Origin of the sequence: Pseudodonghicola flavimaris (assembly GCF_030164425.1) — a bacterium.
In the GTDB taxonomy this organism is placed as follows: Bacteria; Pseudomonadota; Alphaproteobacteria; order Rhodobacterales; family Rhodobacteraceae; genus Pseudodonghicola; species Pseudodonghicola flavimaris.
Map to the genome: position 1 here is coordinate 227007 of NZ_JASNJD010000003.1, position 56652 is coordinate 283658.

The 56652-nt window shown below is 67.9% G+C and carries 53 protein-coding genes (1 of these 53 cut by a window edge); 21 read left to right on the forward strand and 32 right to left on the reverse strand.

Annotation, left to right across the window (positions count from 1 at the left end; all coding sequences use genetic code 11):
• The 16 genes from QO033_RS05605 to ruvC all read right to left on the reverse strand — a co-directional run.
• Positions 1–288 carry the 5' portion of a formate--tetrahydrofolate ligase gene (locus QO033_RS05605; protein ID WP_284479961.1) on the reverse strand. Its footprint begins 1389 nt before the window's first position, so 288 of the gene's 1677 nt are visible here — the first part of the coding sequence; it begins with the start codon at positions 286–288; its stop codon lies off the left edge, out of view.
• A gap of 79 nt (positions 289–367) precedes the next feature.
• Complete coding sequence (locus QO033_RS05610; protein WP_284479962.1) at positions 368–946, reverse strand: MOSC domain-containing protein; 579 nt, start codon at positions 944–946, stop codon at positions 368–370.
• Positions 947–989: 43 nt separating this feature from the next.
• Entirely contained in the window at positions 990–1772 is a 783-nt protein-coding gene (locus QO033_RS05615) for a methyltransferase domain-containing protein (RefSeq protein WP_284479963.1), read from the reverse strand.
• A 105-nt stretch (positions 1773–1877) separates the two neighbouring features.
• On the reverse strand, positions 1878–3794 hold the full coding sequence (gene ftsH / locus QO033_RS05620) for an ATP-dependent zinc metalloprotease FtsH (RefSeq protein ID WP_284479964.1): 1917 nt from the start codon (positions 3792–3794) through the stop codon (positions 1878–1880).
• 74 nt (positions 3795–3868) lie between these two features.
• A complete protein-coding gene (tilS, locus tag QO033_RS05625) occupies positions 3869–5140 on the reverse strand; it encodes a tRNA lysidine(34) synthetase TilS (protein ID WP_284479965.1) in 1272 nt (423 codons plus the stop codon).
• A complete protein-coding gene (gene ybgF, locus QO033_RS05630) occupies positions 5137–5970 on the reverse strand; it encodes a tol-pal system protein YbgF (RefSeq protein WP_284480101.1) in 834 nt (277 codons plus the stop codon). The genes tilS and ybgF overlap by 4 nt, the downstream gene beginning before the upstream one ends.
• A 12-nt stretch (positions 5971–5982) precedes the next feature.
• Positions 5983–6501, reverse strand: a complete 519-nt coding sequence (gene pal / locus QO033_RS05635; RefSeq protein WP_284479966.1) for a peptidoglycan-associated lipoprotein Pal — start codon at positions 6499–6501, stop codon at positions 5983–5985.
• An 87-nt stretch (positions 6502–6588) separates the two neighbouring features.
• Positions 6589–7908 carry a Tol-Pal system beta propeller repeat protein TolB gene (gene tolB / locus QO033_RS05640; RefSeq protein WP_284479967.1) on the reverse strand — a complete coding sequence of 440 codons (1320 nt, stop codon included), beginning with the start codon at positions 7906–7908 and terminating at the stop codon, positions 6589–6591.
• Complete coding sequence (locus tag QO033_RS05645; RefSeq protein ID WP_284479968.1) at positions 7905–9086, reverse strand: energy transducer TonB; 1182 nt, start codon at positions 9084–9086, stop codon at positions 7905–7907. Before QO033_RS05645 ends, tolB begins: the two co-directional genes overlap by 4 nt.
• Before the next feature lie 7 nt (positions 9087–9093).
• Complete coding sequence (tolR, locus tag QO033_RS05650; protein WP_284479969.1) at positions 9094–9567, reverse strand: protein TolR; 474 nt, start codon at positions 9565–9567, stop codon at positions 9094–9096.
• A gap of 3 nt (positions 9568–9570) precedes the next feature.
• Positions 9571–10266 carry a protein TolQ gene (gene tolQ, locus QO033_RS05655; protein WP_284479970.1) on the reverse strand — a complete coding sequence of 232 codons (696 nt, stop codon included), beginning with the start codon at positions 10264–10266 and terminating at the stop codon, positions 9571–9573.
• A 93-nt stretch (positions 10267–10359) separates the two neighbouring features.
• Positions 10360–10761 (reverse strand): tol-pal system-associated acyl-CoA thioesterase, encoded by a 402-nt coding sequence (ybgC, locus tag QO033_RS05660; RefSeq protein WP_284479971.1) that lies wholly within the window; start codon positions 10759–10761, stop codon positions 10360–10362.
• Positions 10758–11381 carry a hypothetical protein gene (locus QO033_RS05665; protein ID WP_284479972.1) on the reverse strand — a complete coding sequence of 208 codons (624 nt, stop codon included), beginning with the start codon at positions 11379–11381 and terminating at the stop codon, positions 10758–10760. The genes ybgC and QO033_RS05665 overlap by 4 nt, the downstream gene beginning before the upstream one ends.
• 226 nt (positions 11382–11607) lie before the next feature.
• The gene (ruvB, locus tag QO033_RS05670) at positions 11608–12627 is read right to left on the reverse strand and encodes a Holliday junction branch migration DNA helicase RuvB (RefSeq protein ID WP_284479973.1); all 1020 of its coding nucleotides are present in this window, start codon (positions 12625–12627) and stop codon (positions 11608–11610) included.
• Positions 12628–12756: 129 nt separating this feature from the next.
• A complete protein-coding gene (gene ruvA / locus QO033_RS05675) occupies positions 12757–13443 on the reverse strand; it encodes a Holliday junction branch migration protein RuvA (protein ID WP_284479974.1) in 687 nt (228 codons plus the stop codon).
• Positions 13440–13943, reverse strand: a complete 504-nt coding sequence (gene ruvC / locus QO033_RS05680) for a crossover junction endodeoxyribonuclease RuvC (protein ID WP_284479975.1) — start codon at positions 13941–13943, stop codon at positions 13440–13442. Before ruvC ends, ruvA begins: the two co-directional genes overlap by 4 nt.
• 343 nt (positions 13944–14286) lie before the next feature.
• Here ruvC and QO033_RS05685 point away from each other — a divergent pair, with 343 nt between their 5' ends.
• Entirely contained in the window at positions 14287–14505 is a 219-nt protein-coding gene (locus QO033_RS05685; RefSeq protein WP_284479976.1) for a DUF1127 domain-containing protein, read from the forward strand.
• A gap of 196 nt (positions 14506–14701) precedes the next feature.
• Here the strand turns inward: QO033_RS05685 and QO033_RS05690 are convergent, their stop codons facing one another.
• The 4 genes from QO033_RS05690 to QO033_RS05705 form a co-directional block, all read right to left on the reverse strand.
• Positions 14702–15046 (reverse strand): hypothetical protein, encoded by a 345-nt coding sequence (locus QO033_RS05690; protein WP_284479977.1) that lies wholly within the window; start codon positions 15044–15046, stop codon positions 14702–14704.
• A 108-nt stretch (positions 15047–15154) separates the two neighbouring features.
• Positions 15155–16027, reverse strand: coding sequence for a 50S ribosomal protein L11 methyltransferase (locus tag QO033_RS05695; RefSeq protein WP_284479978.1), 873 nt, complete (start codon positions 16025–16027; stop codon positions 15155–15157).
• 62 nt (positions 16028–16089) lie between these two features.
• On the reverse strand, positions 16090–17433 hold the full coding sequence (locus tag QO033_RS05700) for an MATE family efflux transporter (protein ID WP_284479979.1): 1344 nt from the start codon (positions 17431–17433) through the stop codon (positions 16090–16092).
• A gap of 45 nt (positions 17434–17478) precedes the next feature.
• Positions 17479–18720, reverse strand: coding sequence for an MFS transporter (locus QO033_RS05705; RefSeq protein WP_284479980.1), 1242 nt, complete (start codon positions 18718–18720; stop codon positions 17479–17481).
• Positions 18721–18862: 142 nt separating this feature from the next.
• On the opposite strand from QO033_RS05705, the gene QO033_RS05710 reads away from it, so the two are divergent.
• The 4 genes from QO033_RS05710 to QO033_RS05725 all read left to right on the forward strand — a co-directional run bounded on the left by QO033_RS05710 (position 18863) and on the right by QO033_RS05725 (position 21747).
• Positions 18863–19924: a YeeE/YedE family protein gene (locus QO033_RS05710; protein WP_284479981.1), complete on the forward strand. Its 1062-nt coding sequence runs from the start codon at positions 18863–18865 to the stop codon at positions 19922–19924.
• A 113-nt stretch (positions 19925–20037) separates the two neighbouring features.
• On the forward strand, positions 20038–20421 hold the full coding sequence (locus QO033_RS05715) for a COG4315 family predicted lipoprotein (RefSeq protein ID WP_284479982.1): 384 nt from the start codon (positions 20038–20040) through the stop codon (positions 20419–20421).
• A gap of 42 nt (positions 20422–20463) precedes the next feature.
• On the forward strand, positions 20464–20985 hold the full coding sequence (locus QO033_RS05720) for a sigma-70 family RNA polymerase sigma factor (RefSeq protein ID WP_284479983.1): 522 nt from the start codon (positions 20464–20466) through the stop codon (positions 20983–20985).
• 3 nt (positions 20986–20988) lie between these two features.
• Positions 20989–21747 (forward strand): anti-sigma factor family protein, encoded by a 759-nt coding sequence (locus tag QO033_RS05725; protein ID WP_284479984.1) that lies wholly within the window; start codon positions 20989–20991, stop codon positions 21745–21747.
• Between the two features lie 40 nt (positions 21748–21787).
• Here the strand turns inward: QO033_RS05725 and QO033_RS05730 are convergent, their stop codons facing one another.
• On the reverse strand, positions 21788–23986 hold the full coding sequence (locus QO033_RS05730; protein ID WP_284479985.1) for a primosomal protein N': 2199 nt from the start codon (positions 23984–23986) through the stop codon (positions 21788–21790).
• A 94-nt stretch (positions 23987–24080) separates the two neighbouring features.
• Here QO033_RS05730 and fsa point away from each other — a divergent pair, with 94 nt between their 5' ends.
• From fsa to QO033_RS05750, 4 genes are all read left to right on the forward strand, one after another.
• Positions 24081–24734: a fructose-6-phosphate aldolase gene (gene fsa, locus QO033_RS05735; RefSeq protein ID WP_284479986.1), complete on the forward strand. Its 654-nt coding sequence runs from the start codon at positions 24081–24083 to the stop codon at positions 24732–24734.
• Positions 24735–24957: 223 nt separating this feature from the next.
• Positions 24958–25668 carry a DUF484 family protein gene (locus QO033_RS05740; protein WP_284479987.1) on the forward strand — a complete coding sequence of 237 codons (711 nt, stop codon included), beginning with the start codon at positions 24958–24960 and terminating at the stop codon, positions 25666–25668.
• Positions 25665–26588: a tyrosine recombinase XerC gene (locus QO033_RS05745; RefSeq protein ID WP_284479988.1), complete on the forward strand. Its 924-nt coding sequence runs from the start codon at positions 25665–25667 to the stop codon at positions 26586–26588. Before QO033_RS05740 ends, QO033_RS05745 begins: the two co-directional genes overlap by 4 nt.
• Before the next feature lie 179 nt (positions 26589–26767).
• Complete coding sequence (locus QO033_RS05750) at positions 26768–27472, forward strand: CDP-alcohol phosphatidyltransferase family protein (RefSeq protein ID WP_284479989.1); 705 nt, start codon at positions 26768–26770, stop codon at positions 27470–27472.
• Positions 27473–27485: 13 nt separating this feature from the next.
• On the opposite strand, the gene QO033_RS05755 is transcribed toward QO033_RS05750, so the two are convergent.
• The 4 genes from QO033_RS05755 to irrA form a co-directional block, all read right to left on the reverse strand.
• Positions 27486–27953: a hypothetical protein gene (locus tag QO033_RS05755; protein WP_284479990.1), complete on the reverse strand. Its 468-nt coding sequence runs from the start codon at positions 27951–27953 to the stop codon at positions 27486–27488.
• A 73-nt stretch (positions 27954–28026) separates the two neighbouring features.
• Positions 28027–28485: a methylated-DNA--[protein]-cysteine S-methyltransferase gene (locus QO033_RS05760; protein ID WP_284479991.1), complete on the reverse strand. Its 459-nt coding sequence runs from the start codon at positions 28483–28485 to the stop codon at positions 28027–28029.
• A 97-nt stretch (positions 28486–28582) separates the two neighbouring features.
• Positions 28583–29383 carry a phytanoyl-CoA dioxygenase family protein gene (locus tag QO033_RS05765; RefSeq protein ID WP_284479992.1) on the reverse strand — a complete coding sequence of 267 codons (801 nt, stop codon included), beginning with the start codon at positions 29381–29383 and terminating at the stop codon, positions 28583–28585.
• Between the two features lie 65 nt (positions 29384–29448).
• Positions 29449–29886, reverse strand: coding sequence for an iron response transcriptional regulator IrrA (gene irrA, locus QO033_RS05770; protein ID WP_284479993.1), 438 nt, complete (start codon positions 29884–29886; stop codon positions 29449–29451).
• Between the two features lie 195 nt (positions 29887–30081).
• On the opposite strand from irrA, the gene fabA reads away from it, so the two are divergent.
• The 3 genes from fabA (at position 30082) to QO033_RS05785 (ending at position 32697) form a co-directional block, all read left to right on the forward strand.
• On the forward strand, positions 30082–30594 hold the full coding sequence (fabA, locus tag QO033_RS05775; RefSeq protein ID WP_284479994.1) for a bifunctional 3-hydroxydecanoyl-ACP dehydratase/trans-2-decenoyl-ACP isomerase: 513 nt from the start codon (positions 30082–30084) through the stop codon (positions 30592–30594).
• Positions 30595–30667: 73 nt separating this feature from the next.
• Positions 30668–31897, forward strand: a complete 1230-nt coding sequence (fabB, locus tag QO033_RS05780) for a beta-ketoacyl-ACP synthase I (RefSeq protein WP_284479995.1) — start codon at positions 30668–30670, stop codon at positions 31895–31897.
• 8 nt (positions 31898–31905) lie between these two features.
• On the forward strand, positions 31906–32697 hold the full coding sequence (locus tag QO033_RS05785; protein WP_284479996.1) for an enoyl-ACP reductase FabI: 792 nt from the start codon (positions 31906–31908) through the stop codon (positions 32695–32697).
• 37 nt (positions 32698–32734) lie between these two features.
• Here the strand turns inward: QO033_RS05785 and QO033_RS05790 are convergent, their stop codons facing one another.
• From QO033_RS05790 to QO033_RS05800, 3 genes are all read right to left on the reverse strand, one after another.
• Positions 32735–33802 (reverse strand): NAD(P)H-dependent flavin oxidoreductase, encoded by a 1068-nt coding sequence (locus QO033_RS05790; protein ID WP_284479997.1) that lies wholly within the window; start codon positions 33800–33802, stop codon positions 32735–32737.
• Positions 33803–33865: 63 nt separating this feature from the next.
• A complete protein-coding gene (locus QO033_RS05795) occupies positions 33866–34456 on the reverse strand; it encodes a hypothetical protein (RefSeq protein WP_284479998.1) in 591 nt (196 codons plus the stop codon).
• 161 nt (positions 34457–34617) lie between these two features.
• Entirely contained in the window at positions 34618–35049 is a 432-nt protein-coding gene (locus QO033_RS05800) for an FKBP-type peptidyl-prolyl cis-trans isomerase (RefSeq protein ID WP_284479999.1), read from the reverse strand.
• Between the two features lie 173 nt (positions 35050–35222).
• On the opposite strand from QO033_RS05800, the gene QO033_RS05805 reads away from it, so the two are divergent.
• The 8 genes from QO033_RS05805 (at position 35223) to QO033_RS05840 (ending at position 43647) form a co-directional block, all read left to right on the forward strand.
• Positions 35223–36053, forward strand: coding sequence for an alpha/beta fold hydrolase (locus QO033_RS05805; protein ID WP_284480000.1), 831 nt, complete (start codon positions 35223–35225; stop codon positions 36051–36053).
• Entirely contained in the window at positions 36050–37021 is a 972-nt protein-coding gene (locus QO033_RS05810) for a threonine ammonia-lyase (RefSeq protein ID WP_284480001.1), read from the forward strand. Before QO033_RS05805 ends, QO033_RS05810 begins: the two co-directional genes overlap by 4 nt.
• A gap of 229 nt (positions 37022–37250) precedes the next feature.
• Positions 37251–38459 (forward strand): calcium-binding protein, encoded by a 1209-nt coding sequence (locus QO033_RS05815; protein ID WP_284480002.1) that lies wholly within the window; start codon positions 37251–37253, stop codon positions 38457–38459.
• Between the two features lie 150 nt (positions 38460–38609).
• Positions 38610–39398, forward strand: coding sequence for a 3-oxoadipate enol-lactonase (pcaD, locus tag QO033_RS05820; protein WP_284480003.1), 789 nt, complete (start codon positions 38610–38612; stop codon positions 39396–39398).
• Between the two features lie 117 nt (positions 39399–39515).
• Positions 39516–40682 carry a TCR/Tet family MFS transporter gene (locus QO033_RS05825; protein ID WP_407682095.1) on the forward strand — a complete coding sequence of 389 codons (1167 nt, stop codon included), beginning with the start codon at positions 39516–39518 and terminating at the stop codon, positions 40680–40682.
• A gap of 88 nt (positions 40683–40770) precedes the next feature.
• The gene (locus tag QO033_RS05830) at positions 40771–41859 is read left to right on the forward strand and encodes a Zn-dependent alcohol dehydrogenase (RefSeq protein ID WP_284480005.1); all 1089 of its coding nucleotides are present in this window, start codon (positions 40771–40773) and stop codon (positions 41857–41859) included.
• Positions 41860–41969: 110 nt separating this feature from the next.
• Positions 41970–43223, forward strand: a complete 1254-nt coding sequence (locus QO033_RS05835; protein ID WP_284480006.1) for a mandelate racemase/muconate lactonizing enzyme family protein — start codon at positions 41970–41972, stop codon at positions 43221–43223.
• Positions 43224–43341: 118 nt separating this feature from the next.
• The gene (locus QO033_RS05840; protein ID WP_284480102.1) at positions 43342–43647 is read left to right on the forward strand and encodes an ArsR/SmtB family transcription factor; all 306 of its coding nucleotides are present in this window, start codon (positions 43342–43344) and stop codon (positions 43645–43647) included.
• 42 nt (positions 43648–43689) lie between these two features.
• Here QO033_RS05840 and QO033_RS05845 read toward each other — a convergent pair whose 3' ends face one another.
• Entirely contained in the window at positions 43690–46839 is a 3150-nt protein-coding gene (locus tag QO033_RS05845) for an ABC transporter transmembrane domain-containing protein (protein WP_407682093.1), read from the reverse strand.
• A 42-nt stretch (positions 46840–46881) separates the two neighbouring features.
• Here QO033_RS05845 and QO033_RS05850 point away from each other — a divergent pair, with 42 nt between their 5' ends.
• Complete coding sequence (locus QO033_RS05850) at positions 46882–47271, forward strand: DUF3307 domain-containing protein (RefSeq protein ID WP_284480007.1); 390 nt, start codon at positions 46882–46884, stop codon at positions 47269–47271.
• A 107-nt stretch (positions 47272–47378) separates the two neighbouring features.
• Here QO033_RS05850 and QO033_RS05855 read toward each other — a convergent pair whose 3' ends face one another.
• The 3 genes from QO033_RS05855 to QO033_RS05865 are packed head-to-tail and all read right to left on the reverse strand — an operon-like array spanning position 47379 to position 56375.
• A complete protein-coding gene (locus tag QO033_RS05855) occupies positions 47379–49106 on the reverse strand; it encodes an adenylate/guanylate cyclase domain-containing protein (protein WP_284480008.1) in 1728 nt (575 codons plus the stop codon).
• A gap of 6 nt (positions 49107–49112) precedes the next feature.
• Positions 49113–53978: a PKD domain-containing protein gene (locus QO033_RS05860; protein ID WP_284480009.1), complete on the reverse strand. Its 4866-nt coding sequence runs from the start codon at positions 53976–53978 to the stop codon at positions 49113–49115.
• Between the two features lie 54 nt (positions 53979–54032).
• Complete coding sequence (locus QO033_RS05865; RefSeq protein WP_284480010.1) at positions 54033–56375, reverse strand: FecR domain-containing protein; 2343 nt, start codon at positions 56373–56375, stop codon at positions 54033–54035.
• Between the last annotated feature and the right edge of the window lie 277 nt (positions 56376–56652).

Genomic DNA, 56652 nt, shown 5'->3' on the forward strand with positions numbered 1-56652 from the left:
GCGGATGCAGATGGCGGCCTGCTTGCCGATCGCCGCCAGCCCGTCGCCCAGCCCCACTGTCGTCGTGGTCTTGCCCTCCCCCGCCGGGGTCGGGTTCACCGCGGTCACCAGGATCAGCTTGCCATCGGTACGGCCCTCCAGCCCCTTGATGAACGCCTGTCCGACCTTGGCCTTGTCATGACCGTAGGGGATCAGATCCTCCGGCCCGATGCCCAGCTTGGCGCCGATATGCTGGATCGGCTGTTTCTCTGCTTCCCGGGCGATTTCGATATCGGATTTGAAGCTCATCCTGCGCTCCCTGTCTGTCGTCCGCGACCGGGTCTTGCCGGCCGCCGTTCTGCGTCTTGGTGGTGAAATCTCGGTGGTGTCAGGGCGCCCAGGCCCGCTGGGAGGGCACAAACAGCCGCAGCTGGTCGCCCAGCGACAGCGTGCCGGGGCGTTCGACCCAGGCGGTGACGCCGCGCAGCCCTGCCGCCGCCGGTTTGAAGAGCGCACCGCGGCCCGGGTCCTCTGCCTCGATCTCCCGCCCGGGCAGGACGCAGGGCAGGTTCTCCATATCGACCACCAGCGTCAGCCCGTCCGGGGCCTGCAGCCGGGCCGAGGGCGGCACATGGGTAAGATCGGGAATGCCGCGCAGCACCACGCTGGCCCCCAGCAGCACCGGATCCAGCCGTTCCACCCCCATGGTCTCGGCAATCCGCGCCATCTCCTCTTCCGAGAGGATCGACAACTGCCGCGTGTTGCGGATCTTCGTGTTGCGTGGATAGAGGTTCAGCACCCGTGAGCAGGAGGGCCGGAAGCCGCCGCCGTGGCGGTCATCGGCCAGCCCGTCAAAGCCGCAGCCGAGCCGCTCAACTGCCTCGGCCCGCAGCGAGTCGCGTGCCGCCGGCACATGGCCGAGCCAGACGACCTCTGCCTCGTATTCGGTCTTGGTCAGTGCTGCCATTGCCTAAGGCGCTCCCGTTCCTGCCGGTTCTGCGCCCCGACTATCACATCGCCGGCCGCCGCAACACGAAGAAGAGCCTGCGGAAGGGGAAAAGAACCGTGCCTTCCGCCCGCAGCGGATAAACATGGCGCACCGCATCGTCGTACAGCGCGCAGAGCGCCTCTGCCTCCGCCGGGCTCAGCGTTTCCAGCACCGGACGCGCGAAGGTCGAACTGGTGAAACCGCGCACCGGGTGCCCCTCCTCCGTCGCCGCAAGCTCCTGATAATATTCAGTCTCCCACAGGGCGAGTGTGCCCAGCGGCGCCAGCAGATCGAAATATTCCTCCGCCTCCAGGATACCCGGCGCCAGCGCGGTGTCGAAACGGCCGGGAAAATGCGCCGCCGCCAGATCGTGCCACAGCCGGTGCGACGGCGCATGGTTCTGATGCGGGATCTGCACCGCCAGCACACCGCCAGGCGCCAGATGCCGCACCAGTCGCGGCAGCAGCGCCGGGTGACCCGGCAGCCAGTGCAGCACCGCGTTAGAATAGAGCAGCGCCAGCGGGCTCTCCGGCTGCCACTGGGCGGCATCGGCCTCGCTCAGCCTGTCATAGACGCCCTGCGCCCCGGCCTTCTCCAGCATCGTCGGAGAGTTGTCGACGCCAATCAGCCGCCGCCCGGGAAAGCGTTCCGCCAGAAGCGGACCGGCCACGCCGGTACCGCAGCCCAGATCGCAGATGTCGCCCGGCGGCAGTGCGCCGACCCGTGTCATCAGATCGACAGCCGGCTGCAGCCGCAGATCGTGAAACCGGGCGTAGAGATCGGGGTTCCAGTCAGAAGAGCTCATGGCGGCGACTCGCAGCTGCGGTAATTTATGTATACCATGGTATACTGAAAGTCCACCCGCCGCAACGAAAACGGCCGGGCGTGGGCCCGGCCGTCAAATCATCTATCAAGCACTCGGCTCGGGCTCCATCCCGCCCTCGGCCGGTGGCGCCTTCGGCTTGGTCTTGGGAATCGCTGTCAGGCTGGCGCTGCCGCCCTGATCCGCCCCATCGGTGCCGTCGCCATCCACATTCGGCGGCTCACCGTTCATCACGCGGCGGATTTCCTCGCCGGTGAGGGTTTCGTATTCCAGAAGCCCCTGCGCCAGACGCTCCCATTCCTCGCGCTTCTCGGTCAGGATCCGCACCGCCTGTTCATAGCCGGTCTGGATGAAGGTTCTCACCTCCTCCTCGATCAGCTCCTTGGTGTGGGCGGAGACGGAGAAACCGGCGGTATTGCCGCTGTAGCCTTCATGCGCCTCGGCATAATCGATATTGCCGACCTTGTCGGACATGCCCCAGCGCATCACCATGGCCCGGGCCAGCTGGCTGGCCTGCATGATGTCGCCCGACGGCCCGTTCGACACGTGGTTTTCGCCATATTTCAGGATTTCCGCGGCCTTGCCGGCCATGGTCATGGCCAGTTTCTGCTCGCATTCATCCTTGTGATAGTTCAGCCGGTCCATTTCCGGCAGGCTGACCACCATCCCCAGCGCGCCACCGCGCGGAATGATCGTCGCCTTGTAGACCGGATCGCACAGCGGCAGTTCCAGACCGACGACGGCGTGACCGGCCTCGTGATAGGCGGTCTTTTCCTTCTGATCCTGGGTCAGCACCATCGAGCGGCGCTCTGCCCCCATCATCACCTTGTCCTTGGCGTTCTCGAAATCTTCCATGGTGACGAACCGGCGGCCGACCCGGGCGGCCATCAGCGCCGCCTCGTTCACCAGGTTGGCCAGATCGGCCCCGGAGAATCCGGGGGTGCCGCGGGCGATGATGCGCAGATCGACATCGGGGCCCAGCGGGGTCTTGCGGGCATGGACGCCCAGGATCTTCTCACGCCCCTTGATGTCGGGATTGCCGACGGTGACCTGACGGTCGAACCGGCCCGGACGCAGCAACGCCGGGTCCAGCACGTCCTTGCGGTTGGTGGCGGCGATGATGATGACGCCTTCGTTGGCTTCGAACCCGTCCATCTCCACCAGCAGCTGGTTCAGCGTCTGTTCGCGTTCGTCGTTGCCACCGCCATAGCCGGCGCCGCGATGGCGGCCCACGGCGTCGATTTCGTCGATGAAGACGATACAGGGCGCGTTCTTCTTCGCCTGCTCGAACATGTCGCGCACCCGGCTGGCGCCGACGCCCACGAACATTTCCACGAAATCCGAGCCGGAGATGGTAAAGAAGGGCACGCCCGCCTCGCCCGCGATGGCGCGCGCCAGCAGCGTCTTACCGGTACCCGGAGGGCCCACCAGCAGCGCACCTTTCGGGATCTTGCCGCCCAGCCGGGAGAATTTCTGCGGGTTGCGCAGGAATTCGACGATCTCTTCCAGCTCTTCCTTGGCCTCGTCGATGCCGGCGACATCGTCAAAGGTCACGCGGCCGTGTTTCTCCGTCAGCAGCTTGGCGCGCGACTTGCCGAAGCCCATCGCCCCGCCACGGCCGCCACCCTGCATCCGGTTCATGAAATAGACCCAGACGCCGATCAGCAGCAGGAAGGGCAGCAGCGTGATCAGAAAGCTCTGCAGCCCCGATTGCTGTTGTTTCTCTGCCCGCACCGGGATCTTGTGCTGAATCAGCAGGTCGGTGATCTGCGCATCCTCGGGCTTGATGGTCACATAGTCCTGACCGTCGGTGCCGCGGAAGCGGACCTGCTCGCCATCCAGCGTGACAGAGCTGACCTCATTCTCCTGCACGGCGCTGACAAAGTCGGAAAAGGTGATCTCGCGGCTCTGCAGCGTGGTTCCGGATCCGCTGAACAAATTGAACAGCACAAGGATCAGCAGGAACAGCACGACCCAGAAGGCGATATTGCGAACGTTGCCCAAGAAAGCTCTCCTAACTGCGCGGCCGCGGGCGCGACCGGGTGTTAGGCGTTAAAATAGACATCCTTGGACGAGGTTCAATGCGTTAAAAGCCCGGCGCGAAAGCCGGTGTCGCCCCCTTCGAGCCGCAGTTGCCAGCCCTCCGGCCGACCGGCGGCGGGTGCGGCGATCACCTCCTCCCCCAACCAGAGCGCCGGGCAGGCCTCAAGCACCGCGGCGGGCAGGCCGCTGTCGGCCCGATCCGGGCATTGCAGCCGGCCCTGCGGCCCCAGCGCGGCAAGCCGGGCCCGCGGCGGCGGAGGTGGTCCTTCCAGCCGCCAGCGCCGGTCCCACAACCCGCCGGGCGGAGCCTGCAAGTCCTTGATCGCGCTGAATTCGCGACTGACCCACAACCGGGTGTCGTCACCGCGGCCACGCGGAAAGATCCGGCAGCCCCCCAGGGTGCCGGCGCCACCCCGGCGCAGATCCCGCAGCAGCCGTTCCAGCGAGGCCCGGCGCGGCGGATAGGGCAGACCGCCGATCCAGCCGATGGCGCCGGCCAGCAGCCGGCGGGCGATTTCCTGCGGCAATAGGGTAAACGCCCGTGCCTCGAACACCACGCAGCCTTCGATGATGCGCGAAAGCTCGCCGGCGGCCTGGAACGCCGCCCAGCCCAAGGCCTCATCGGCGCGGGCCATGTTGCGGGCCACATCGCTCAGCGCTTCCGGCGTGATGCCGAGACGGTCGAGCCCTGCCAACGCCTGGCGTGCCCGCACCCGGGCGAAACGGTCGTCCAGATTCGACGGGTCCTCCTCCCAGGTCAGCCGCTGACGATCGAGATAGTCACGCAGCGCGCCACGTCCGATCTCAAGCAACGGTCGCGCCAGGATCAGCCCGCCCTGCAGCCGCGTCGGACGCATGCCCGACAGCCCGGCGGGACCGGAGGCCCGCGCCAGCCGCATCAGCAGGGTTTCGGCCTGATCGTCGGCGGTATGTCCCAGCACCAACATGCCGACGCCCTCGACCCGGGCCCAGTCCTCCAGCAGCCGGTAGCGGGCCTGCCGCGCCCGATCCTGCAGATTGCCGCTGCGGTCCCAGCCATGCCAGCGCAGCACGCTGTGCGGCACCCCCAGCCGCTGGCTCAGCCGCCCGGCGCGGGCCGCCTCGGCCGCCGCCTCGGGCCGCAGACCGTGATCCACCGTCGCCGAAACCAACTGAACCCCGGTGCCATGCAGCGCGCGCAGCATCAGATGCAAAAGCGCCACCGAGTCGCCACCGCCGGACAGCGCCACGGCGATCCGCCCCGGCAGCGCCGGCCCGAGCGCGCGCTGCACCCGGGTGATCAGCTCGGCATCGAGCGGCGAGGTCAAGAGCAGTTCAGCGCCGCCATCTCCGCCTTGGCGGCGCTCACCGCACCGGAGACGGGGAACCTGACACCGACCTCACCCAGGGTGACGCAGGCCTGGCTGACCTGCCCGAGCCGGCCCAGGGCCGCGCCCAGTTCATACAGCGCCTCCGGCGCATCCGGACCGTTGTCGTCGGCGGTGAAGGCGCCCAGGAAGGCGCGCGCCGCCTCGCGCGTGTCGCCCAGACCTTCCAGCGCATGCCCGCGGTTCAGATGCGCCCGCGCCGCCATCGGACTGCCCGGATAGGAGTCGTTGAACGCCGCGAACAGCTCTGCCGCGCGGGCGAAATCCCCGGCCTCCAGCGCCGCGTTGGCGGCGTCGAAATCCGCCTTCTCGCCGACCGCCAGCTCACTGCCCGCGTCGGGGTTGCCGGGCGCCGCCGGGGTGCCGGCGGGAACCGCGCCCGCGGGCGGTTCCCCGCCCAGCGTGGTGGTTTCGCCCAGCTTGGAGACATCGCCGCCCTCAAGCTCGACCAGCCGGAACTCCAGATCTCCGATCCGGTTGGTCCCATCCTCGACAATCCGGTCGATGCGATGGCCCAGTTCCTCGGTATCGGCGGTCAGGCGCTGCAATTCGCTCTCGATCGCCGCCACCCGTTCCAGCACGCTGTCACCCGACACGCCGGTCTGCGGCGCCCCAGTCGTCGACAGTTCGCGTTTGAGCCGCTGAATCTCGACATAGAGCACGTTCAGCTCCTGCCGGATATCGGCGAGCGTCTCCTTGTCCTGAGCCAGCGCGGGGGCCGCCCGCCCGAAGAGCGTCAGCACCAGTGCCAGCAGAAGCAGACCGCGCATCATCCTACCCTCTTACCCGGCCAGCGCGCTGGACAGAACCGTCACCGCGCGGCGGTTCTTGGCATAGCAGGCTTCTTCGCTGCAGATCTCGATCGGCCGTTCCTTGCCGTAGGAGACCGTCTTCAGCCGGCTGCCGACAACCCCGCGCGAGATCAGGAATTCCCGCGCCGCATTGGCCCGCCGCGCCCCCAGAGCGAGGTTGTATTCGCGAGTACCCTGTTCGTCGGCATGGCCTTCGATCACGGCGGTGAAATCGGGATTCTTCGTCAGCCAGTCGGCCTGCGCAGTCAGCGTCGCCCGGGCCGCGTCGCCCAGCGTCGACTGATCCACCGCGAACCACACCCGATCGCCCACCGCCTGCTGGAAATAGGCCGGCGAGGAGGGATCGGAGGGCAGCCCGGAACCGGCGGTGCCGCTGCCGTACCCCGCCCCGCCCATGCCGTCCCCGTAGAGGCCGTCGTTTTTCGCGTTGGAACAGGCCGCCAGCGCCGCGAGGGCGCCGACCATCATCACTTTGCTCAGAGTATTCATGCCATTTGCCTCTCGACTATCGCTTATGCGGGCGATGTTTCTGGGAATGCTTTTATCACAGCGCCGGGGTCATGTGAACGCGGCGCCTCAGTTCTGCAGCGGCGACCACGACGGGTCCGAGGCACCGCCCGGGGTGCGCACGGGGCGCAGGTTCCGGCCGGTGATATCGACGGTATAGAGCGTCGCCTGCCCCGCCGCGCCACGGCTTTCGCGGGTGAACATGATCACCCGCCCGTTCGGCGCCCAGGTCGGCCCTTCGTCCAGGAAAGACGCGGTCAGCAGCCGTTCCTCGCTACCATCGGTGCGCATCACGCCGATGTGGAACCGGCCCTGGTTCTGCTTGGTGAAGGCGATCATGTCGCCGCGCGGCGACCAGACCGGGGTGCCATAGCGGCCCTGACCGAAACTGATCCGCTTCGCCTCGCCACCGGTGGCGGGCATCACGTAAAGTTGTTGGGTGCCTGAACGGTCGCTTTCGAACACGATCTGGCGACCGTCCGGCGAATAACTGGGCGCGGTCTCGATCGACGGGGCGGAGGTCAGCCGGGTCTGTTTTCCGGTATTGATGTCCATCTCGAAAATATCGGTGTTGCCCCCCTGTTCGAGAGAGAAAACCACCGTGCGCCCGTCGGGGGCGAAGCGCGGCGCGAAGCTCATGCTGCCCTCGCGGGTTTCCAGCACCCGGCGCTTCACCTTGCCGACGTCGAGCACATAGATCCGCGGGAACCCGGTCTCGAAACTGGTATAGAGCACCCGGTCGCCCGAGGGCGAGAACCGCGGCGCCAGAACGATGGCGGCGCTGTCGGTCAGATACTGCACGTTGGCGCCATCGTAATCCATGATCGCCAGCCGTTTCTTGCGGTCGTTCTTTGGCCCGCTTTCCGACACGAAGACCACCCGGCTGTCGAAATAGCCGCCCTCGCCGGTGATCCGGCTATAGACCGCATCGGCCACCTTATGGGCCATCCGCCGCCAGCCGTCGGTGGTGCCGGCGAATTGCAGCCCGTTGCCCAGTTCCGCGCCCGAAAACACGTCCCACACCCGGAACCGCACCGTCAGCCGCTTGCCGGCGACCGACACCGCGCCGGTGACCAGCGCCTGGGCGTTGATCGCTTTCCAGTCGGCGAACTGGATCGGGGCGGCGAAATCGCTGACCTTGCCGATATGGGCACTGGCGGGAATCTCGCGAAACAGGCCGGTGCCGGACAGATCGGCGGCAATGACCCGGCCGATCTCCCGCGCCACATCCGCCGCGCCCTGGGTATCGGGCACGAAATCTGGCACCGCGAAGGGAAGGGGTTCGATCACGCCTTCGGTGATCTCGATCCGCAGCGGTCCGTTCTGCGCCGCGGCCGGCTGGATCAGCAGGGCCCATCCCAGCAGAAAGCTCAGCAGAAGTCTGGTCATTTAATCCGCATCCTCTCAGGATTGAATGTCATCTCAATATCACGCCAATGATCGTATTTGTCTGCCGGCAGCGCGTATCCGCGGGCGCCGCAGCGGATGATTGCCCGCCGCGCGGCCTCGAATGCCTGTTTTGCCGCCCCGCTGTCGCCGCCGGAGCTCGACACCATGCGGATCGAGCCAACCTCTGGCTTACCGTCCGAAGTCAACGAAACTGCGACAACCACCGTCGTCGACAGCGCCGCAGAGGACAGCGAGCCGACGTTCCAGCAGGCCGAGACCGCCACGCGCAGCGACTCCTTCTCGCCGGCGCTGAGCGGTGGGCCTGCCGGCGCGGCCGCCGCCGGCGCCCGTGTCTCGCTGCCGGCCAGAGCTTCGGACAGAGCGGAGTCGACGCTGCTGCGGGTCCGTGCGCGGTCACTGGCCGGCGCCGCGGGCTTGGGCGTGGCCGGGGTGGCCGCGGCCGTCGCCTCGGTGCGCCGCGCGGGGCGCATCGCCGGACGTTGCGACCGGCTCGGCGCCAGCGCCGCCTGCACCGCCTCGCCGGTATCCTCGCTTTCGCCTTCCTCGGCCTCAGTCACGATCTCGCTCACCGCTTCTTCCGGAGCGGTCGCCGGCTGCGGCTCCGCCTCGGCGGCGGCATCGGGTGCCGGCGCGATCTCCTCGCGAACGACGGGATCGGGCGTGGCCTCTGGCGGCGGCGGCGCGACCGGCTCCGGTGCCACCCGCTCAACCGGGCGCGGTTTCGGCCGCGGCGCCTGCGGAATCAGCGCGGCGGTCTGCGCCGGCTCGGGTTGCGGCGGTTCGGGCTGCGGTGCCGGCTCGGGCTCTGCCACCGGTTCCGGGACGGGCTCGGGCGCCGGAACCGGTTGTGGCGCGGGATCGGGGGCCGCCACCGGTTCGGGAGCCGGCGTCGTCGGCCGGGGCGGCGGCGCCTCTGGCGCGGGCTCGGGCGCGGCGATTTCCGGCTCCGGCGCCGGGACGGCCTCGGGCTGGGTCACCTCTTCGGCCGCAGCCGGCGCCGCATGCCGGCCACTAAGTGCGGCATAGTCCTCAGCGCTGATCACGGTCACATCCTGCACCTCGAAAGGTGTCGGATCCGACCGGAACGCACCGCCGAGGAACGCCCAGCTCAGCAGCGCCACATGGGCGACCGCCGAAATTTTCGTGCCGGTCTGCACAGCGCCCTCACCCGGCCTCGTCCAGCGACGGACCGCCGCTGTCGGTCACCAGCCCGACGTTGGAAAACCCGCCGGCGTTCAGCGCCCCCATCACCTGCATCACCGTTTCATAGGGGATCGAGCCATCGGCACGCAGATAGACCCGGTCGCTGCCGCGTTCGGCGGCGATCGCCCGCAGCTTCGGCAACAGCTCCGCCCGCGGCACCGGCGTGGTCTGCAGCTGGATCTCGCCCGTGGCGGTGATGGTCACGGTCAGCGGCTCCTCCTGCTCGGAGGGCAGCGCGCCGGCGGCGGTCTTCGGCAGCTCCACCGGCACCCCCACCGTCATCAGCGGCGCCGCCACCATGAAGATGATCAGCAGCACCAGCATCACGTCGACAAAGGGCGTGATGTTAATCTCCGCCATCGGCCGGGCGCGCCGCCGGCCGCGGCCCCGCCGCCGGCCTCCGCTGCTGCCCGATGTCTGAACCCCCGCGCCCATCTCTCAAGCGTCCAGCTGGCGGCTGAGGATGGTGGCGAATTCATCCGCGAAAGCCTCATAGCCCGCGACGATCCGGTCGCTGTCCGCGCTCAGCTTGTTGTAGAAGATCACCGCCGGGATCGCCGCCAGCAACCCCAGACCGGTGGCCAGCAGCGCCTCGGCGATGCCGGGGGCGACCACCGCCAGATTGGTGTTCTGCTGCGCCGCGATCTCGATAAACGCATGCATGATGCCCCAGACGGTGCCGAACAGCCCGACAAAGGGCGCGGTGGAGCCGACTGTGGCCAGCACCGGCAGCCCCTTCTGCAGCTTCTCCGCCTCCTTGGCGATGGCCACGTCCATGCTGCGGTCGATCCGCGCCTGCGCCCCGGCGATCAACCCGCCGTCGTCGCGATGCGACCGGCGCCATTCCACCATACCGGCGGCAAAGACCTTCTGAGCGCTGCCGGCCGGCTGCGGCCCGATCTCGTCGAACAGCCCGTCCAGCGGCTCCCCCGACCAGAAGGCCTGGTCGAACTCCGCCGCCTCGCGCCGGGCAGCACGATAGGTGATGATTTTCTGAATGACGATCGACCACGACCAGAAGGAGGCGAGCACCAGCAGCGCCATCACCAGCTTCACGATCAAGGTTGCCCGCGCGAACAAGGCCCACAGCGAGAAATCCATCTGCTGCGCCAGGGCCAGGGTATCTGCTTCCATCCGCCTGCTCTTTGCCTCTGCGGCCGGATTCTGCGCCGGCCCAATTGGGCTGAGTCTAAACCAGTCTGTGGATAAAAGCCATTCCCCGCGCGCTCACGCCCCCGTGGGCACCAGCTTTGCGCGAATCTCCGCTGGCAGGCGCACCGGCTTGCCCGCCGCATTCATGCAGACCGCCAGGACCGAGGCGGTGAAGATCACCTGATCGCCGCGCCGGACCACCTGATCCATGGTCAGCCGCACACCGGAGATATCCCGCACCGTGGTCTCGATCAGCAGCTCGTCTTCGAATTTGGCGGTCGCGAGGTATTCCGCCTCGATCCGCCGCACCACCCAGACGATGCCCTGATCGCGCATCGCGTTCTGATCGTTGCCCAGCCGGCGCACCCAGTCGCTGCGCGCCCGCTCGATATAGCGCAGGTAATTGGCGTGATAGACGATGCCACCCATGTCGGTGTCCTCATAGAACACCTGGACGCGGAACTGATGAACGCTCATGAGCCGGGCTCCATCCGGGCAAACAATCTCAGCGCCTGCGACGGATCGCGCGCCACCGCCGGCAGCACCGGATCATAGGCCGCCCGGATCAGCCCGGCGATCTCGGGGCGCAGGATGATATGGCCGCCCGCCTTCGCCAGCGGCGACCGGTCGCGAAAGGCGCGCTCGGACCACAACAGGAACACCTGCACCACCTGCGCCAGCGCCAGTTCCTCCGCCGGCAGCCGCGCCAGCGCCGCGTCCATCTTCAGGAAGACGAAGGCGGCCTTGATCGCCCCCTCGGCATCGAAGCGGAAGGCGCGGTACTGGTTGGCACCACCGGCCTGCAGCCGCGGCACCAGCAGCGCCAGGTCGGGCAACAGCCCGTCCAGCCCCGGCACCTCCAGCAACTCCGACCAGTCGCGAAAGAAGAACACCATGCAATTGCCGCCCAGCTCGGGATCGGTTTCGGCCAGCTTGTGACCGGACAGCGCCGCCACCGCCTCGAAGGCGCCCTTGAGCACCGACAGCGTCGCCTCCTCCACCCCGAAGACGATCGGCGCAATCGGCCGGCCCCAGCGGGCGAACAGGAACCCGCCCTCTTCGCGGGTGAAAAGCGCTTCGATCTCTTGCGGTGTCACCGGCGGTCTCCGTTGCCTCTGCCTGCCACAGCCATAAAACCCCGCCGCCGCGACCGCAACCAAGGCGCCACGTCGCAGAACCCGGGCGCGCACCCCGGCTTCTTCTCTGCCCAAATACTCTCGCCGAAGGCACGGCGCGCAGCGCCGTTCAGGCAGACGCACCCCCTCAGGCCATCAGCACACGCCCCTGATCCGGTCGAAGCTCAGCCCGTTTCCTGGACGCCGCTCACCCAAAAAGATCGCTTTGGCGCTTGGGCATCGGCAGACCCAGATGATGCCAGGCCTTCTGCGCCAGCATGCGGCCGCGCGGGGTGCGCTGGATCAGCCCCTGCTGCAGCAGATAGGGCTCGATCACCTCTTCCAGCGCATCGCGGCTTTCCGACAGCGCCGCCGACAGCGTCTCGATCCCCACCGGGCCACCGGCGTAATTCTCGGCGATCAGGCTCAGATAGCGACGGTCGGCGCCATCCAGGCCGATACGGTCCACTCCCAGGCGGGTCAGCGCATGGTCGGCAAGATCGCGGGTGATCCGCCCATCGCCCTCGACCACCGCGAAATCCACCACCCGGCGCAGCAGCCGCCCGGCGATCCGCGGGGTGCCCCGGGCCCGCCGCGCGATCTCGCGCGCGCCCTCGGCATCAGCCGGCGCCCCCAGCTTGCGGGCATTGCGGCTGACGATCTCGTAGAGCTCGTCCTCGGTATAGAACTGCAGCCGGGTCGGGATGCCGAACCGGTCGCGCAGCGGCGTCGTCAGCAACCCCATCCGCGTCGTCGCCCCCACCAGCGTGAAGGGCTGCAGCTCGATCCGCACGGTCCGCGCCGCCGGCCCCTCGCCAATCACCAGATCGAGCTCGTAATCCTCCATCGCCGGATAGAGCACCTCTTCCACCGCCGGGTTCAACCGGTGGATCTCGTCGATGAACAGAACGTCGCGCGCCTCGAGGTTGGTCAGAATCGCCGCCAGATCGCCCGCCTTGGCCAACACCGGGCCAGAGGTCATGCGGAAGTTCACCCCCAGCTCGCGCGCCATGATCTGCGCCAGCGTCGTCTTGCCCAGCCCCGGAGGGCCGTGGAACAGGGTGTGATCCATCGCCTCGCCGCGCTGACGGGCGGATTGCACGAAAATCCGCAGGTTCGCCCGCGCCTCGGCCTGACCGATGAACTCATCGAGCGCCTGCGGCCGCAACGCGCGGTCATTGTCCTCGGGCAGCGGCTCAGGCCGCAGGGTGGGATCGGGGTCGGTCATCGCCTCTCCGCCTTTGTGAAAGATCCTGACCGTTCCCACACCGCTCCCGGCCCTCCGTCAGGTCGGACCATATCCCGGAGGCCGAGGGGGCACGGCCCCCGTGCTACACTCTGAGGTCCAGGCACGCCCCTACCCCTTCGGCGCCAGCAGCTTCAGTGCGGCGCGGATCAGCGCGGCTTCGCCCGCGTCCGGGGTCTCGCCGGCCGCTTCGGCCACCGCCGCCGCCGCCTCCGAGGGCGCATACCCCAGGTTCGAGAGCGCCGAGAGCGCATCCGCCTGGGCGCTGGCGGATCCGCGCGGCTTCGGCTGCGCCTTCACCCGCGCCGGTCCGGTCTCCGGCGTCTCGATCACCTCCATCGGCGCGGGCTCGGGCCCTTCCATCGCCTCGGTGATCGAGCCCCCCAGCGCCATCACGCCGGGCGCCTTGTCCTTGAGATCCAGCACGATGCGCTGCGCCGTCTTCGGCCCGACCCCCTTGGCCGCCTTGACCGAGGCCCAGTCCCCCAGCGCGATGGCCCGGCCGACCCCATCGGGGCCGAGCGTCCCGAGGATCGCCAGCGAGACCTTGGCGCCGACGCCCTGCACGCTCATCAGCAGCCGGTGCCATTCCTTTTCCACCAGCGAGGGAAAGCCGAAGAGCTGCATCAGATCCTCGCGCACCACCAGATCGGTATAAAGCGTCACCGCCTCTCCCACCCCGGGCAGGGTCGCCAGCGTGCGGTCCGAGCAATAGACCAGATAGCCGACGCCGCCGACATCGATCAGGATGTGATCCTCGGCGCGATAGCCGATCCGCCCCGACAGCCGCCCGATCATGCGCCCACCTCGCGCAGCCGCATCGTCGCCTGGGTGCCGCCGTAATAGGCGTGGCAGATCGCGATGGCGAGCGCATCCGCCGCATCCGGTCCCGCCGGCAGACACCCCGGCAGCTGCAGCTTGACCATGTGGATCACCTGTTCCTTGGCCGCATGGCCGACGCCGACCACGGTCTTCTTCACCTTGTTGGGGGCATATTCGCCGACAGTCAGCCCGCCCTGCGCCAGCGTCAGCAACGCCGCGCCGCGGGCCTGGCCCAGCTTCAGCGTCGCCACACCGTCCTTGTTGACGAAGGTCTGTTCGATGGCCGCCTCGTCGGGGGCGAAATCGGCGATCACCTGGCTGAGCTGACGACTGAGCGACAGCAGCCGCAGCGCCAGATCCTCAGAGGCCTGCGATTTGCACAACCCGTTCGCCAGATGCCGCAATCGCCCGTTTTCCGATTCGATCACCCCCCAGCCAAGGGTTCTCAACCCGGGATCAATGCCCAGAATCCGCATGCGCCGCCCGGCCCCGCCCGAAATTGTTGCTTTTTTGATGCAGTAGCACGAAAGGCGAACATCGTCCAAGGAATTCGATCCGCCCAAATCGACGGGGGAGTATCTCGCGCCGTAAATCGGGTTAACGCAAGATTCTTCGATCGATCCGATCGATTCCCCGGACAAAGCACGGGTTCCTTGCGGCCAGACCGGCAGTCTTGCGAAATTCTTCACCGTCGCAAAACCCATGCACAAACCGCATACGAACTATGCAGACAGGCCAGCTTGCGCTGGAAATTTAGCCAGATTACGTGCCGCTCAGAAACGAAACACAACGTACTCTTGTAAATAAGGACCTGGTCAAATGGCTGCATTCGACTCCCACCGCACCACCTATGGCTCGGCCGTTCTGTTCGGCCGTCTTGGCGCCACCATCTGCAACGTGATCGGCTCTGTCGCCGCCTGGAACGACGCCCGCGTCACCCGTAACGCCCTGGCCGCTCTGAGCGACCGTGAGCTGGAAGACATCGGCCTGATCCGTGGCGACATCGACACCGTCGCCCGTCGCAAGGCGCTGTACTGAGGATATCACCTCCACCGCCCGCTTCGGGCGGGCCAGATGCGAAACGCCGTGCGGCCAGACGGGCTGCGCGGCGTTTCCTTTTTGGGGGCCGGGCACAGTCCGGGCACAAAATGGGGCGCCGCCGCGCCCCGTTCCGGGGGTCGCCCCGGCTTGAGAATTTGACCTGTCGCCAGCCCCCGGCCGGTCAGGGTCGCGATCAGGGAAGATGGGCCGCGATCTGCTGCGACAGATAGGCCGAGAGCGGCTCCGTCCGCAGCACCCAGGCCCCCATCGCCTCGGCCACATTGCCCGCGGCCAGCCGATCGACCCGCATGTCATAGGTCATCGGGCCGACAGCGGCGATCATGAAGCTCTTGAACAGGACAAAGGCGACCAGGAAGAGGCCGACCGCCTTCAGCGACAGCCCCCGAGACCGCCGTCGCGGGGCCGCCACCAGAAGCCCGTCCGCGCGCAGGATGGTGTCATGTCCCCGGGCCAGCGCCGCGTGCTTGCGGTTCAGCCGCTGCACCCGCTGCGCGAAGTCGACATCCTGATGCGCCATGATCGTCTCTCCTTCTCCGGACCCGGCGCAATGGCCGGGACTCACGGTGGGGAAAGACTATCGCAGGTGATCGGGATTTAGTTCAAATTGATCTAAAACCCGGTCTATTCAGGCGTTTTTCTGCAAAAGCAGGGTCGTCCAGTCACCAATCCTTTCGTCTTCGACGAAATTGACCCCGGACTGGAAATAAACCTCGCGCACCTCATCGGCCTGCTCGTTCAGAATCCCCGACAGGATCGCATAGCCGCCGGGCCGCAGATGCGCCGCCAGATCAGGGGCCAGCGCCACCAGAGGCCCCTTGAGGATATTGGCGAAGATCAGGTCATAGGGCGCATTGGCCTCGATCTCGGGATGGGCAAAGCCAGCAGCCTCGACACAGCGCACCGCGCCCTCCATGCCATTGGCCTTCAGGTTGGCCTCGGCCACGTCAACGGCGACCTGATCGATATCGCTGGCAACAAAGGTGCCGTCCCAGACCCGCGCCGCCGCCATCGCCAGAACCGCGGTGCCGCAGCCGATATCGGCGACCTTGCCAGCGGTGAAGCCCTGGGTCATCAGCCGGTCCAGTGCCTTCAGGCAGCCCAGCGTGGTGCCGTGGTGGCCGGTGCCGAAGGCCATCGCCGCCTCGATCAGCAGCGGAATGCGGTCCGCCGGCACCTTGTCGGCATCGTGGCTGCCGTAGACGAAGAACCGCCCGGCTTCCACCGGGGCCAGCTCACGGCGCACATGGGCGACCCAATCGGTTTCCGGCAGCTCGGAGACGACGAAGTCCTTGGCGCCGAAGGCCGAGGCCAGCAACGCCAGTTCGATCGCGTCCGGCGCCTCGAGGAAATATCCGCCGACTTCCCACAGTCCGGAGCCGTCTTCCAGCTCGAACACGCCGACGCCGGTGGGTTCGGGCTCCATCCCCTCCATCGCCTCGGCCAGCGCCTCGGCCTCTCGCTTTCCGGTCAGGGTGGTCAGGGCGGTGAAGGTCGGCATCGGAAACTCCTGATATCTGTCGTGCCGGGCCTAGGCAGAGCCGCGGCGGAGGTCAAGCACAGTCAGCGGCCCGGCAGCGCCGCACGGTCCAGCCGCAGCACGAAACGCCAGCCCCACCAGCAGGCGAGACAGCCGACCAGCGCGCTGGCCATCGCCTGGGCATAGATCACCCCGGCGGCCCCGAACCCGGCGGCAAGCGCCAGCCCCAGCGGCAGGGTCAGCAGACCGTCGCGCAGCCAGTTGGACAGGGTCGAGCGCACCGGCCGGCCCATCGCGTTGAAGGCCGCATTGGACACGAAGAGCGCGGCGGCGAACAGAAATCCGCCCGCCCCCAGGGTGGTGAAGGCGCGTACCACCGCCGCCCCCTCTGCCCCCAGGGCGAAGCCGCGCGCCACCATGCCCCCGGTCGCCGCCAGCAGCCCCCAGGCCACCAGCGTGTAGATCAGCGCGAAGATCAGCGCGTCGCGATAGGTGCTGCGCAGCCGGGCATATTCGCGGGCGCCGAAATTCTGCCCGAAGATGCCGCCGATCGCGCCGGAGAGCGAGAAGATGCCGCCGAAGGCCACCACCGTCAGCCGCCCCACCACCGCCCAGCCGGCCATGGCATCGTCGCCGAAGGGGGCCATCACCCGGGTCAGCGCATAGTTGCCCGCCGGCGTCGCCATCTGGGTCAGGATCGCTGGCAGTGCGATCGCCAGATAGGGCCGCACCGCCAGCCGCAGGTCGATCCGGCGCGGCCGGGCCAGCAGGTCATGGGTACCAACGGCAAAGCGCAGCGCCACGCTCAGCATCACCAGCCGCGACAGGTCGACCCCCAGCGCCGCGCCGTCCAGCCCCATGCCCAGCCCGTAGATCATCAGCGGATCGACCACCATGGTCACCAGCCCCGGAAACAGCGTGACGAACATCGACCGCCGGCCATCGCCAAAGGCGCGCAGGCTGGCATTGGCGATCATCCCCACCGCCATCAGCGGCAGCGACGGGATCGACATCGCCAGATAGCGCGCCGCCAGCGCCGCGGTCTCGCCCTCAGCCCCAGCCAGCGCCACCAGCTCGTGCCGGAAGACGACGATCAGCAGCGCCACCAGCGCCATGATGCCGCCCGCCAGCAGCGCCGCCGCGGTGGCCTGCCGCCGCGCCCGGGCGAACCGGCCGGCGCCGATGCCGCGCGCCACCAGCGCGGTGCCGCCGATCATCAGCCCGATGCCCATGGAAACCGAGAAGAACTGGACAGCGAAGGCGAAGCCCACCGCCGCCATCAGCCGGGGATCGCCCAGTTGCGACAGCCAGAACAGGTTGGCCGCATCGACCAGAAAGATGAAGGTGATGCCGGTGGCCCCGGTCAGCGTCATCCGCATGACGTGGCCCATCGTCGATCCGGTCAGAAAACGTCCCCGCTGCGCCATCGCCTCTCCCTGTCGTTCCCCCTGTGGCGCCGGCTGTCCGCGCCCCTATTCCGCCGCGGCCGACCCCGGCGCGAACCGCCGGACCAGCCGGGTTTCATATCCCGGCTCCGGATGGCGCGGCACCAGAAGCGCCAAGCAGAAGGAGGTCAGCGCCATGCCCGCCGCCAGCCCGAAGACCGCCCCCGGCGACACCAGCCACAACAGCCCCAGCGCCGCCGGCAGCCCCACCGCCGCGATATGATTGATGGTGAAGGCCACCGCCGCCGTCGGCGCGATATCGGCCGGGTCGGCGATCTTCTGGAAATAGGTCTTCAGCGCCAGCGCCATGGCAAAGAACATATGGTCGATCACATAGAGCGCCGCCGCCAGCACCACGCCCCAGCCGAAGTAGTAGATCCCGCCATAGGCCAGGAACACCACCACCAGCCCGGCGTATTCGAACAGCAGCGCCCGCCGCTCGCCCCAGCGGATCACCGCCCGCCCGACCAGCGGCGCGAAGATCATGTTGGCCACCAGGTTGATCATGTAGAGCGAGGTGACCTGATGCACGTCGAAACCGAACCGCTCCACCATCATGAACCCGGCGAAGACCACGAAGATCTGCCGCCGCGCCCCGGACATGAACTGCAGCGCGTAATAGAGCCAGTAGCGGCGACGCAGCACCATCTTCTTGCTCTGGACGGTTTCGGCCTGGAATTGCGGATAGATCAGCCAGGCCAGCGCCGCGACCACGGCAGTGACCCCGCCGGCCGCCAGATAGACGATGTTATAGGTCAGCCCCAGCGGCTCCCACAGCAGGACGATCCCGGCATAGGACACCAGCGTCGCCGCCGATCCCGCCGCCAGCAGCCAGCCCAGCACCCTGGGCGCCCGGTCCTTGGCCAGCCACTGCAGCTGCAGCGACTGGTTCACCGTCTCGTAATAATGGAAGCCGATCGAGCTGAGCATGGTGATCGTCAGGATACCGCCCAGGCTGGGGAACTGCGCCGTCACCGCCGTCGCCACCCCGAGCAGGATCAGCGACACCAGCCCCAGCACCTGTTCGCGCACGAACAGCAGGATCGCGATCACCCCGATCGACAGGAACCCCGGAATCTCACGCACGCTGTGCAGCAGCCCGATATCGCTGCCATCGAAATCCGCCACCTCGATGACGAAATTGTTCAGCAGCGCCGACCAGGTGGAAAAGGCCACCGGCATCGCCAGGGCCATGAGAAACAACAGCGAAACTGGACGCCGCCACAGCGGCAGGCTTCCCGCTTCGGACAGGGGCATAATACGGCTCATGACTCGCTCTTACGCCGGTTTGCGCATTCAGGCGAGACAGAAACGATCTTGATGCACCTGATCTGCATCAATGCGCCGTTGCGTTTCCTTCCCTTAGGACAGGTCCCATCGCGACGGGAGGCCCATAGGGGGAGGAAACGCCATGGATCTTGTCAGCCTTGTCGAGCGGATCGGGGAATCACCGACCGCCGCAGTCTTCGGACTGATCACCGGCATCACCTTCGGCATCGCGGCGCAGCGCTCGCGCTTCTGCCTGCGCGCGGCGACAGTGGAATTCGCCCGCGGCCAGCTGGGCGACAAGGTGGCGGTCTGGCTGCTCACCTTCTCGACCGCGCTGGTCTGGGTGCAGGGGGCGCAGCTGCTGGGGCTTATGGACAGCACCGAGGCGCGGATGATGGCGGTGCCCGGCAGCTGGTCAGGGGCGGTGATCGGCGGGCTGATGTTCGGCGCCGGCATGGTTCTGGCGCGTGGCTGTTCCGGTCGGCTGCTGGTTCTGGCGGCCACCGGCAACCTGCGCTCGGTGGTCTCCGGGCTGATCTTCGCCGTGGTCGCGCAAATGAGCCTCTCCGGCCTGCTGTCGCCGCTGCGCGACCGGCTGGCGGCGCTGTGGATCACCCCCGGCGGACGCAACATGAACCTGCTGGCCAGCCTCGGGCTGCCGGACTGGGGCGGGCTGGCGATCGGCCTGGCCATCGCGGCGCTGGCGCTGGTGCTGTCGCGGCGCAACCGGATCGGCGCCGGGCGGCTGATCTTCGCCTCCGGCGTCGGCTTCTCCGTCGCGCTGGGTTGGGTACTGACCTATTCGCTGGCGCAGGTGGCCTTCGAGCCGACCCAGATCGAAAGCGCCACCTTCACCGGCCCCTCCGCCCATACGCTGATGTTCTTCCTCGACCGCGGCGCGGTGCTGGAGTTCGACGTGGGCCTGGTGCCCGGCGTCTTCATCGGCGCCATGATCGCCGCCTGGTCCGCCGGAGAGATGCGGCTGCAGGCCTTCGACGGGCCGGTGACGATGCGCAAGGCGATGATCGGTGCCGCCCTGATGGGCTTCGGCGGCATGCTGGCCGGCGGCTGCGCCATCGGCGCCGGCGTCACCGGCGGATCGATCTTTGCCGGCACCGCCTGGGCCGCGCTGTTCTGCATGTGGATCGGTGCCATGCTGACCGATGTGCTGATTGACCAGCGCAGCGCCGCCGTCGCCGCCTGAGCCCCCGGCCCGGGATTTTTTCGCCGCGGCGGGATTATTTTCGCCCCGGCGGCGTCTTACTCCTCAGCCGGTCCGCAGGGGCCGGCCGCGCTCTCACAGCAAGGAGTCTCCCGATGCGCCTTTCCCAGACCCTCCCCCTCGCCTTCGCCTGCCTCACCGCATGGGCCGGACTGGCCGCCGCCGGTCCGGTGATCCAGAGCGGCGACAGCGCCAAGGGCCCGATCCTGACCGACGGTGCCGGCATGTCGCTCTACACCTTCGACAAGGATCTGCCCGCGGTCTCTAACTGCTATGAGGACTGCGCCCGCAACTGGCCGCCGCTCACCGCCGCCACCGGCGCCCGGCCCCAGGGCGGCTTCGGGATCATCCTGCGCAACGACGGCAGCCGGCAATGGACCCACAAGGGCATGCCGCTCTACACTTGGGTGAAGGATGCCAGGCCCGGCGACATCACCGGCGACGGGGTCAAGCAGGTCTGGCACCTGGCCCGGCCCTGACCGGGGCCCGGACCGGACCCGGCAAGATGCGGACCCCGACCGATGCGTGAGCTCGACCAGATCGCCGCCCTGACCCCGGCGCTGCGCCGCTATGCCCGGGCGCTGATGCGCGGCGACCGCGACGCCGGCGACGATCTGGTGCAGGATTGCCTGGAACGTGCCGTCGCCGCCCTGCCGCACCGGCGGCGCGATGCCAGTCTGACCGCCTGGGTGTTCCGCATCCTGATCAACCGCCACCGTGACCTGATGCGGCAGGCGGCCCGGCCGGGGCACCTCGTCCCGGTCGAGGCGCTGCGGCCCGAACCGGCGCAGCCCCCCGGGCAGGAGCATCATATGGCGCTGCGCGAGACCGAGGTCGCCATCGCCCGGCTGCCCGAGGATCAGCGCCGCGCGCTGCTGCTGGTGGCGCTCGACGGCGCCAGCATCGACGACGCCGCGGCCGCGCTGGACATCCCGCGCGGCACGCTTCTGTCCCGGCTGGCCCGCGCCCGCGCCAGCCTGCGCAGCATGACCGGCCGCGCCGGCGGGGACACCGCCGCGCCCCGGCCCAACGGGAGACCCTGATCCATGCCCCATCCCGACACCCCGCTGAGCGAGGAAGACCTGCTCGCCTATCACCACGACGCGCTGGACGCCCGTGACCGCGCCAGCATGGCGGCGCGGATCGCCACCGATCCGGCAGCGCAGGAGCTGCTGGCGCTCTGGACCCGGCAGGACGCCGCCCTTGCCACGCTCTACCCCCCGGAAGAGGCCACGGCCCTGCCCGACCGGCTGAACGCGGCACTGGCGCCGCCCCGCCCCCCGGCCGCCGTCCCCCGGCGGACGCCCCGGCTGGCGCTGTTCGCGCTCGGCGCGCTGGGGGGCTGGGGGGCGCATGGGCTGTTCGCGCCCCGACCGGCGGAGACCGATCTCGCGCTGGCGGCGCTCAAGGCCTATGACACCTATGTGGTCGAGGTCGTCCACCCGGTCGAAGTGCCCGCCAGCCAGCGCGATCATCTGGAAAACTGGATCTCGAAGCGGGTCGGCAGCCGGCTGGTGCCCCCCGACCTCTCCGCCTCGGGCTTTGCCCTGATGGGCGGGCGGGTGCTGCCGGCGGCCGACGGCACCGCCGGGCTCTTCATGTATGAAAACGCCGAAGGGGCGCGGCTCACCCTCTATGTCGCGCCACAGCAGGACACTGCCGACAGCGCCTTTCGCTACGCCGGCGAAGGCGCCACGCAGGGGCTCTACTGGCAGGAAGGCCGGCTCGGCTATGCGATGGTGGGGCAGATGTCCCGCGACAGCCTGCGCGCGCTGGCCAAGGCGGCCTACGATCAGATGCTCTGATCCCAGGTCTTTTGCTGGCTGAGAATATCCCTGCCGGAGGTCAGAGAAAGCTCTGCGGGTCGATGTCGACGGCAAGACGCAGATCGCCCCGCAGCCGCAGCGGCGCCAGCCAGCGCGAGATCGCCTCCTGCAGAGGTGCGCCCTTGGCTGCCTTGATCAGCAGCCGGATGCGGTGGCGGCCGCGCACCCGGGCGATCGGCGCCGGCGCCGGGCCGAAGACCTGGGCGCCGATCGCCCGCAACGGCGCATCGTTGCGGGCCAGCACGTTGCCCAGATCGAAGACCGCCGCCATATCGGTGCCGGAGATCACGATGCCGGCCATCCGTCCGTAAGGCGGCACCCCCGCAGCCTGACGTTCGGCCGCCTCGGCGCGCCAGAAGCCTTCCTCATCGCCCGACAGGATGGCCCGGATCACCGGATGCTCCGGCTGGAAGGTCTGCAGCAGCGCCAGCCCCGGCAGTTCGGCGCGGCCAGCGCGCCCCGCCACCTGGCGCATCAGCTGAAAGGTATGTTCCGCGGCGCGCAGGTCCGATCCCTGCAGCCCGAGGTCGGCGTCGATCACCCCCACCAGGGTCAGCAGCGGAAAGTTGTGGCCCTTGGCGACCAGCTGGGTGCCGATCACGATATCGGCGGCGCCGGCTGCGATCTCCTCGATCTTCTGTTTCAGCGCCCGGGCCGAGCCGAAGAGATCGGAGCTGAGCACCGCGATGCGCGCCTCCGGGAAAAGCGCCGTCGCCTCTTCCGCCAGCCGTTCGATCCCCGGGCCCACCGGCGCCAGCTTGCCCTCCACCCCGCAGGAGGGACAGGCGGCGGGCATCGGCTTGGTCTCGCCGCACTGATGGCAAACCAGGCGGTTCTGGAACCGGTGTTCGACCATCCGCGCATCGCAATGATCGCAGCCGATCTGATGGCCGCAGGCGCGGCAGACGGTCACCGGCGCATAGCCGCGCCGGTTGAGAAACAGCAGCGACTGTTCGCCCTTCTCCAGCCGCGTTTCCACCGCCTGGCGCAGCGTCGGCGAAATCCAGCGCCCGGATTGCAGCGTCTCCGCCCGCATGTCGATGGCGCGCATTTCCGGCAGCACCGCGGCGCCGAACCGGGCGGTCAGATCGAGCCGGTCGTATTTCCCCGCCTCGGCATTGACCCAGCTTTCCAAGGACGGCGTAGCGCTGGCCAGCACCACCCGGGCGCCGGCGCCGGCGGCGCGCAGCACCGCCATGTCACGGGCGTTGTAAAGGACCCCGTCCTCCTGCTTGTAGGAGCTGTCGTGTTCCTCATCGACGATGATCAGCCCCAGCTCGCGGAACGGCAGGAACAGGGCAGAGCGGGCGCCGACCACCACCTGGGCGCCGCCCTGGCCGACCATGCGCCAGATCCGGCGGCGTTCGGTCATCGTCACCCCGGAGTGCCATTCGGCGGGGCGGGCACCGAAGCGCGCCTCCACCCTGGTGAGGAAGCCGGCGGTCAGGGCGATCTCCGGCAGCAGCACCAGCGCCTGCCGGCCCATCGCCAGGCATTCGGCGATCGCCTCCATATAGACTTCGGTCTTGCCGGAGCCGGTCACCCCCTTCAGCAGGGTCGTGCCGTAGCGGCCCGAACGCAGGTGATCGCGCAGCACCGCCGCCGCCCGCGCCTGATCCTCGGTCAGGGTCTTGCCGGGCAGCTCCGGGTCCATTCGCGGGAACGGCAGATCGCGGGGGCTATCCTCCTCCCGCACGGCGCCGAGCTTGACCAGCCCCTTGACGACCGAGGTGGTCACCCCGGCCATTTCCGACAACTCGTGCAGGGTGAAGGCCAGCCCGCCGTAATCGTCGAGCACCTCCAGCACCCGGCGGCGGGCATCGGTCATCCGGTCGGGCGCGGCGCCGCCCCGACGATAGATCTTGCGCATCGAGGGCGGATCGCCCAGTCCCGGCGCCCGCATCGCCAGCCTGAGCATCGCCGGCATCGGTGTCAGCGTGTAATCCGCGGCGCGGGACAGGAAATGGCGCAGCTCCTCGCGCATCGGCGCGACGTCCAGCACCCGGTTGACCGGGCGGATTTTCGAGCGATCGAAATCGCCCTGCCCCGGGCCCCAGACCACGCCCAGCACCTTGCGCGGACCCAGCGGCACCTCGACGAAATCACCGGTGACACAGCCACCCTCGGGGGCGCGGTAATCCAGCGTCCGGTCCAGCGGCTGGGTGGTCTGCACCGCCACCAGATCGCCGTGATCGAACATGTCCCGCTCTGCCGCCATAACCCGTCTTCTGCCCGCTCTGGGGGCTTTCCGCAATCCGCCCCATGAGGTAAAGCCAAGGCGACGCAAGGCCAACCCATCAAAGGATGCGCGCATGAAATTCTTCGTTGATACCGCAGAGATCGACGCCATTGCCGAACTGAACGATCTGGGCATGGTGGACGGGGTCACCACCAACCCCTCGCTGATCATGAAATCGGGGCGCGACATCCTCGAAGTCACCAAGGAGATCTGCGATCTGGTCGCGGGCCCCGTCTCGGCCGAGGTGGTCGCGACCGAGGCGGAGGCGATGATCGCCGAGGGCCGCAAGCTGGCCGAGATCGCCGGGAACATCGCCGTCAAGGTTCCGCTGACCTGGGACGGGCTGAAGGCCTGCAAGGTGCTGTCGGGCGAGGGCCGCATGGTCAATGTCACCCTCTGCTTCTCGGCCAATCAGGCGATCCTGGCAGCCAAGGCCGGGGCGACCTTCATCTCCCCCTTCATCGGGCGGCTCGACGATATCAACCTCGACGGCATGCAGCTGATCGAGGATATCCGCACCATCTACGACAATTACGGCTATGAGACGCAGATCCTCGCCGCCTCGATCCGCACGGTGAACCATATCACCGAAAGCGCCCGGATCGGCGCCGATGTGATCACCGCGCCGCCCGCCGTGATCAAGGCGATGGCCGCCCATCCGCTGACCGACAAGGGGCTGGCCGCCTTCATGGCCGACTGGGCCAAGACCGGCCAGAAGATCCTGTAATTTCGGCAGGGCCGCGCAGGGGCGGTTTCCCCCCTCTGCGCGGCCCTCCGGCCAATGCGCGCCCCGCCGCCCCCCGGGTGGCCCGTCCCCGGATCCGGTGGCTCCGCCTGCCCCGGCCCCCGAGACCTGCGCATGGTTTGGCCGGGGTGCCGCGCGGCGGTGCAGTTTTCGCGCGCATTCCCCGAAACCCATGTTATAACCCGGCCAGCAACAAGAGGCCGACATGAGCAGCAGCCCGAAACTGGACGATACCCTGCGCGCCGCGATCATCGCGCGCCCCGATTCGATTCTCGAAGACCGCGATCTGATGCATGCGCTGATCGACGCGAACGAACGGTCGATGGGCGGCAATATCGTCGATCTGCGCGGCATCGCCATGGACCGGCTGGAAGCACGGCTCGACCGGCTGGAAGACACCCACCGCAGCGTGATCGCCGCCGCCTATGACAACCTCGCCGGCACCAATCAGGTGCATCGCGCCATCCTGCGGCTGCTCGATCCGCTGGAGTTCGAGGTTTTCCTGCGCGATCTGGGCGGCGAGGTCGCCGACATCCTGCGCATCGATGCGATCCGGCTGGTGCTCGAATCCTCCCAAAGCGCCGAGGACGATCCCGCGATCAGCCGGCTGGACAACGTGCTGACGGTGGCCGAACCCGGATTTGTCGACCGCTATATCAGCCACGGACGGGCCAGCCAGCCGCGTCAGGTCACCCTGCGCCAGCTGCAGCGCGGTTCGGAGCGGATGTATGGCGCCGCCGCCGACTGGATGCGGTCGGAGGCCTGCCTCCGGCTCGATCTCGGCACTGGCCGGCTACCCGGCCTGCTGGTGATGGGCTCGGAAGACCCGCATCAGTTCACCCCGCAGCACGGCACTGACCTGCTGGCCTTCTTCTCTGGCGTATTCGAACGCAGGATGCGCCACTTCCTGTCATGAGCCTGGAGATCTCCGCCGCCTGCCGCGATGCGCTGCAGGACTGGCTGGATCGCCAGGGCGCGCTGGCGGATGCCTCCGACAACACGCTGATCGCCTATCGTACCGATGTGGCGGGGTTTCTCGCCTTCATGGCCGGCCATCGCGGCGGCCCGCAGGGGCTGAAGGCGCTGGAGCGGATCACCACCCCCGAAATCCGCGCCTGGATGGCCGAGGCACGCAGCCGCGGCATCTCCGCCCGCTCGCTGGCGCGCAAGCTGTCGGCGGTGAAAAGCTTCTATCGCTGGCTGGCCGAGCGCGAAGGCTTCGACCCCACCGCCGTGCTCAGCGCCCGGGCCCCGAAGTTCCAAGCGAAACTGCCGCGGCCGCTGGCGCCCGATGCCGCCCGCGCGGTCATCGATCAGATGGAGCAGCACAGCCAGACCCCCTGGATCGCGGCCCGCGACGCGGCGGTGATCACCCTGCTCTATGGCTGTGGGCTCCGGATCTCCGAGGCGCTCGGCCTCAAGGGGGCCGATGCGCCGCTGGCGACCGCGCTGCGCATCCTCGGCAAGGGCGGCAAGGAACGCGTCGTGCCGGTGCTGCCGGCAGCGCGTGAGGCGGTCGAGGCCTACCTGAGGCTCTGCCCCTATCCGAAAGAGGTGGAGGGGCCGCTGTTTCGCGGCGTGCGCGGCGGCGCGCTCAACCCGCGCGCGATCCAGGGCGCCATGGCCGATGTGCGCATGCAGCTGGGCCTGCCGGCGACTGCCACCCCGCATGCGCTCCGTCACAGTTTCGCCACCCACCTGCTGGAGGCCGGCGGCGATCTGCGCGCGATCCAGGAGCTTCTGGGCCATGCCTCGCTGTCGACCACCCAGGCCTATACCGCAGTCGACACCGCCCGGCTGATGGAGGTCTACGACCGCAGCCACCCCAAGGCCTGATGCCCGCACGGTCGCAGGGCCCGGCCGGCGGGTCGTGAGTATTTTGGCAGAGAAGAAACCCCGGGACCGCGCCCGGCCGGGCGCCGGCACCCCGGGCCGCCACCGAGGCAGCGCGCGCCGCGCCGGTTTCCCCGCCGCTTCCATTTGCGATTTCGCCGCAGTTGGGGCATGACGGTTCCATGACCCCAGAATTGCGTGCCCTCTCCGTTCATCTGTTGACTGCAACCGGCGCCGTCTTCGCCATGCTGGCGATGCTCGCCGCGGTTGAGGAAAAATGGAGCCTGATGTTCCTCTGGCTCGTCGTCGCCTTCTTCGTCGACGGCATCGACGGCCCGATGGCCCGGCGCTATCACGTCAAGCGCTTCGCCCCCGAATTCGACGGCGTGCTGCTGGACCTGATCATCGATTACCTGACCTATGTCTTCATTCCGGCCTTCGCCCTGTTCAAATCCGGGCTGATGGATGGCTGGACCGGCTGGGTGGCGATCATCGTCATCACCTTCACCAGCGCGATGTATTTCGCCGATACCCGGATGAAGACCCAGGACAATTCCTTCAAGGGATTTCCCGGCTGCTGGAACATGGCGGTGCTGGTATTCTTCGCGCTGGAGCCGAATTTCTGGATCATCCTCGGCTTCGTCGCCGCCCTTGCGGTGGCGATGTTCCTGCCGCTGAAATTCGTCCACCCCGTGCGCACCGAACGCTGGCGGGCGCTGACCCTGCCGATGGCGCTGGCCTGGACCTTCTTCGCCGGCTGGGCCGCCTGGGTCGATTTCCACCCCGACAGCTGGGCCCACTGGGGGCTGGTGGTCACCTCGATCTACCTGCTGTCGGCCGGCATCGCCCAGCAGGTGATCCCGGCCCGCGGCGGGCAGGCCGGGTGATCCGCCCGCGGGATCAGAGCACCTCTTCGATCTCGATCTCGCGCCCGTTGAAGCTGAAGCTGTCGCCCGCCGCCAACCCCGCCATCGCCTTGTAGATCGGGCTGCTGGTGGAGATCCCCATATAGGTCACCCCCGCGACGTCGAACCGCGCGGTCGAAACCGCGACGATGAAATGCTTGCCGCCGAAGCCGACCACGGCGCCCGGCCCCACCGTCTCGGTCAGGGCGAAATCCATATTCTCGATCACGTCGATCTTGGCATGATGCGTCATCACCGGGTGATCGAAGGCGGCGGCCAGATCGGCGTTCTCGCGCGCGGTGGCGATATCGTCCTTGTCGTGCTCCTCCCGATCGCCGAGCGCGCTCTCCTTCAGGAAGGCCTCGTAATGCGCCTCGGCGCTCTCCAGCTCGGCCGCTTCCAGCGCCATCAGCCCCGCGACCACCGCCTGTTTGCGCGCCGCCAGATCCCCAGTCTCGCTCATTCCAATCGTCCTTCTCCTCGGAATTTCGCCCAACCTGCGGCGACGGCGCGGCAAATGCAATCGCCAAGGCGGCTCAGATCAGAAAGCCGCCGGCGCCCTCGTGCCGCAGCAGCGCCACCTTGGTCTCCACCCCGCCCTGGCCGGAAAACCCGGTCAGCCGCCCGCCCGCGCCCATCACCCGGTGACAGGGGATCAGCACCGGGATCGGATTGCTGCCGCAGGCGCCCCCCACCGCCCGGGCCGGCGCCCCCAGATCGGTCGCGATCTCGCCATAGGTGCGGGTCTCGCCAAAGGGGATCGCCGCCATCGCGGCACAGACGGCACGCTGGAAATCGCTGCCCCGGACCCTGAACGGCAGGTCGAAGCGCGCCAGCTGCCCGGCGTCATAGGCGGCGATCTGCGCCGCCGCCTCCTCCAGCAACGCGCCTGCCTCGCCCTCCGCCGGGGCATCCCAGCGCACGCGCACGATCGCCTCCGCCTCCGCCGTCACGGAAAGCACCCCGAACTGTGTTGGAACCCGGATCGTCGCCATGCCCCAGCCTCGCCCAGGACCGCGCCGGAGACAAGCGCGCCCGCTCTTCTTCTCTGCAAAATACTCCGGGGGGTCCGGGGGGCAGCGCCCCCCCCTGCTACGCCCGGGGCCAGATCAGCGGGAACCAATCCGCGCGCAGCCGCTGGCCCGGCACCATCCCGTGGCCCGGAAACGGCGGCGAGGTGCGGCCCGGCCGCTCGACATAGCGCGCATCGTCGCCCAGCAGCCTGAGCGAGAAGGCGCGCCGCCGTGCGGCGCTGGTATTGCCGCGGGCGCCGTGCAGGACGCGGAAGTTGAAGGCCACCGCATCGCCCGGCTGCATCGGGAATTCGACGATCCGCATCCCCTCCGCCTCCGGATCGGGCACCGGCATGTAGCGGCCCTCATCGGGAAAGAACCCCTCTTCCGAGACCCAGCGCGTCGGCAGCACCTCTTTCGGCCACAGATGCGACCCGGCGACGCAGCGCAGCGTCGCCTCCTCCACCGGATCGAGCGGCGACCAGAAGCTGACCGTCTGCCGCCCCTCGACGAAGTAATAGGGGCCGTCCTGGTGCCAGGGCGTCGCCATCGAGGTGCCGGGCTCCTTGACCAGCACGTGATCGTGGAACATCTGCACGCTGTTCGAGCCCATCAGATCGGCCGCCACCTCGGCCACCGGCGACTGCGCCACTGCCTCGGCGAATTCGGGAATGCGCTGCCAGTTGCAGTAATCGTCGAAGAACCGCCCGGTTTCCCCCGCCTTGCGGTTTTCCGAGGCATAGGGCCCCGGTGCCGCCATATTGGCGGCCACCCCCTGGCGCAGCATCTCGACCTGACCGGCAAACAGCCCCGGCACCAGCACGACGCCGTCGTGCTGGAAGGTCCGGATCATCTCGGAGGTAACAAGCGGATGCGGCATGGCGGGCGTCTCCGGACCGGCAGAACATCAGACCCGCGCCCCCGACAGGGAGCCGGGCGGCGGGCTCAGCCCTTGCGGCGCAGGCGGATCACCACTTCGACCGCGGCGATCTCCGCCCCCTCGGGGGCATCCGGCAGGCAGGCGATCTGCAACTGCTCGGCCGGGGCGTCGGACAGACGGCCATCGTCTTCCCAGTAGAAATGCGGATGGTCGTGGGTGTTGGTGTCGAAATAGCTTTTCGATCCGTCCACGGTGATCTCATGCAGCACGCCCGCCTCGCAGAAGGCGCGCAGCGTGTTGTAGACCGTGGCGAGAGACACCGCAGCGCCCTTGCTCTTGGCGGCTTCGAACAGGCTTTCGGCGGTGACATGGCGGTGCTGCCCGTCGCCGATCAGCAGCTCGGCCAGCGCCATGCGCTGGCGCGTCGGCCGCAGCCCTGCCTTGGCCAGCCATTGCGTGGCATATTGCGTTTCCGTGGCGTATGCCGTCGCGTCCGACGTCATTTTCCGGCTCCGTTCGTCTTGATGACCGTATATATAGGGCGTGGCCCAAGCCAAACACAAATGATTTTCAGTCGCAACAGCATCGCAACAATGCCTGCGCTGAAACAGCGCCCCTTGCGCAGCGCCCTTGCAGGACCCTTCCGCGCGGTGCTAGAGGGACCCAAATGTACCACGCGCCAAGGGAGACGCGGCAGGATGTCCCAATTCGCCAGCAGCTTCGACAAAGACGACTTGCTGAAATGTGCCCGGGGGGAGCTTTTCGGCCCCGGCAATGCGCAGCTTCCCGAACCCCCGATGCTGATGATGGATCGCATCACCGAGATCAGCGCCGACGGCGGTGAGCACGGCAAGGGCCATGTGGTAGCAGAATTCGACATCACCCCGGATCTGTGGTTCTTCAAATGCCACTTCCCCGGCAACCCGATCATGCCCGGCTGCCTGGGTCTGGACGGGCTGTGGCAGCTGACCGGCTTCAACCTGGGCTGGCGCGGCATGAAGGGGCTGGGCATGGCGCTCGGCGTCGGCGAGGTGAAGCTTTCGGGCATGGTGACGCCGGCCCGCAAGATGATCACCTATTACGTCGACTTCGTTCGCGTGATCGACCGCAAGTTGAAACTGGGCGTCGCCGACGGCCGGGTTGTGGCCGACGGAGAAGAGATTTATTCGGTTAAAGGGATGAAGGTCGGTCTGTCCGCCGCTGGCGCCTGATCAACCTGAGAGCGAGGGGCACTGTCGCCCCCTGAGTGCGCATTTTCGCGCCAAGCCTACGAGGAGACCGCCGATGCGCCGCGTCGTCGTCACAGGGCTGGGTATCGTTTCCTCCATCGGGAACAATGCCGCAGAGGTTCTGGAATCGCTGAAAATCGGGCGCAGCGGCATTGCCGGCAGCCCGGAGATGGCCGAACATGGCTTCCGCAGCCAAGTGGCCGGCACCATCGACCTGGATGTCACCCAGCATGTCGACAAGCGCACGCTGCGGTTCATGGGACCGGGGGCGGCCTATGCCCATATCGCCATGGCCGAGGCGATCGCCGATGCCGGCCTGGACGAAACCCAGGTGGTCAATCCGCGCACCGGCCTGGTGGCGGGCTCCGGCGGACCGTCGACCAGCGCCATGCTGGTGGCACATCAGACCGTGCTGAAGACCGGCGCCACCAAACGGATCGGGCCCTTCGCGGTGCCCAAGTGCATGTCCTCGACGATCTCCGCCAACCTGGCGACCGCCTATCAGATCAAGGGCATCAACTATTCCATCACCTCGGCCTGCTCGACCTCGCTGCATTGCATCGGCAACGCGGCGGAACAGATCATGATGGGCAAGCAGGACGTGATGTTCGCCGGCGGCGGCGAAGAGCTGGACTGGACCCTGTCCTGCCTGTTCGACGCCATGGGCGCGATGTCCTCGAAATACAACGATACGCCCGAACGCGCCTCGCGCGCCTTCGATGCGGGCCGCGACGGTTTCGTGATCTCCGGCGGCGGCGGCATCGTCGTGCTGGAGGAGCTGGAACACGCCAAGGCGCGCGGCGCCAAGATCTATGCCGAAGTGACCGGCTATGCCGCCACCTCCGACGGTCATGACATGGTCGCCCCTTCCGGCGAGGGCGGCGAACGGGCGATGCGGCTGGCGCTGCAGACCCTGCCGGAAGGCCGCAAGATCAGCTATATCAACGCGCATGGCACCTCTACCCCGGTCGGCGATGTCGGCGAGGTGGAGGCAGTGCGCCGCGTCTTCGGCCAGGGCAGCACCCCGCCGGTGAGCTCGACCAAATCGATGACCGGCCATGCCCAGGGCGCCGCCGGCGCGCTGGAGGCGATCTTCTGCCTGCTGATGCTGCAGAACGATTTCATCGCGCCCTCGATCAATGTCGAAACGCTTGACCCGGCGCTGGATGCCTCTGAAATCGCCCTGGCGCCGGTGTTCGATGCCGGGCTTGATAGCGTCATGACCAACAGCTTTGGCTTCGGCGGCACCAACGGATCCATGATCCTGTCGAAATATCACGGGTAAAACAGAACATGTCGGATCTTCTGAAAGGCAAACGCGGGCTGATCATGGGGGTGGCGAACGACCGCTCCATCGCCTGGGGGATTGCCAAGGCAATGCATGACGCGGGGGCCGAACTGGCCTTCACCTATCAGGGCGAGGCCTTCGGCAAGCGGCTGGAGCCCCTGGCCGCGCAGGTGGGGTCGGATTTCATGGTCGATGTCGATGTCACCGACGACGCCTCGCTCGATACCGCCTTCGCGGCGCTGTCATCGCGCTGGCCGACCATCGACTTTCTGGTCCATGCCATCGCCTTTTCCGACAAGTCGGAGCTGACCGGCCGGATCCTCAACACCAGCCGCGCGAATTTCAAGAATTCGATGGATATCAGCGCCTATTCCTTCATCGAGGTCGCCCGCCGCGCCTATCCGATGATGAAGGATGCCGGTGGCACGCTGCTGACGCTGACCTATCAGGGCTCGACCCGCGTGGTGCCGAATTACAACGTGATGGGCGTCGCCAAGGCGGCGCTGGAATCGGTCACCCGCTATCTCGCCGCCGATCTGGGCCCCGAGGGGATTCGCGTCAACGCGATCTCTCCCGGCCCGATGAAGACCCTGGCCGGGGCCGCCATCGGTGGTGCGCGCAAGACCTACAAGTTCACCGACAACAACGCGCCCCTGGGCTCCAACGCGACGCTTGAGGCGGTCGGCGGCACCGCCGTCTATCTGGCCTCCGATGCCGGCGCCTATACCACCGGCGAAATCATCCGCGTCGATGGCGGCTATCACGTGCTGGGCATGCCCAAGGCGGAAAACCTCTAGGCGCGTCTCTCACGCAGGCATGCAAGGCGCGGGCGGGTCACTCCCCCCGCGCCTTTTTCAATTCGGCGATCAGCGTCGCCATCAGTTCCGCCGCCGGCAGCGCCCGCGCCCGCGGTGCCCCCTGCCCGGCCCATTGCGCACCAAAGCCGGTTTCTCCCGCCGCCTTCGCCGCCGCGTTCAGCGCCTTTCCGGCGTCATAGGCAATCGGATAGGCCGGCGGGGACAACTCCGCATGCGCCTCTGCCCAGTCGGTGAAGCGATTCGGCAGGGCCCGCGCCGGCCGCCCCGAGATCGCCGCGGTCATCCGCGTCTGCGCCGCCGCCGCCCCATGCAGTGCCGCGCGATAGGCTGCATCCGCCGCGGTTTCCGGACAGACGACAAAGGCGGTGCCGAGCTGCGCGGCCTCCGCCCCCGCGGCCAGCGCCGCTGCGATATCGGCCCCGTTCATCAGCCCGCCGGCGGCGATCACCGGACAGGAGAGCGCCGCCGTCAGCTGTCGGGTCAGCTCCAGGGCGCCCAATTGCTCATCCGGGCCGGTAGGATCGAAGATGCCGCGATGGCCGCCCGCCTCATAGCCCTGAGCCACCACCGCGTCGAGCCCGGCTGCCTCGGCCGCCCGCGCCTCGGCCACCGAGGTGGCGGAGGCAAAGAGCACGATCCCCGCCGCCTTCAGCGCCGCGATGCGCCGTCGGTCCGGCAGGCCGAAGTGGAAACTGACCACGGCGGGGCGTTCCTCCAGCAGCATGGTCAGCATGGCGTCGTCGTTCAGAAAGCTCTGGTAAATCTCCGCCAACCCTGCGGGAGGTTCCGCCCCGAAACCGTGAAACAGCGGCGCCATCGCCGCCAGCCAGGCGGCCTCGACCGCCGCATCCGACTGCGCCGGCGCATGGCAGAAGAGATTGACGTTGAAGGGGCCGCCGGTCAGCGCCCTGGTATCGCGGATCATCGCCCGGGCCCCGGCCACGGTCGATGCGCCCAGCCCCAGCCCGCCCAGGCCGCCGGCCTCGGTCGCCGCCGCCGCCAGCGCCGGGGTCGCCACCCCCGCCATCGGCGCCTGAAAAATCGGCCAGTCGATCCCCAGCCGTTCGATCAGCCATCCGGTCATCGCATCCTCCCTCCCGTTGTCGGCCCCAGAAGACCCCGCGCGCCCCGGAGAGGCAAGGGGGGGCTAGCGGTGATGCCGGCTCACCCGGGCGCGGGTACGGTCCCAGTCCTCACGGAACCGCTCGCCATCGCCGAAATCGGCAAAGCCGGTGTAATGATCATGGGTGCTGGCCAGGCGGCGGGCATGTTTGATCGGGCACCAGTAACTTTCGGTGCGCCCGGCGATCTCGCGCACATAGGCGATCAACCCGTTGCAATAGCCGCAGTAGACGCAGTTCAGCTTCTGCAGCCCGTTGAGATAGGCCAGGTGGTGACGGTCGATGGCGATGTAGTCGGCGCGGCGCACCTTCTCCAGCCCGTAGACCGGGAAACAGATCGCCTGATAGACCGAGACGAAGAGATCGAGCAGCGCGAAGGGGATGATCAGCGCATAGATCACCGGTGCGGTGACCAGCACCAGAAGCCGGGTGCGCGACAGGAAGCTCAGCCAACTTTCACGCAGCTCGCGGTGACGGCGGCGGATATCGGCGTCGAATTCGACGCGGCCGCGCCTGATCCGATAGCGGAAGGCAGCGCGGCGGTCTTCGATCTCCTGCTGCACCTCCTCCTGCACATCGCGCAGGCGGTCCAGCAAGTCGTCCAGTTGGTTCGGCATCGGCGGGGCCCTTCATGATCGTTCGCGCGCATATCACCACAGTGCGGCGCGACGGGCCATGGCCGGATTGCCGGTCCGCGCGGGACGCCCCCGGCCAGGGCGCCCCCCTTGAGGGGCGGACGACCGGCCCCCCGCTCAGCAAGGGTCCGGCCTTACTCCCATCAGGGATTGATCGCCACGATCTCGATCGCGAAGGTCAGATCCTGCCCGGCCAGCGGGTGATTGGCGTCAAGTGTCACCGTCGCCTCATCCGCGGCGACGACGGTGACCGGCACCACCTGCCCCTGCGGCGTCTGCATCTGCAACTGGGTGCCCGGCTCCAGCGGGATATGGTCGGGGATACCTTCGCGCGGCACGCTCTGGCGCGCTTCGGGATTGGTCGGGCCATAAGCCTGGTCGCAGGGCACCTCGACCGTCTTGGCCTCGCCCACCGCCATGCCGGGCAGCGCGGCATCGAGCCCGGGGATGATCTGCCCCGACCCCACGGTGAATTCCAGAGGCTCCCGCCCCTCGGAACTGTCGAACTGACTGCCGTCCTTGAGGGTTCCGGTATAGTGGATGCGGACCGTGTCTCCGGTCTTGATCGTGGTCATAAAAGCTCCAATCATTGGCGTGAATTGAACGGCCCAGCCTAGGGACTGGGACCAGGATGTAAACCCGATGGGAAAATCCACGCGAAACCGCCCCTTTCCCAGCCGGCGGCAACGTGCAACTGTGCCGCCGAACCCCACAGGCTGATCCTTTCAAGACAGGTCCGCAGACCCCCATGAGCTTTTTCACCACTTCCGACGGCAAGCGGCTCCACTACACCGACACCGGCAGCGGCCGCCCGCTGCTGTGCCTCGCCGGGCTGACCCGCAACGGGCTGGATTTCTCCTTCGTCGCGCCGCATCTGAGCGATCTGCGACTGATCACACTGGACAGCCGCGGTCGCGGCCAGTCCGACAACGATCCCGATTACATGAACTATAATGTGATCCGCGAAGGCCGCGACGCCATCGAACTGCTCGACCACCTCGGGATCGACAAGGTGACGATCCTCGGCACCTCGCGCGGCGGCCTGTTGGCGATGGCGCTGGCCGCCAGCCATCCGGAACGCCTGACCGGAGTGATTCTGAACGATATCGGCCCGGTGGTGGGCGCCCAGGGCATCGCCCGGATCATGGATTACGTCGGTAAGCTGCCCCGCGCCAGGACACTGGATCAGGCGGCAACCGACATGCAGGCCGCGCTGGAGCCGGAGTTCCCCGGCGTCCCGATCGAGGTCTGGCGCCGGCAGGCCGGCTATCAATACGCCGAAACCGGCGACGGCCTGGCCCTGCGCTACGACGGCAACCTGCACAAGGCGCTGCTGGAACAGGCCGCCACCGGCGCCACCCCGGACATGTGGATGTTCTTCGAGGCGCTGGCGAAACTGCCGCTGGCGGTGATCCGGGGCGCCAATTCCGACATCCTCTGCCACGACACCCTGACCGAGATGCAGCGCCGCCACCCGGGGCTGATCGCCGCCGAGGTGCCGGATCGCGGCCACCCGCCGTTTCTGGACGAACCCGAAGCGCTCGACGCGATCCGCGCGCTGCTGGAGCAGACCGCATGACCGATATCGCGATGATCGAAGCCGCCGCCGGCCGTCTCGCCGGGGAGGCGCGGCGCACCCCGCTGCTGTCCTCGCCCTTTCTGGACGAGATCGCCGGGCGCCGTCTGCTGATCAAACCCGAATGTCTGCAGCATACCGGCAGCTTCAAGTTCCGCGGCGCCTGGTCGGCGATCTCGGCGCTGGCGCCCGAGGTGCGGGCCAAGGGCGTCATCGCCTTTTCCAGCGGCAACCACGCCCAGGGCGTGGCGATGGCGGCCCGACGCCATGGCGTGGCGGCGGTGATCATCATGCCGGCGGATGCGCCGAAGATGAAGATCGACAACACCCGCGCCCTGGGGGCGGAGGTGGTGCTCTATGATCGTGCCAACGAGGACCGTGATGCGCTTGGCGCCAAGCTCAGTGCCGATCGCGGACTGACCCTGATCAAACCCTTCGACGACCCGCTGGTGATCGCCGGGCAGGGCACCGCCGGGCTGGAGATCGCCGAACAGGCGGCTGAGATCGGCGTGACCGGGGCAGAGGTTCTGGTGCCCTGCGGCGGCGGCGGGCTGACCTCCGGCATCGCGCTGGCACTGGCGGCCAAGGCGCCGGCGATGCGGGTTCACCCCTGCGAGCCCGAGGGCTTCGACGATGTCACCAGATCGCTGCAAAGCGGCCGGATCGAACGCAACGCCCGGCTGTCGGGATCGCTCTGCGACGCGATCATCACCCCGCAACCCGGCGAGATCACCTTTCCGATCCTCAACCGGCTCTGCGCCCCGGGTCTGGCGGTAACCGAGGACGAAGCGCTCAGGGCGATGGCGCTGGCCTTCACCCGGCTGAAGATCGTCATCGAACCCGGCGGGGCCGTGGCCCTGGCCGCCGCGCTGTTTCATGGCGACCGGATCGAAGGCGACACCGCGATCGCCGTGGCCTCGGGCGGCAACGTCGATCCCGAGGTCTTCCGTCTGGCGCTGGACACGCTCTGACAGAGCTCTGACATGGCCCCCTCAGGGGCCTCCTCAGTGGCAGGGCCGGGCGCCCTGCCCGCACCCGATACTGCCGATCCCCCGCCCGAGCGGGGGACGCGGCGGCATCCGGGCAAAAACATGCAATACATCGCAAAAGTTGATTTTGATCAAAGCAACTGACCTCCCGGTGGTCCCCATATGAATTGGTTCATATGAGCTGAACCATTTGTTGGGAGAGCAGAAACTCATGGATTTCTTCGTAAAAGGCCCCCTGGACCGCGTCATCACCGGCACTGCTGAGGAGGACCGGCTGGTCTATACACTCGTCTCCGGCGCGGGCGGCGTCCTGCTGGAAACCCCGGTGCCCTCGGCAGGCGGCGGCTACAGCGGCGTGTTCCAGACGGCCGAAGGCGAAAACACCAGCTTCACCGGGATCGAGGTCTTCAAGTTTTCCGATCTGGTGGGCGGGGACGATATCATCACCACTGCGGCCGGTGACGACGTGCTGCTGGGCCGGGGTGGCAACGATGTGCTGAATGGCAACGCCGGCTATGACAACCTGATCGGCGGCACTGGCAACGACAAAATCTACGGCGGGCTCGACGGCGACACGCTGGACGGCGGCAACGGGTTCGACAAGCTGTTCGGCGAAGACGGTCACGACAGCCTCTATGGTGGCAAGGGCAACGACAGGATCTATGGCGGAGCCGATAACGATTTCATTGACGGCGGCGCCGGCGACGACAGGCTGTTCGGCGGCAGCGGGGACGACTTCATCATCGCAGACAGCGGCGACGATCTGGTCGATGCGGGTCTGGGCGACGATCAGGTGGAAATCAGTTTCGACGGGGTGAAAACCGTCGACGGCGGCAACGGCCACGATTTTCTGATGCTGTTCCATTTCCCCGCTGTGCCGGTGGAAATGACCCTGACCTTCAACCTCGGCACAGGCGTCTTCACCGCCGCCGACGCGGTGATCTCCGCCAGCAGCGCGACAGGGTTCGAAGACTTCGCCTTCCAGGGCGAGATCGACATCAAGGTCATCGGCACCGCTGGCGCCAACCAGTTGTTCGGCAGCGCCGGCGACGATCTCCTGCGCGGCAACAACGGCAAGGATGCGCTGTTCGGCGAGGATGGCGACGACACCCTGCAGGGCGGCAACAAGGCCGATGCGCTGGACGGCGGCTATGGCGACGACACGCTGACTGGCGGCGGAGGTCAGGACAGCTTCACCTTTTACAGCGGTCACGACCTCATCACCGATTTCACCGACGACATCGACACCATCGTGCTCCACAGCAGCCTCTTTGCCGAGGGCACCACGGTTGAGGATGTTGTCGCCGCCGCCGATGTGATCGACGGCAACACGGTGATCGGCGTCGATGGCGACACCAGCCTGACGATCTCCGGGCTGACCGATACCTCGCTGCTGCTGAACGACATGATCCTGGTCTGACCTCTCGTCTGACCGGGCCGGCACCCGCTGCCGACCGCGAAGCCCCGGTGTCCCGCACATCGGGGCTTTGTTCTGCCCGGCCTTTCCCCCGCGGCCTTTGCCCTGCCGGGCGGAGCGGGTAAAAGGCGGCGACGCAAACCGGGGGAACCGATGCCGATTGCCGATCTGGGCGATGTCGCACTGAAATATGAAACCGTGGGTCCTGCCGATGGCGCCCCGGTGGTGTTTGCCGCCGCGCTCGGCACCGATCTGCGGATCTGGGCGCCGGTGTTGCCGCTGCTGCCCGCCGGCCTGCGGCTGATCCGCTACGACATGCGGGGGCATGGCGGCTCCTCGGTGCCGGAGGGGCCTTATTCGATGGGCGCTCTGGTCCGCGACACCGAGGCGCTGCTCGATCACCTCGGCGTCACGGATGCCGCCTTCGTCGGCCTCGGGCTGGGCGGCATGGTCGCGCAGGGACTGGCGGTCAAGCGGCTCGATCTGATCCGGGCGCTGGTGCTGGTCAATACCGCCGCCAAGCTCGGCACCAAGGATATCTGGGCCCGGAGGATCGCACGGGTTCAAAGCCAGGGGCTGGAGGCCATCGCCGACGAGACGCTGGACCGCTGGTTCGCCAAAGGGGCCCGCGCCACCCCGGCGGCCGACGCCTGTCGCACCATGCTGACCGAACAGCCCTGCGCCGGCTATCTCGGCTGCGCCGCCGCCATTGCCGGCACCGATTTCTATACGCCCACCAGCGGCTTGCGGCTGCCGACCCTGGGCATTGCCGGCACCGCAGACGGGATCACCCCGCCCGATCTGACCCGCGAAACCGTCGATCTGATTCCCGGCTCGCAGATGCGGCTGATCCGGGGGGCCGGGCACCTGCCCCCGGTCGACCGACCAGAGGACTTCGCCACCGCGCTGACTGGATTTCTCGCCGCCACCGGCCACGGCTGATTGCCGACGTCCAACGCTTTCCTCCGTCGCCTCCGGCCGTTAGCGTCGGGCTGTTCAACCCCGCTCTTCCCGGTTCCCGCCTTGCCCCAACTGCCGCGCCTGTTTCTGCTGATCACCATGATGCTCGAAGCGATGGGCGTCGGGCTGATCCTGCCCGTGATGCCCAGCCTGATTCAGGACCTGGAGGGCGGCAGCCTGGCCCAGGCCGCCGTCTGGGGCGGGGTGCTGACCACCGGCTTCGCGGTGATGCAATTCCTCTTCAGCCCGACGATGGGCAACCTGTCGGACGCGCGCGGCCGACGGCCGGTGCTGCTGATCTCGCTGGCGGTGCTGACGCTGGACTATCTGGTCATGGCCTGGGCCCAGAGCATCTGGCTGCTGCTGATCGGGCGGCTGGTCGGCGGGCTGACCTCGGCGACCCAGGCCACGGTGACCGCCTGCATGGCCGATCTATCGCGGCCGGAGGAGAAGTCCGCCAACTTCGGGTTGATCGGCGCCGCCTTCGGCGCGGGGTTCGTTCTGGGGCCGGTGATCGGCGGGGTACTGGGCGATTTCGGCCCGCGCGCACCGTTTCAGGCCGCCGCCCTGCTGGCCGGGGTGAACTTCCTGTTCGGCCTGCTGGTGCTGCGCGAGACCCTGCCGCCCGAACGCCGGCGGCGCTTTGACTGGCGCCGCGCCAATCCGCTGCGCGCCTTCCACAGCATCGCCCGGCTGCCTGGTGTCGGCCCGCTGCTGGCGGTCTACCTGCTCTATTCGGTCGCGATCTTCGTCTACCCCGCGATCTGGCCCTATTTCACCGAGGCCCGCTTCGGCTGGACACCGAAAACCGTCGGCCTGTCGCTGGCCCTGTTCGGGATCACCGTCGCCCTGGTTCAGGGCGGACTGATTCGGCTGGTACTGCGTTGGCTAGGCGACCGTGGCACGGTGATCGGCGGGTTGGTGCTGAACATGATCAGCATGCTGACCATCGCCCTTCTCAACGACGGCTGGCTGCTGCTCAGCCTGACGCCGGTGGCCGCCTTCGGCGCGGTGGTGATGCCGGCGCTGCAGGGGCTGATGTCGCGGATCGCCCCGGACGACGCCCAGGGCGAACTGCAGGGGGTGCTGACTGCCGGCAACGCGCTGGCCGCCATCATCTCTCCCCTGATGATGACCAGCGTCTTCGCTGCCTTCACCGGCGCGACCGCGCCGCTCCATCTGCCCGGTGCGCCCTTTCTGGTGGCGCTGCTGCTGACCGGCGTTGCCCTGATCGTGGTCCTGCAGGCCCGCAGCGGCAGGGGCTGATCACGGCCTTCGCTGTCGTCTGACGAAAACGCCCTTGCCCAGAGCGGCGCGCCGGGCCACGCTGCCGGAAAATATGGGAGAAGACATCATGCAAACCATCAAGGCCGCCGTCTGTCACGCTTTCGGCGAACCCCTGGTCATCGAGGACGTGCAACTGGCGCCGCCGGCAATGGGAGAGGTCGAGGTCGAGATCGACGCGGTGGCGATCTGCCATTCCGATATCAGCTATGCCGACGGTGGCTTCGGCGGGCCGCTGCCGGCGGTTTACGGCCATGAGGCTGCCGGCCGTGTCACCGCGCTTGGCGAGGGGGTCCAGGGATTTGCCGTCGGCGACCCGGTCTGCGTCACTCTGATCCGCGCCTGCGGCCACTGCGATTCCTGCGGCTCCGGCCGGCCCACCACCTGCGAGGCGCCGAAGGGCGGCACCGAGCATCCGCTGCAAACCGCCGACGGCGGCAAGCTCTATCAGGCGCTGGCCTGCGGCGCCTTCGCGGAAAAGGTCGTCGTCGATCAGAGCCAGATCGTGAAGATCCCCGGCGACATGGGTATGGATGTCGCCTCGGTCATCTCCTGCGGTGTGATCACCGGCGTCGGCGCCGCCGCGCTGGCCGCCGAGATGCGGGTGGGTCAGGATGTGGTGGTGATCGGGGCCGGCGGCGTCGGGCTGAACGCGATCCAGGGCGCCCATATCGCCGGCGCCCGCCGGATCGTCGCAGTCGATATGCTGGAAGAGAAGCTGGAGGCGGCAAAGGAGTTCGGCGCCACCGACGTGGTCTCCGCGACCGAGGCGAAGCCGTGGAACGCGGTAAAGAAGATCCTCGGCCGCGGCGCCGATATCGTACTGGTCACCGTCGGCGTGGCCGAGGTCTACTCGATGGCGCCGCGCTATCTGGCCGCCGGCGGCAAGGTGGTGATGGTCGGCATGCCGCATGGCGACAAGGTCGCCACCTATTCGCCGCTGATCATGGCCGATGCCGGCCAGGGTCTTGTCGGCTCGAAGATGGGCAATGTGGTGATCAAGCGGGATATTCCCTGGATCATCGACCTGTACCGGCAGGGACGGCTGAAGCTGGACGAGCTGGTGTCGCGCCACTGGAGCCTGGATCAGATCAACGAGGCGATCGCCGATACCAAGTCCGGCGCCGCCCGTCGCAATGTGATCGTCCTGAAACGCTGAGTCCGAGCAGCTGCCCCGCCGGCCGCCTCTGACTGGCCGGAGGACCGACCCGACCCACCAGCCCGGACCGCCCGCCGGTCCGGGCCCCTCGCCCGCCCGAGGAGCCCCCCATGCGCCTGACCGATCTCGATATCATCATCACCGCCCCGCCCGCGCCGGGCTGGGGCGGGCGCTATTGGATTCTGGTCAAGCTGACCACCGACAGTGGCATCACCGGCTGGGGCGAATGCTATGCCGCCAGTGTCGGACCCGAGGCGATGACCCATGTGATCCGCGACGTCTTTGGCCGCCACATGGAGGGGGAAAACCCCGAAAATATCGAGCTGATGTTCCGCCGCGCCTATTCCGCCGGCTTCACCCAACGCCCCGACCTGACGGTGATGGGCGCCTTTTCCGGGCTGGAGATCGCCTGCTGGGACATCCTGGGCAAGCACCGTGACCGCCCGATCCATGCGCTGATCGGCGGCCGGATGAACGACCGCATCCGCGCCTACACCTATCTCTACCCGCTGGCGCAGCATGACTTGACCGGGTTCTGGACCTCTCCCGATCAGGCGGCCGAGGCCGCGGCCGATTGCGTCGCGCGCGGCTATACGGCGGTGAAGTTCGATCCCGCCGGCCCCTATACCATCCGTGGCGGCCACATGCCGGCGATGACGGATATCGCCCAGTCGGTGGCCTTCTGCAAAGCGATCCGCGCGGCCGTCGGCGATCGGGCAGATCTGCTGTTCGGCACCCACGGGCAATTCTCCACCGCTGGCGCCATCCGTCTGGGTCAGGCCCTGGAACCCTATGCCCCGCTCTGGTTCGAAGAACCGGTCCCACCCGACAATGCCGAGGAGATGGCCCGTGTGGCGCGGGCCGTGCGCATCCCCGTCGCCACCGGCGAGCGGCTGACCACCAAGGCCGAGTTCGCCGCGCTGCTGCGCGCCGGCGCCGCCGACATCCTGCAACCCGCTCTGGGCCGCGCCGGAGGTATCTGGGAGATGAAGAAGGTCGCCGCCCTCGCCGAGGCGTATAACGCCCAGATGGCGCCGCATCTCTATGCCGGGCCGGTCGAATGGGCCGCCAATGTCCAGCTGGCCACCGCGATCCCCAATCTGCTGATGTGCGAGACCATCGAAACCCCGTTCCATGACGCGCTGATCAAGGGCAGCCTGCGGGTCGAGGGCGGATTCATCACGCCCCCCGACGGCCCCGGTCTGGGGATCGAGGTGGACGAGGACCTGGCCCGCGCCCATCCCTATCGCGGCGACGGGCTCCACCTGCAGATGCAGGAGGCCCCCTGCGACTATGTCAACGGAAACGCCTTTCAGGGCGGCGCCCCGGCCACAGTTCCCGAAGCAAGCGGGACGGGAGCATAACATGGGCGTGACTTGACGTTAAGAATTGAGGCATTATGTCACTGACACACGATTTAGGGCACTCCTCCTCTTGACCACTCAGACCATCACCAAACTGCCTCCCGAAACGCCCAGCGACATGGCCGAACGCGCCAGCGATGCGGCTGCGTTCCTCAAGACGCTCGCGCACGAGGGGCGGCTGATGATCCTGTGTCATCTCGGCACCGGTGAGAAGTCGGTGGGGGAGCTGGAGGCGCTGCTGAACATCCGTCAGGCGGCCGTGAGCCAGATGCTGGCCCGGCTGCGGGACGAAGGGCTGGTCACCACCCGGCGCGACGGCAAGACGATCTATTATTCCCTCGCCGACGAGAACACCGAACAGATGATCGAGCTGCTCTACACCCTTTTCTGCGGCGATCCCAAGACCGGCCTGCCCAGCTGCTGACCCCGGCAGGCTGAGCCCGCTTGGGCATCCCCGTCGCGTCCCTCAGCTCGACACGTATCCGGCCACCACCTGCAACAGCTTGAACGCTGTGGCGGCGTCGTTTTCGACCACGGCGAGGAATTCCTCCTCGCCGATCCGCAGGCAGGTTAGCTCTGTCTCCGCCACCATCGACAGCGCGCGGGGCACCTTGCGGATCAGGCCCAGCTCGCCCACCAGCGTGCCGGGACCGACGCGGCTGATCAGCCGGCTCTCGCCCCCCTCCCGCGGCAGATAGAGCCCGGCCTCCCCCTCGATCACCATATAGGCACCATCCTTGGGCTGGTCGCCCTTGAGGAAGATCACCTCGCCCGCGCCGGCATGATACCAGCGCGCACCGAAGGCCAGCAGCCGCAGCTGCTTGCGGTTCAGCCCGGAGAACAGCGGCGTCTGCTCCAGCGCCCTGAGCTTGCGGGCCAGGTCGGCGCTGGCGCCGCTGTCCTGATCGGCCCCCTCTCCGGCGCCCTCGCTGACGATACGGCCCTGCCGCAGTTCGAAGAAACTGTCGAAAATCCCGTCGTCCTCGAACCGGTCGGCCAGGCAGATCATCGTCGTCTGCGGCAGCAGCGCGCGCAGGTTGCGCAGCATCGGTGCCAGCGTCGCCGCATCGGTCGAAGCGAAGATCTGATCCAGGATCAGGATATCGGGTTTCTTGATCGTTGCGCGGCTGAAGGCCAGCGGTTCGGCATAGATCCCCGGCAGGTTCTGGCCGCCGATGGCGATCGGCAGATCATAGATCAGCTCGATCACCAAATCCTGGGCGCCATTGTCGGCCAGCACCCGGGCGATGATCTTGCGCAGTTCGTCGCCGCGGCTGCCGGCGGCATCGGAAATCTTGCCGAAAAGAGCGTTTTCCAGCACCGTGAAACCGGGGGCGAAGGCATCCCGCGACAGCGGCACGAACAGATCCCCCAGGCTCTGCAACAGCTCCGGCGCATGGCTGGCGCGAAGCTCCAGGATGCGCGCCTTCAGCTCATCGGAGAAGGCCGGGCCGATCTGTTCCGCCGAAATCCGGAACGGCACCATCAGGAACAGCGCCATTTCCTGCTCGCTCAGCGCGGCGGCGCCGGCGTCGCGGGTCTTTTCCACCAGATCCAGCGCGGTTTCATAGGTCTGGCTGTCGATCCCCAGCTTGCGGAACAGCGGATGGTCAGTGCCGTCGATGCCGAAGATCCGCCGCAGCATGTCGATCACGTCGCGGGTCAGTTCGACCAGCGTCTCATCCAACCCGAGCTGGCGCAGCTGGCCCATGAACCCGCTTTGTGCCGGCAGCAGCTCTGCCGTCACCGGGCGGCGCGGGGTCGCGAACAGCAGGTTTTCCCCCACCGGCAGCGCCGCGTTATAGCGGTCGCGACGACAGAGGTAGACATGCGCGCCCAGTCCGGCCTCTTCCACCGCCGCCTGCACCTTGGAACGCAGCTCCACCAGCCGCGCCGCCAGCTGTGGATGCTCCGCCTCGTCAAACTTCTGATCCAGCCCGCGCTGGAACATCGCCTCGGCCGCGCCCATGCCGCGCAACAGCTCCAGCCACCAGGCCCGCAGCGCCTCGGGGCTGTCACAGCCCGCCAGTCCCGGATCCAGCCAGTTGGCATCGAAGGGATCGGGGCTGTTGCCGGCCCGCAGCGCCTCGGCCGCATGCGGTGCGTCCTGCCCTTCCCCATGCGGCCGCTGCCGCACCGGCATCAGGACGTTGTCGCCGAAGCTGCCCTGGAACATCACCGGCCGGGCGCTGGCCAGACCGATCCGGGTGGCGATCACCGCCTGATGCAGGCCGCTCAGATCCAGATCGCCGATCCGCAGATGGCCACCGCTGGGTAGGAGCTCCCGGGTCAGCAGCTCGGCCAATGCCCGGCGGTCCTCCTCGCTCGGCGCGGCGATACCGATGGTGGTGCCGGAGGCCAGCGTCGCGGTCAGATCCTCCAGCACCATGTTGCCGTCGGCATCGCGCACCGTCACCCCGTCCAGCCGGATATCGCCGTCCAGATGCGGCAGGCTCTCCGGCTCTCCATCGAACAGCCGTTCCTCGACCATGCCGGCGGGGGCGAACCGCTCGGTGATCACCTCCCAGCGCAGCGACATGTCCTGGGTCTGGTTGTAATAGGTCAGGAGTTCCTTCCACGGGCTCGACAAATCCTTGTAGGCCGCCAGCGCCGCCACCAGCGCCCCCAGCGACACCGCGCCCTGGATCACCAGAAGACCGCCCACCGAATAGAAGAAGAACGGCGTAAGCTGGCCGATGAAGTTGTTGAGAAACTTCATGAAGAACTTCTTCTGGTAGATCTCGAAGCGGATGTCGTACAGCCGGCCCAGCTGTTCGGTGATCGCCGACATCCGATAGCGCCAGCCGCCGTTGACCCGGAGCGTGCTGGCGCCGGCCGCACTTTCGCCGATCGCCGCGGCCAGGGTGCGGACCTCCTTGATCCGGGTCTTGTTCAACTGGTTGATCTGCCGCTGCAGCTTGGGGATCAGCCAGGCCTGCAGCGGGATCATCGCCACCGCGGCCACCCCGAACCAGAAGCTCTGCAGGAACAGAAAGCCCAGGATGGTGATCATCTGGCCGGCCTGCAGCACCGGCTGACTGATCGCATCGCCCATCAGCCCGCCCATCGGCTCGCTCTCGGCGGTGATCATCGACACCAGTTCGCCCTGGCTGACCCGTTCGAAATAGGGCTGGGGGAAGCGCAGCACCCGGGCGATCAGCTGATAGCGGAACCGCCGCAGCATGCGTTCCGACAACACCCCCTTCATGGTGTTGATCCGCATCTTCAGCAGACCATGCGCCAGAACCGCCACCAGAAAGCCCAGGCAAAGCAGCCCGAGGAAAGGCACCTGATCGAAGGTCACGCCCCAATAGGTGATCGTCTTGCTCTGCGAGCCGATGGCGTCGTTGATGATCCGCTTGGGCAGTTCCAGCGTCAGATAGAGCATCGGGAACAGCGTCGCTGTCACCACCAGCAAGATCAGCTGATCGCGCTTCGAATACTTCCAGATGAAGCGGAAGAGAGACGGTTCTATGGTCGGGATCCCCTGGCGGCGGGCGGAACGGTCATGGCGTTCCGCTACGATAGGCGGCACCTGCCCACGTGACAAGCCATGCCGCGGCCGGCATTCGCGCCGATCACAAGGCCGGGCATGCAAACAATTGCAGGGTGGCATCTAAATTCGTAAGCTTCCCCCGACTCTGACCGGAGATCCGCTTTGACCGCACCTATCGGCACACTTCTGATCCTGCTCTGCCTGCTGCAGATCAAGCATATGTTTGCCGACTATTTCCTGCAGACGCCGCGAATGCTGTCGGGACGTGGCCAGTATCTGCACCTGGGCCGGGCCGAACACGCCGGCGTGCACGCGCTCGGCTCGGTCATCGCGTTTCTGCTGGTCGGCGCGCCGCTGCCTTTCATCGTCGTCATCGTGATCCTCGAATGGATCCTGCATTTCCACATCGACTTCTGGAAAGCCCGGCAATGCGATCAGAAACAGCTCGACCCGTTCAAGCCCGCCTTCTGGCGCGCCTCTGGCGTCGATCAGGCACTGCATCAGTTCACCTATGTGGCAATGATCTGGGCCTGGGCCGAATTCGCGGTCTGATCCCCCGCGCCCGGCGCCGCTCGCGTCCCCCCCCGGTCCTAGACCTACCGACAAGCCGCCTTGCAGGGAGGCGGAGGCCTTCGCCCGCCCTTCATATGACCGCCGGCTCAGGCTTCGGCAACGGCCTGCCGCCGCAGCGAATAGACCGGCACCGGCTGCGCATAGCCCTTCAGCGTCACCGGCTCCAGCGGCGCGAAATCGACGCCCAGCAGCCCCTCTGCCGCCTCCCGCGTCGCCTGATCGATCAGCGCCTGCCCCGGCGCCGCCTTGGAACAAAGCCGCGAGGACAGGTTGACGGTCGATCCCAGCACGGTGAAATCCATCCGCGACCGGGCCCCGGTGGCGCCCATCACCACCTCGCCCGAGGCGACGCCGATCCCCACATGCAGATTGTATTCGGGGAATTTGTCCAGCATCCGCTCCATCGCCTCGGTGATCTCCAGCGCGCAGGCGGTGGCGCGCAGCTCCATCTCCTCGCCGTCGAACACCGCCACCAGCGCGTCGCCGACGAATTTGTCGACATCGCCGCCGTGGCGCTCGACGATATCGGTCTGCACGTCGAAATAGCTGTTCAGCGCCTCGATCACCACTTCCGGCGGCACCCGTTCGGAAAACTCGGTATAGCCGCGGATATCGGTGAAGATGACCGATACCCGCCGCCGCGTGCCGCCCCGGTGCATGCCCTGCTCATCGGCGCTCTGGATGGCGGAGACCGTCCCGCGTGAGACGAATTTCATCAACTCCAGCCGTTCCCCCAGCTCGCCGATCATCCGGTTGAAGCGCCGCGCCAGATCTCCGATCTCGTCGCGCGCCCGCACCCCTTCGACCCGTGCGGAGAAATCCCCCTCCCCGACCTGTTCGGCCACCGCGCCGATCTTGAGGATCGGCAGGGTCAGCTGGCGGGCGAAGATCACCGCCCCCATGCCGGCAATGACGAAGCCGACCAGGCCGACGATCAGGATGCGGCGGGTGATCGCGTTGACCACGGCATAGGCGCTCTCCTCGCTCAGCTCGGTGATCACCGCCCAGGGGAACCAGTCCGGAAAGGCATAGGCACCCAGCATCGCGGTGCCATCGGGACGCACATAGGGCTCCAGCGCCTCGGCGCGGGCGCCGGCCATGATCAGCGGCTGCGCGGTGGCAACGATGTCGCGGTCGGTCAGCAGCGCCGGCGCATCGCTCAGCACCCGCCGCCCGGCCTGATCGATGATCGAGATCTCGCCCCGCTGGGCGAAGGGATGACGCCGCACCATATCGCCCAGGATCGACAGGTCGATCTTCGCCGCCATCGTCACCTGCCGCCCGGCGATCTTGCTGGTCAGCGGCACCGCCAGGGTGGCGATCCAGTCGTCGGTCTCCGGGATCCGGCTCACCACCGGGCGGCCGTACTGGCCAGTGGCGGCGATCGCTCGGATCAGGTCGGGCCTGGTCGACAGCACCGCCACCGGGTCCAGCCCGGCCTCCGACAGATGCTGTGCAAATCCTTCGTTGGTGACCAGGATCGGCAGGTCCGACCCCTCGACCGACAGCTGCAGCGCCACCACCTGCGGCACCTGCTCCAGCCCCAGCGTCAGCAGCGAGACCTTCTGCTGCACCCCGAGGTCAGCACTGTCGATGCCGTTGCGGATCACTCTGAGCGGCGTCAGCCAGCGGCCCTCGAAAGTGGTGTCGAAAGCCGCCCGCAGTTCCGAGGCCACAGTGGCCAGATCCTCGTTCGCGGCGCTCTTCAGCTCGTCCCGGGTCAGCCGGGTCAGGTTCTGCCCGACCAGGACAAGCGGCGCCACGGCCAGCAGCGCGGCGAAAACGAAGAACTTGAGACGCAGAGGGAATCGCATGCGCGATTATTGGCCCCGCGCCACCGCCTCCACAAGCGCCGTGTCACGGGTCACGCCGCAGGCCAGCCCGGAGGTATCGAGCGCCTCCACCGTCACGGTATAGCTGCCGGGCGCCGCATAGCCGTGGCGCACCAGCGCGCCGGTGGCGGTGGCGCCATCGCCAAAGCTCCAGCTCAGCCGCAGGCCCTGGCCATCGGGATCGCTGGCGCCGGTGGCATCGAACAGCAGATCGTCATGCGCGCCGCCCACCGGCACCTGCCGGTCCGGGCCGGCATCGACCCGCGGCGGCGCATTGACCAGAATAGCCGCGGTGTCGCTGCCGATGTTGCATCCCGCCGCGCCGCTGTCGTCGGTCACCGTCAGCTGCACCCGCACCGCCGCGGGGCTGTCGAAGACCCGCTCCACCCGGCGGCCCTGCAATGTCACCCCGTCGCTGAACTGCCAGTCGAATCCGGTCAACGTGCCGTCCGGGTCGGTGGAGGGGCCGGCATCGAAGACCACGGTATCGCCCGGGCAGACCACCCGGTCGGGCCCCGCCAGCGCCAGCGGCGCCGCATTGACCCGGGCATAGACCTCCTGACTGCTGCGGCTGGAGATCAGGCCAGCGCCATCGTCCAGCGTTACATGCACCGGGAACAGGCCCGGGCGGTCGAACTGGTGGCGCACCTCTGCCCCGCTCAGCTGCTGGCCGTCGCCGAACACCCAGCGCGCCGCGACATCCGCCCCGGCGGCGACAGTCCAGTCCACCGGCTGCCCCGGACAGACCGCCGGCGGCGCTGCCAGATCGGCCACCGGCACCGGACGCACCGTCACCCGGCGGCTGAGGCTCACAGCGCTGTTCGACACCCCGGCCTCGTCGCGCACAGTCAGGCGCACGTCATAGGTCCCGGCAGTCTCGAACCGGTGCTCCGCCACCACGCCGCTGGCGCTGGCGCCATCGCCGAAGTCCCAGTCATAGCCGACGATGGCGCCATCGCTGTCGCGCGACCCGCCGGCATCGAAGCGCACCGCCTGACCCGGCGCCAGCACCTCGGGGCCGGTGAAGGCCGGCACCGGCGGCGCATTCACCACCACCCGGTGGACCGTCTGCTGGCTGCCGCAGGCGCTGTCACCGCCCTCCAGCTCGGCCCGCAGCGTCACCAGATAGGCGCCGGGCTCGGTCCAGCTGTGGCGCACCTCGGCGCTCTCCGCCGTGGTGCCATCGCCAAAGTCCCAGATCAGCGCGCCGGCGACACCGCTGTCGATGCCGCTCAGCGTGGCGGTCAGGGCGGTCTCAACCCCGGCCGCGGCACGGGCCGGGGCAGAGATTTCCAGCGCTGGCGCCGGCAGCACCACCACCTCGGCGGTATCGGAATCGAGCGGGCTGCAGCTGCCCCGGGCGTCTCCGGTGATCGTCAGGGTCACGGTATAGGTGCCCGGCCGGGTGAAAACATGGGTCGGCGTCTCACCGCTGCCGGTGCCGCCATCGCCATAGGTCCAGCTAAAGGCGTTCACCGCCCCGTCCGCATCGGTCGAGCCAGAACCGTCGAACCGCAGCTGGCTGTTGGCGCAGACCCTGAGATCGGGGCCGGCATCGGCCAGCGGCCCTTCGCGCACCAGAACCGCGATCCGGTCCATATCGGTGCCATAGTCGGTACCGCTTTCGTTGCGCACCCTGAGAGTGACCGGAAAGACGCCGGGTCGCTCATAGGTCTTGTTCGGATTGATCAGGTCGGAGCTGCTTCCATCGCCGAAGTCCCAGTCGTAGCGCAGCAACCCGCCATCGGGATCGCTGCTGGCGGAGGCATCGAACAGGATCGGCTGGCCGGAACAGATATCGCGGTTGCCGCCGGCATCTGCCACCGGCCGCGCCTTGATCCGCACGGTGGTGGAGTCGATTGCCCGCGCATTGGACAGCCCGGTTCCGTCATCGACCTGCAGCGTCACCGGATAGAGCCCGGGTTTCTCATAGACATGCGTTGCCGTCTCGCCGAAGACCGGGGCGCTGCCATCGCCGAAATCCCAGCGATGGATCAACGCGTCGCCATCGGCGTCCGCCGATTGGCTGCCATCGAAGGCGACATAGAGCGATTCCGTCACGATCGGCGCCCCGGCCTCGGCGGTGGGGGCGTGGTTCACCCGGATCGTCACATCATCGCTGGCGGTGGCGTTCAGCACGCCGCTATCGTCGGTGACCACCAGCTGCGCCGACCACACGCCAGGCACCACATAGGCGCGTTCGACCTGCGGCGCATCCAGCGGCGCGCCGAGATCGTCGAACTGCCAGCGCCAGCCGGTCAGCGTTCCATCCGGGTCATACGACTGGCTGGCGTCGAACCGCACGCTGTCGCCCGGCGCGATCAGCAGGTCCGGTCCGGCCACCGCCACCGGCGGCGCGTTGACGGTGATCAGCACCTCGGCATCGTCCTGCGCCGCGCCGCCGCGGAAATCATCCGCCACGGTCAGCCCGATCCGATAGAGCCCGGGCTCCTGCAGCCGGTGCGACACTCGGACGCCCTCGGCGGTGCTGCCATCGGGAAACTGCCAGACATAGCGGCCGATCTGCCCGTCCGGATCGACCGAGGCGCCGCCCGACAGCACGAAGTCGGTGCCCGGCGCCACCACCTGGGCCGGGCCGGCATCGGCGATCGGGCTGGCGTTGATCACCACCCGCAGGGTGTCGCGGTCGACGTTCAGCGGCGCGCCGCTGTCGTCATGCACCCTCAGCGCCACCTCATAGCTGCCGGGCTTGGCATAGGCATGCGACACCTGCTGGCCGCTCGCCGTGGTGCCATCTCCGAAATCCCAGGACCAGCCGGTGACCTTGCCATCCGGATCGCTGGAGCCGCCGCCGTCGAACTGCACCACACTGGCGGTGACATATTGATCCGGGCCGGCATCCGCCGTCGGCGCCGCATCGACCCGCACCACCTGAGAGCTGCTCTGCAGTGCCGAGGCGGTGCCGCTGTCGTCGATCACCGTCAGTGTGACGTTGAAATTCCCCGGCCGGGTCCAGGCATAGGTGACCTTCTGGCCCTCACCGGTGGCGCCATCGCCGAAATCCCAGATATAGGACAGGATATGACCATCGGCGTCGCTGGACGCCGTCGCATCCAGCGTCACCGCCTCGGAAACCGACAGCGGCCGCTCCGGCGGGGCAAACACCGGCTGGGGCGGGGCATTGACCGCCACCCGCAACCGGTCCTGCGCCTGATTATTAGCGACCCCGCTGTCGTCGATGACGGTCAGCACCACGTCGAACCGGCCCGGGGTCTGATAGGCGTGGGTGACGGTCTGCCCTTGCAGCACGGTGCCGTCGCCCATGTCCCAGACATAGGCATCGATCAACCCGTCGACATCATAGCTGGCCCCGGCGCTGACGCTGACCGGGCCGCCGATAACCGCCTGCTGATCGGCGCCGGCCTCGGCCACCGGGGGGAAGTTGACGACGACCCGGCGGGTCTCCACCCCGAAGTTGCAGGGATGGTTACTGTCATCCTCGACCCGCAGAACGGCGCGGAACTGGCCCGGCGTCTCATAGCTGTGCTGCGCCCGCGCACCTTCGGCCTGGGCCCCATCGCCGAAGCTCCAGCGATAGCGCACGATCGGACTGTCGGAGGGCTGCGAGCCGCTGCCGTCGAAATCGAGCGGCTGCCCCGGCGCCACCACCACATCGCCGCCCGCCACCGCGATCGGCGCGTCGCGCACATGCACCGGCAGGTCCACCGCCGCGCCACGGCCCGGACGGCTGCCGGGTTCCACCACTTCCAGCCGGGCGGTATAGCGGCCCGGCCCGTCATAGCGATGCGCGATCACCGGATCGGTCGAGCGGCTGCCATCGCCGAACTGCCACAGGTAGGACAGTGGCGTCAGCCCGGTGGTGCCGCTGGCATCGAAGGCCACGGAACGGCAGTCGGCCAGCGGCCGCGCCGTGGCGGCAATCACCGGGCGGCCCGGCTGCGGCGCCCGCACCGGCGGCATCTGCAGCGGCAGCGCCCGGCCCTCGGCGTCGAAAACCGCCATGGTCACATCGTTCGGCGTCTCGAACCCGCCCTGCAGGTTCAGCGCCAGATTGGTCTCATCGGTCTCGACACTGTCGGAGGTCCAGTAATCCTGGCCCGAATTGCGCATTGGCAGATCGGCGAAATCAGTGACCAGAGCCAGATCGCCATTGGCGCCGTCAAAGCTCTGCACCGTCAGGGTGCCCTTGCCCGGGCCGGTGAACTTCACCTGCGTCGGCGGATTGCCGGCGGCCCAGCGTACCGTCGGGCGATAGGCGAACATCTCCAGCCCCTCGGGGGCACGGTCGCGGTCGCGCAGCAGGCTGACCGACAGCGAATAGCCGTTGCCGTCGTTGCCTGCGGTGCCTTGCACGTCCAGCCGGAAATAGGCCCGGTCGCCGATCACCTCGCCCTGGCGGGCGCGCAGCGCGGTCAGCGTCACCCAGCGGCCATCGGTGGCCTTGTCGTTGCCCCAGGTCTTCTCACGGATCAGCTGGCCGGGTCCGGTGACCGGCTCGAACGGATACCGCTCGGCGCGGGCGCCATCGGTGACGGGCTGCGGCCGCTCCGCCGCGGAAAAGGCACCATCGCCCCCGAACAGCCGGAAGGTGGTTTCCGAATCGCCGCTGCCGCCATAGGTGAAATCCCCCGCGCCGCCGACCTCGGGATCGTAGATCCGAAGATAGACGCGGTCGGCCAGATCCGCCGGCAGGCTGAAGAAAATCTGCTCGCGATGGTCGACATCCCCCTCGCGGGTAGCAGCGCGATGGCCATAGACCACCAGCAACCCGTCTTCGGCGCGGGACGCCCCGGTCTGGGCGGAGAGGGCGGCCGGATCGGTCAGCAGAGCCAGCCCCAGCAGTGCCACCGTCCAGTTCCGTGCCTTACGCATATGTCATCCTCCGTTGACCGCCGCCGCCAGGGCGCCCGGCCTGGTCCATCTGTCCTATTCGTATGCCGCGTTGCCGGCGTAGTCTTCGATCACCACTTCGATCAGCTCCAGCGCGCCGGGCTGCGGCGGCAGGCTGGCGCGACACAGGCCGGTGTCGCTGTCGCAGCGCAAAAAGCCCTGCACCTCCTCGCCGTCGATGGCGAGGATGAAGGGCGCCGCCTGCCGCAAGCCGCTGGCATCGCGCGCCTCCACCGTCAGCTCGATGGGGCCATTGGCCCCCTGACGGCCCAGATCGACCCGCACGACCTCCGGCGGATCGAGATCGAGAAAACTGCTGAGCCGGGTGACCCCGACATTGCCCACCGCGTCCTGGGCCACCAGTTCCAGCCCGTTTTCGCCCGGCACCAGTTCGGTGGTGACGGTGAAACGCCCGTCAGCCAGGGGTAGCTCGGCCCCGTTCAGATCCAGCCGCACCGCATCGCCGGCGCTGCCGCTCAGCTGCAGCACCTCATCCGAAGTCACCCGCGGCGGCGGCATGTCCAGGCGAATCTCCGGCGCGGTGCCGTCGCGGATCACCGAGAATTCCTGTTGCCCCTCGACCGTGCCGCCGGGGGCCAGAACCTCGATCACATAGCCGCGCAGCGCCTCTTCCGCCGGCACCGAGAAGGTCAGCGCCCCGGCGGGCCCGACCTGACTGCGCAGAACCTCCGTGCCGCTGTCGTCACGCACCACGATGGCCGCGCCCTCCTCCGCCGTAGCGGTGCCGGTCACCGTCAGCATATCGGTGCGCGTCGCCAGCGCCGTGCCGACCCGGGGCAGGCTGCCCGCGAGCACGATCCGCACCTCCGCCGCCGGCCGGTAGGTCACTGTCAGGCTGCGCTGGCTGCGGTTGCCGGCCGGGTCAACCGCAGCCACCTCGATCCGGTTCGGGCCCGGTGCCAGCGACAGGCTGGACAGGAACGACCCGTCTGCCCCCAGTTCCAGCGGTGCGCCGTTCAGCGCCACCGTCGCCTCCATCTCGGAGGCCCCCAGCACCTCCACCGTCGGGGTGGTAACCAGACTGTCCGCCGCCGGCGACATCAGCGCCAGGAACGGCGGCGTGGTATCGACCCGCAGAGTGAAATCGCGCGGCAGGCTCCAGGCTCCGGGCAGCCCCAGCGCATCCAGCGCCGCGATCCGCCAGTGATACCGGCCAGGCTCCAGCCCGATGGCGGTGAAGGACGGTTCACCGATGCCCCATTCCGAGAGCTGCATTTCGTTGAACCCCGGATCGGCCGCGATCTCCAGCCAGTAGCCACGGGCCGCGTCCAGCGGCGCCCAGCTCAGCGGCGCCTCCGCGGTATAGAGGATCGCCCCCGGCGCCGGCGCGTTCAGCACCGGACCGGGCAGCACCTCGGCCCGCTGCGCCCCGGCGGTGGTCAGCACCACGCCCTCGTTCTGGCCCACGGTCAGATTTTCGCCATTGCGGGCGATCTGCAGCCCCGGCGCATCGTAATTGACGAAACGCGCCCCGCTCTTGTCGTTCTTGATCCAGAAGTCGGCCGAGCTGGTGGTGGTCTCGATCCCTGGCACCTCGATCTCGAATTCGGTCTTGCCCGACAGCTGGTTCAGCAGCGCATAGAAATCCCCCTCCGCCAGCGACACTTTGGTCACCTCGGTGCCGGTCAGCGGGTCCGAGCGCATGCGCTGAATGGTGGCGTTGGAATTCGGGTTCAGCCGCAGCCGGCTGAGGTCACGGAAGGTGACCTGAGTGGTCGAATTCGACAGCGTCCGCAGCTTTTCGAACTCCACCAGAATGTCGTTCAGCAACCGGCCCGACCAGCTCTGCTCCGACGGCGTCCGCCCCTCGACCTGCCCCTGCACGTCCGAGACCACCGCCTCGGCCGACCGGTCGCGCTGCGCCACCGAGATCGCCAGCGCCTCCCGCGCGAAATCCGAGGCGACGCCGGCCAGGTTCACCACCTGCCGCCATTCGCCCTGCTCCCGGCGCGAGATTGCATCGTCGCGGTTGTCGATGGCCTGCCCGATCTCGGTCGGGGCGAAGATGCGGGCGCCTTCGGCATTGGCCTTCTGGATTTCCTGCAGCGCCGCAAGCAGCGCGTGATCCGCCGCCATCACCTGCCGCACCGGCAGCGACAGCTCGGTCCCCGGCAACAGATCGGCGGGCGAGGCGATGTTATTCAGCGCCAGAACCACCGGCCACAGATCAGGATCATGCAGGTATTTCGCCACCAGCCCGCGCAACGTGTCGGAGCCAGAGAATTGCACCCGCTCCAGCGGCGCATCCATCGGATCGAGTTCCGCCCCGCCCGAGCCGGGACCGGCCAGCATCGTGATACAGGCCGCCAGAACCGCCAGAAGCGGGCCCGCCGATATCCTGAATCTGGCCAATCGCACTTGCAAACTCCGCTCCCTCGAACCGATTGAGGTGGCTCGCCCCTTGTTTTCCAAATCTTCCGTAAGGTCAAATCATCACGCAAGGAAATTCGCACGCGCCGCTGCGACCGCCGGGAAACGACAATACTGCCCCGACAAAACCGGCGCGCCCGTGCGATTGTCCTTTCCTCCCGAACAATCGACGGGGTCTTTGTCAGCCCGGCGCCTCCCTCCCCCGTGGCGTTCATCGACCGGAACCGGACGCCTCCACGCGGGTGTTCAGAAAGAGTTTACCCCG

Coding starts and splice junctions, on each gene's coding strand:
- QO033_RS05695 (WP_284479978.1), bottom strand. CDS start 16,027: ATGCCGACCTTCACCGCCCTGACCACCCTGACCGGAAAGCGAGAGGCC.
- QO033_RS05745 (WP_284479988.1), top strand. CDS start 25,665: ATGAGCCTGGAGATCTCCGCCGCCTGCCGCGATGCGCTGCAGGACTGG.
- QO033_RS05830 (WP_284480005.1), top strand. CDS start 40,771: ATGCAAACCATCAAGGCCGCCGTCTGTCACGCTTTCGGCGAACCCCTG.
- QO033_RS05790 (WP_284479997.1), bottom strand. CDS start 33,802: ATGACCGGATGGCTGATCGAACGGCTGGGGATCGACTGGCCGATTTTT.
- tolB (WP_284479967.1), bottom strand. CDS start 7,908: ATGACCAGACTTCTGCTGAGCTTTCTGCTGGGATGGGCCCTGCTGATC.
- QO033_RS05810 (WP_284480001.1), top strand. CDS start 36,050: ATGACCGATATCGCGATGATCGAAGCCGCCGCCGGCCGTCTCGCCGGG.
- ybgC (WP_284479971.1), bottom strand. CDS start 10,761: ATGAGCGTTCATCAGTTCCGCGTCCAGGTGTTCTATGAGGACACCGAC.
- ruvA (WP_284479974.1), bottom strand. CDS start 13,443: ATGATCGGGCGGCTGTCGGGGCGGATCGGCTATCGCGCCGAGGATCAC.
- QO033_RS05840 (WP_284480102.1), top strand. CDS start 43,342: ATGGCCGAACGCGCCAGCGATGCGGCTGCGTTCCTCAAGACGCTCGCG.
- QO033_RS05685 (WP_284479976.1), top strand. CDS start 14,287: ATGGCTGCATTCGACTCCCACCGCACCACCTATGGCTCGGCCGTTCTG.
- QO033_RS05615 (WP_284479963.1), bottom strand. CDS start 1,772: ATGAGCTCTTCTGACTGGAACCCCGATCTCTACGCCCGGTTTCACGAT.
- QO033_RS05710 (WP_284479981.1), top strand. CDS start 18,863: ATGGATCTTGTCAGCCTTGTCGAGCGGATCGGGGAATCACCGACCGCC.
- pcaD (WP_284480003.1), top strand. CDS start 38,610: ATGCCGATTGCCGATCTGGGCGATGTCGCACTGAAATATGAAACCGTG.
- ruvB (WP_284479973.1), bottom strand. CDS start 12,627: ATGACCGACCCCGATCCCACCCTGCGGCCTGAGCCGCTGCCCGAGGAC.
- QO033_RS05805 (WP_284480000.1), top strand. CDS start 35,223: ATGAGCTTTTTCACCACTTCCGACGGCAAGCGGCTCCACTACACCGAC.
- QO033_RS05825 (WP_407682095.1), top strand. CDS start 39,516: ATGATGCTCGAAGCGATGGGCGTCGGGCTGATCCTGCCCGTGATGCCC.
- QO033_RS05610 (WP_284479962.1), bottom strand. CDS start 946: ATGGCAGCACTGACCAAGACCGAATACGAGGCAGAGGTCGTCTGGCTC.
- ybgF (WP_284480101.1), bottom strand. CDS start 5,970: ATGCGCGGTCTGCTTCTGCTGGCACTGGTGCTGACGCTCTTCGGGCGG.
- QO033_RS05785 (WP_284479996.1), top strand. CDS start 31,906: ATGTCGGATCTTCTGAAAGGCAAACGCGGGCTGATCATGGGGGTGGCG.
- QO033_RS05725 (WP_284479984.1), top strand. CDS start 20,989: ATGCCCCATCCCGACACCCCGCTGAGCGAGGAAGACCTGCTCGCCTAT.
- tolQ (WP_284479970.1), bottom strand. CDS start 10,266: ATGGAAGCAGATACCCTGGCCCTGGCGCAGCAGATGGATTTCTCGCTG.
- QO033_RS05715 (WP_284479982.1), top strand. CDS start 20,038: ATGCGCCTTTCCCAGACCCTCCCCCTCGCCTTCGCCTGCCTCACCGCA.
- QO033_RS05750 (WP_284479989.1), top strand. CDS start 26,768: ATGACCCCAGAATTGCGTGCCCTCTCCGTTCATCTGTTGACTGCAACC.
- tolR (WP_284479969.1), bottom strand. CDS start 9,567: ATGGGCGCGGGGGTTCAGACATCGGGCAGCAGCGGAGGCCGGCGGCGG.
- QO033_RS05795 (WP_284479998.1), bottom strand. CDS start 34,456: ATGCCGAACCAACTGGACGACTTGCTGGACCGCCTGCGCGATGTGCAG.
- pal (WP_284479966.1), bottom strand. CDS start 6,501: ATGAATACTCTGAGCAAAGTGATGATGGTCGGCGCCCTCGCGGCGCTG.
- fabA (WP_284479994.1), top strand. CDS start 30,082: ATGTCCCAATTCGCCAGCAGCTTCGACAAAGACGACTTGCTGAAATGT.
- QO033_RS05730 (WP_284479985.1), bottom strand. CDS start 23,986: ATGGCGGCAGAGCGGGACATGTTCGATCACGGCGATCTGGTGGCGGTG.
- QO033_RS05815 (WP_284480002.1), top strand. CDS start 37,251: ATGGATTTCTTCGTAAAAGGCCCCCTGGACCGCGTCATCACCGGCACT.
- fsa (WP_284479986.1), top strand. CDS start 24,081: ATGAAATTCTTCGTTGATACCGCAGAGATCGACGCCATTGCCGAACTG.
- QO033_RS05755 (WP_284479990.1), bottom strand. CDS start 27,953: ATGAGCGAGACTGGGGATCTGGCGGCGCGCAAACAGGCGGTGGTCGCG.
- QO033_RS05835 (WP_284480006.1), top strand. CDS start 41,970: ATGCGCCTGACCGATCTCGATATCATCATCACCGCCCCGCCCGCGCCG.
- QO033_RS05765 (WP_284479992.1), bottom strand. CDS start 29,383: ATGCCGCATCCGCTTGTTACCTCCGAGATGATCCGGACCTTCCAGCAC.
- QO033_RS05845 (WP_407682093.1), bottom strand. CDS start 46,839: ATGCCACCCTGCAATTGTTTGCATGCCCGGCCTTGTGATCGGCGCGAA.
- fabB (WP_284479995.1), top strand. CDS start 30,668: ATGCGCCGCGTCGTCGTCACAGGGCTGGGTATCGTTTCCTCCATCGGG.
- QO033_RS05800 (WP_284479999.1), bottom strand. CDS start 35,049: ATGACCACGATCAAGACCGGAGACACGGTCCGCATCCACTATACCGGA.
- QO033_RS05705 (WP_284479980.1), bottom strand. CDS start 18,720: ATGAGCCGTATTATGCCCCTGTCCGAAGCGGGAAGCCTGCCGCTGTGG.
- QO033_RS05860 (WP_284480009.1), bottom strand. CDS start 53,978: ATGCGTAAGGCACGGAACTGGACGGTGGCACTGCTGGGGCTGGCTCTG.
- ruvC (WP_284479975.1), bottom strand. CDS start 13,943: ATGCGGATTCTGGGCATTGATCCCGGGTTGAGAACCCTTGGCTGGGGG.
- QO033_RS05855 (WP_284480008.1), bottom strand. CDS start 49,106: ATGCGATTCCCTCTGCGTCTCAAGTTCTTCGTTTTCGCCGCGCTGCTG.
- QO033_RS05760 (WP_284479991.1), bottom strand. CDS start 28,485: ATGGCGACGATCCGGGTTCCAACACAGTTCGGGGTGCTTTCCGTGACG.
- QO033_RS05700 (WP_284479979.1), bottom strand. CDS start 17,433: ATGGCGCAGCGGGGACGTTTTCTGACCGGATCGACGATGGGCCACGTC.
- QO033_RS05740 (WP_284479987.1), top strand. CDS start 24,958: ATGAGCAGCAGCCCGAAACTGGACGATACCCTGCGCGCCGCGATCATC.
- QO033_RS05720 (WP_284479983.1), top strand. CDS start 20,464: ATGCGTGAGCTCGACCAGATCGCCGCCCTGACCCCGGCGCTGCGCCGC.
- irrA (WP_284479993.1), bottom strand. CDS start 29,886: ATGACGTCGGACGCGACGGCATACGCCACGGAAACGCAATATGCCACG.
- QO033_RS05690 (WP_284479977.1), bottom strand. CDS start 15,046: ATGGCGCATCAGGATGTCGACTTCGCGCAGCGGGTGCAGCGGCTGAAC.